Genomic DNA, 57,671 nt, shown 5'->3' on the forward strand with positions numbered 1-57,671 from the left:
GCTGGCCCGCGTGAAGTTTGAATCGCTGGCCGATGATGGCGTTGCCATCGATACCGTCGCCGGCTTCCTCGGACCTCACAACCTGGGCATCCGCGTGATCAACGCTCAACTGGATGTGGCAGGTACCGGTGCAGTGACCGCATCAGTGGCGACTGCACCGACCACCGATCTGTGGGCTGTCCCGTTTGACCTGGATGACAGTGGTGTCATCGACTTCAAGGATCTGCTCAAGTTCTCAACCTTCTATGGAACGTCAGTGGTCAACGCCTCCTCCGGGCTGGCCTGGTCACTCGACTTCGACAAGAGCGGCCAGATCAACTTCAAGGACCTGACCTTCCTGGCAATGAACTACAACCGTTCCAAAGCCAGCGGTCAGTCGGTTGTCTTCCCGCCGAACTTCCCACAGGAATGGTATGGTTCCTCCATCACCACAGACGGGGATGACTCACTGAATGACCTGATCAACGCTGCCGTTGACGAATGGAAGACCGCTACCGGAAACCAGAACCTGTCAGTTCAGGTCGTGGTTACCGACCTGGGTGGTCAGCAACTGGGTGAAGGCCATATCCTGGAGCTTGACGAAAACGGGATTCCCGTCAAGGGACGCATTTACATTGACGACGATGCTGCCGGCCTCGGCTGGTACTCGTCTATCGAAGGGCTCTCCTTCGACAGCAATGGGGAAGCGATCTCCGGTTCTGCAGCCGACGGACACTACGACCTGTATACCGTCCTGCTGCACGAAATCGGTCACGCAGCCGGCTTCACGACGGGCTATTCTGCCTACGCCGACCATATTGAAACCAGCGGCTCCGGCCAGGTTCAGTTTGTCAGCTGGGATCTGATTGCACCGCTGACCGACGACGGCCTGCACATCGATGAGAACTTCTATCCGGAGGACCTCATGGGCGAATTCCTCGACCCATCGGTTCGGAAGTCGATCTCAACCCTGGATGTTCGCATCCTGCAAGCTGCCTATGCAGACGCCGCAGGAGCCGTAATCAGCCCGCTGTCGGCTCCATTGACTGGTGCTGGACTCGATCCGACTCCGCTGATGACCTCAGCACCTGTGGTTGATGCTCCGGCTGCAACCACTCGCACCAAGCAGTCTGTTGGGGTTGCTCCCGCACCTGCACTGGAGCCGGCATCCGAGCCAACATCCGTCGAAACTGCTTCGGACTGGGGTTACACCTCGCTTACCGTACAGGATTCGGTACTGAACCTGGATCAGTCCAGCGGACTGGATCAGCTGGTTGGTTCGCTGCTCGATAACTCTTACGAGACGGATCAGCTGCTGACCAACGACTTCGACAGTTTCGAATCAGACGGATATGACCTTGGCTTCGAATTCGAAGACGAAAAGGATCTGAACGCCGGCTTCGAACTGGAAACCGCAGGCGAAGAAGTGGATGACCTCTTCGCAGACTGGTCAGGACCGCTGATCTAAGCAATCGCCTGGCAATTGGAATAATGAGAGACGGAGAGGTGTGAGCGAAAGCTCCACCTCTCTTTTTTATCTCATAGTCAAATGCCAGGCATCGGCTGGAATCACTCCTCCTGTTGAAATTCCTCCAGAAGTGCATCTATCCACCACTTCTCTATTTTCATCTACGGGCTCATGTGGCTAATCAGTAAAATGCCGGATTCGTTTTTCGGATTTCGAGTCACGGATCATGTTTCCCTTGGAAGTCTTGTTGATGTTGGAAGTCAACAGGCGGGAGGACACACGGGTCCTCCCCTACATTGATGGAAATCGGATTCAGGTTCTGGGTATTTCGTCTCCACAGTCAGTTTCCTGCTCGCTGCGCTCGGCCCGAATTGCATTCGGGCCCACCCGATGCTGTGAGCGGAATGGCGCTAGCCACCGGTTCTGTTGTCCGCGTCACCCCGTGTTACCGGCGGCTGACGCCTTGCCGCTCATGAGGATGTGTCATATGAACTCCCATTATGAATTAAAGCATGTGGACTGTGGTGAGGCAGACCGTCTCACGCCTGCTGTCTCTGGGTGCTGCTTGAGGAGCGATACTGATTGTGTTGAACGGCACCGGCGGGTCAAGACAGAATTTTGTCCCGTTGTGACCGGATTTTGTCCACGTCTGTCCCAGATTTTGTCCTGGTCTGACCGGTTTGTGTCTCAGTCTGCCCTGAACAGCGGAGACCGAACATCGCGAACCGGTTCGAAATACTCCAGTAAGCATCAGGTGAAAAGCCACTCAGATTCAGGTGCTGTTTCGTCAGTGGTGCGCCTGCATGCAGTGCACGCTGCACCCGTCTCGCGCGCGAGCCAGAAGGGAACCAGCATACGCTTCGGGATGCGCGGTTCAAGTTCAATCTGTTCAGAGGAGCGGCGCAGATTTTCAGTGGGGCATGTCACTCGACGGGATCAACGAAGTCACGGCTCTGCGTTTTCGTCAGACACAAAACTCGTGGTATTCCAGACCAAAGGTGGCGGCGACTGCGCGGTTGGTCACCTGTCCGTTGTGCACGTTGACCGCAGACAACAATCCGCGGTCCTGCCCACAGGCGGCTTCCAGTCCCTGGTTCGCCAGTCTGAGTGCATACGGGAGCGTGACGTTACACAGGGCATAAGTGCTGGTACGTCCCACGGCGCCAGGCATGTTGGCGACACAGTAATGCACGACGCCATCCACGACGAAAGTGGGATCCGAGTGCGTCGTCGGCCGGGATGTTTCGATACAGCCTCCCTGATCGACGGCGACATCAATCAACACCGCGCCCGGCTTCATCATCTTCAAAGCAGACTGGGGAACGAGCATCGGAGCCCGGGCGCCTGGGATCAGGACGGCTCCGATCACCAGGTCCGCCAGCTCGAGTTGCTCGCGGATGTTGTGTTTGTCGCTGTAAAGCGTATTCACGTTGGCAGGCATGATATCTTCGAGGTAACGCAGACGATCTACGCTGATATCCAGAATAACGACGTCCGCCTGAAAGCCGGCTGCGATCTGGGCCGCGTTCTTGCCGACCACACCTCCGCCCAGAATCAGGATGTGCGCCGGCGGGACTCCCGGTACGCCTCCCAGCAGAATGCCGCGTCCCAACTGGGGGCGTTCCAGATACTTGGCGCCTTCCTGAATGCTCATGCGTCCGGCGACTTCACTCATGGGAGTCAACAGCGGGAGCTGGCCGTTTTTCCCCTCAAGCGTTTCGTAAGCGACGGCGGTGGCGCCCGTTTCCAGAAAGCCGCGGGTGAGTTTTTCGTCGGCGGCGAAGTGGAAGTAGGTAAACAGGATCTGGCTCGGTCTGAGCAGGGGCCATTCGGAGGGCTGCGGCTCTTTGACTTTGATAATCATGTCGGCGCGGGAGAAGATTTCTTGAGCCGTTTCGACGATTTCGGCCCCGTTTTCTTCGTAGAGTTCATCGGGAATCCCACTCCCCTGCCCGGCTCCCCGTTCGACCAGGACGGTATGCCCGGCGGCCGTCAATTCCTCGGCTCCAACCGGAATCAGGGCGACGCGGTACTCGTCCTGCTTGATTTCACGAGGGACTCCGATAATCATGTGCTTCTCCCGATTACATGTCAAACTGCAGACTGCTATGATACGATAAGTACTTATAGCTATTATCGTTTAATTCTACGTCTGATGTTAGTCAGATGCTGGATTCAGAATCGGAATGCCCTTGAATCGGCGCGTTCCCAGACCCCCGAATACAGAGATGCGCACGTGACAGTTCCCTTTACACAGCCCCACGAGGCAGCAGCCCTTACCCTCATCAAATTGAGCCTGGCAGAAGATCTCCAGGAGACCGGCGACCTGACCTGTCAGGCCCTGATTGAAGATACCGACCAGGCCGAGATTCAGATTGTCGCCCGCCAGAGTGGAATCCTGGCTGGCTCTCCGATTACCTCACTGATTTTTGCAGAACTCGATCCGCGAGTGACCTGCGAGCATCATCTGGCTGATGGCGCTGCCCTGGAACCGGGATCCGTTATTTCAACGTGTGCCGGGCCCCTGGCATCTTTGTTGACTGGGGAACGCACCGTCTTGAACTTTCTGACACATCTGTGCGGCGTAGCTTCACAGACAGCGGAGTACGTGAAAGCCATTGAGGGAACCCGGGCCTGTATTCTGGACACGCGGAAAACGCTGCCCGGCTGGCGGGTACTGGAAAAATATGCGGTCGCAGCCGGCGGGGGAACGAATCACCGGATGGGCCTGTATGACGGGATCCTGATTAAAGATAATCACCTGGCGGCCTGGGCCAGCCGCAATTCGCATCCCACCATCGCTGCTGCGGTGCAACAGGCGCGGGAATCGGTGAACGGGGAAAAGGGAGTGGAGGTCGAAGTCGACACGCTCGAACAGTTGGCCGATGCTCTTGAAGGGAAGCCTGAGATCGTACTGCTGGATAACATGTCACCCGAGACCATGCGGGAGGCGATCCAGATGCGTGATGCCCAGTCACCCGCGACGCTGCTGGAAGCATCGGGGGGGATTAACCTGGAAACAGTACGGGCCGCTGCGGAGACGGGAGTGGAACGGATCAGCGTGGGTGCGTTGACTCACTCTGTCATCTCGCTGGATATCGGTTTCGACTGGAAACGCCGCACCTGATTTTGAAAAGACCCGATTTTTAATTTCGTTGAAGACACTGATTACTGCCAATGAATAAGCCATCTGTAGACAGACCGCTGGAGTCACTGGAGAAAGATTCCCCGCTGTTCCTGAACGGGGCCCTGGTCTGGCTGCTGCTGTTTTTTCTGATCTACCTGTCCGTTCCACTGACGAATAACAGGGAGATCGACCGCTGGTATATCGTGCCCGAGATGCCTTTCCTGCTGCTGGATCTGGTCGATCCGCTGCCCGAAGAGAATCCGCATCCTGCTGGCTGGGCTTATTTTCCGCAGCGGATTCCGTTGATCGGAGTCGCGTCGATCATTCTGCTGGGCGCCTGGGGACTGGGACAACTCGTAACAAGGTTGATCCGCGTACCGCTGGCCCCCTTCACTGCCGAACGGACGGTCTTCGCCGCGGGCCTGGGAATATCATTCGTCACACTGCTGACACTGGGAGGGGGCCTGATGGGCATTCTCTCCCAGGGTCTCTGTTACGCCGTACTGATATTCACCGCGATCGCAGGCGTAGCCTCGGCGCTACAGGAAACGAAACAGAAAACGGGCTCGCTGGGTTCTTTGAAGCTGGCGCTGCCGGAAGCGATCACGGTCGACACACTGTTCCGCGTGGGCTGCTGTCTGCTGATGAGCCCGTTTGTGTTGAGCATGTTTTTGGGTTCGATGCTGCCTTCGACTGACTATGATGTACTCGAATATCATTTCGGAGGGCCCAAAGAATATTATCTGCAGGGATATATCAGCTTCCTGCCACATAACGTGTATACCAGCTTTCCGTTTCTGACCGAGATGGTGACGCTGCTGTCGATGACGCTCAAAGGGGACTGGTTCACGGGAGCCCAGGCGGGCAAACTGGTACTGATGAGTTTCGCGCTATTTACCGCGCTGGGAATCTTCACCACGGCACGGCACTGGTTTGGTTCGACAGCAGGCTGGATTGCAGCCACGGTCTTCCTGACGAATCCCTGGACTTACCGGATGTCGATCATCGCGTATACTGAGGGAGCACTCTCCTTTTATCTACTGGCGAGCCTGCTGAGTCTGATCCTGACGATAGCGGTTCTGCAGAAATGGAAAGCGAACGCGAACGACTCAACGGACGCATCCACTGCCGACACATCCCGGTTGCCGGGCGAACTCTGGAGCTTTACGCTACTCACGGGCCTGCTCTCCGGTTCGGCGATGGCGAGTAAATATCCAGGCGTGCTTTCGGTTGTGATTCCTTTGGGACTGACGCTGCTCGGTTTCAGCTGGTTCCTGCTCCGGGAGAATAAATCGGTCTGCTGGTCTACGACATTGAAGCTGGGCGTGCTGTTCGCAGTCGGGACCCTGATTACCATTGGTCCGTGGCTGCTGAAGAACCTGGTGGAGACCGGCAATCCGGTTTATCCGTTGTTGTATTCGGTATTTGGCGGACGCGATCTGACTGATGCTTTGAACGCCAAGTGGAAAAACGGGCACGGCATGCGACCGATTGGCCTGCATGAGTTCAAAGACAGTCTGCTGGATGTCACGATGACCAGCGACTGGATCAGTCCGCTGCTGTTCTGCCTGGCACCGCTGGCCTTTCTGAACCGACAACACCGGCGGCTGATGTACTGGCTCTGGATATATATCGGATTTCTATTCTTTTCCTGGTGGTTCCTGACACATCGGATCGACCGGTTCTGGGTGCCGATGCTGCCGGTGGTTGCGGTACTGGCGGGCATTGGTGCGACGTGGAGTTCGAAACTGCTCTGGCGTTCTGGTGTGACTGTCGCGGTGCTGTTTGCTGTGATGTTCAATCTCTGTATCGTCACCAGTGGTCTGGGAGGTAATAACGCGTACCTGGATGACTTCGCTTACGCGCGAAAGTTCACAGGCAATCTGACGGCTCCTGAAATTGAGTTACTGAATCAGATGAAGCTCGACCCTGACCAGGTCGTGTTATTTGTGGGAGAAGCGAAGGTCTTCAACGCCGAGTTCCCGGTGATCTACAACACGGTCTTCGATGAAGATATTTTCCAGCAGTGGACGGCGGAAGCAAATCCTGAGTTACCTGCGAAACAACTCAAGATGAAACCGGCTGAAGCAATCAAAAAGAAATTCCAGGATGAGCATATCGCGTTTGTGTATGTGAACTGGTCAGAGGTGTTACGTTATCGTCTGCCGGGATCTTACGGTTACACAGACTACGTGACGCCGCTACGTTTTCAGAAACTGGTAACCGAAGGTGTACTGCGTCCGCCGCTGGAAAATCAATACGGTTATCAGAAGTTTGAATCGTTATCTGATAACAAGAAAAAAGAAATTGAACAGTGGGCGCCGGAACTGATTGTGGAACGCGACGGCGAGCGTTACTTCGTCTCGGCGCAGATTTTCCCCGTAGCGAAATAGCAGCAGGAACTCACTGAGGAATTAACCTACAGGAGGTGTGAAGTCATTGAGCTCGCGATGGGCAGAACGGAGGATGTGAGCGAAATCCGGAATGATGATATCGCTGTCATCCAGATTCTGGTAGCCATGGGTTTTGTCATCCAAAAGACAGAAACGTTCCTGTTCATCGATATGAATCGAATTGGAATTGATGGCTTCGTCGAGTTTTTGATTAGAAGTGTTCATATTTAATTCTCCCCCTCTTAAGTTGTGAAACAGATCGTTCCACAGAACGCGTCCTGTATTTTATCGATCTTTTGAGGAAAATCCTACTAAATTACGACTGGACACCACATTTTCCAGGCCTACAACGACAGAAGAGCATGATACAAAAGCAGATACAGCAAAACGACCGGCTAGAAAAATGGAAAAACCGGATCGAACCTTTTCCGATTCTGAAGGGTCCTGTGGGCGGGCATTGACCATTGCCACGCGGAATTCAATAATGGTCACTACCGCTGTTTTTTTGATATTTTACTAGAGAATTTGAGCCAGATATGACAACCAGTTTATCGAATGTGCCTGATGCCTCCGGTCGCTTTGGAGAATTCGGCCGCCGTTTCGTCCCCGAAACTCTGATGCATGCCCTGGAGGAACTGACCCAGGAATACGAGAAGGCCAAACAGGATCCATCATTTCAGGCGGAGCTGGACGACCTGCTCAAGAATTATGTGGGCCGCCCAAATCCGCTCTATTTCGCGGAACGCCTGACCGAACATTGTGGCGGCGGCAAGATCTACTTCAAGCGCGAAGATCTGAATCACACCGGTGCTCATAAGATCAACAACACCATGGGCCAGGCGCTGCTGACCATGCGGATGGGTAAAAAACGCGTAATCGCCGAGACAGGAGCCGGCCAGCATGGCGTGGCTTCTGCTGTGGCCTGTGCCCGCTTCGGGCTGGAATGCATCGTCTACATGGGCGAGGAAGACATCCGCCGCCAGAAGCTCAATGTGTTCAATATGAAAATGATGGGCGCTGAAGTCCGCGGCGTCTCCAGCGGTTCCAAGACGCTACGCGACGCCGTCAATGAAGCGATGCGGGACTGGATGTCGAGCGTGGAGACCACCCACTACATTATCGGTTCCGTGATTGGACCGCACCCCTTCCCGATGATGGTTCGCGACTTCCAGTCGGTCATCGGAAAAGAGGCCCGCGAACAGTGCCTGGCGCAGACAGGTAAACTCCCCGATCAAGTGATTGCCTGTGTCGGCGGCGGTTCCAATTCTGCCGGCATGTTCTATCCCTTTATCGACGATGAGGGTGTGAAGCTGACCGGCGTGGAAGCGGGTGGCCGCGGTCCTGAACCGGGAGAGCATGCGAGTACGCTGAGCTATGGAGCCAAGGGTGTGCTGCATGGCAGCTTCGGATATGTGCTGCAGGATGATGACGGCCAGACGATGGACGTGCATTCGATCTCTGCAGGCCTTGACTATCCCGGCGTGGGTCCCGAACACAGTTACTGGAAAGACTCCGGCCGCGTGAATTACACCGCGATCACCGACGATGAAGCCCTCGAAGGCTTTCAGACGATGGCCCGCCTGGAAGGGATCATCCCGGCGATTGAATCGTCGCATGCGATCGCTTACGCCGTCAAAGCAGCCCGCCAGGCCAGCCCCGATGAGACGATCGTTGTCTGTCTGTCCGGTCGTGGCGACAAAGACGTGAATGAAGTGGCCCGCCTGCTGGAACGGGAAATTTAATCCCCGGCCGGTTTTGTCGTAACAATAAATATCATCCCTCTGAAATTCAGTTAAAAGCAGTACCCCCCATCGTGACAACTTCGATCTCTGAAACTTTTGCGACGTTAAAATCTGAAAACCGCATGGCGTTCATGCCTTTCATCACGGCCGGCGATCCGGATCTGGCAACCACCGTTGATGTATTGAAAGAACTGTCACGACAGGGAGTCGACCTGATCGAAGTGGGCTTCCCGTATAGTGATCCAATTGCAGATGGTCCGGTGATTCAGGAATCGTATACGCGGGCTCTCAATAACGGCTTCCACGTACACGACCTGTTTGAAGCTTTGAAAGCACTCTCAGCAGATGAGTCCGTCGATCTCCCGGCCCTGGTCGGCATGGTTTCGTATGCGATTATCTTTCGTTATGGTGCAGAGCGTTTCCTGAAAGAAGCCGCTGAAGCCGGATTCTCAGGTCTGATTGTTCCCGATCTTCCCGGAGATGAAGCAGCGGAGTTTGTGGAACTCACCAAGGCAGCTCAACTGGACCTGGTACAACTGGTCTCCCCACTCACGCCTGAAGATCGCACGAAGCGAATCGTGCAGTCTGCCTCGGGTTTCATTTACTGTATCGCTGTCGCCGGTACGACAGGTGTTCGTGATGAACTGCCTGGGGAACTGACCGCGCATCTGGAGTCGTTACGCTCGCTGACGGATCTGCCTTTAGCAGTGGGCTTCGGCATCAGTAAGCCCGCGCATGTCGACACGCTCCGCGGTAAAGCCGATGGATTCATTATTGGTTCGGCGATCGTCAAACAGTTCGCTGCTTTTTCTGATCCAGACCAGACGCGGGAAGCCGTGATTGCGTCGATCGGAAAATACGCAGGTGAGATGGCAACCGCAACAAAAGGCTGAGGAACGGTTCCTTAACCGTTCCTATTTCTGGCGAGTCCCGGTCTGCTTGCGGACGAAGGGATAGAACCAGACTCCGTAAGGCAGGAACTGCGGCACGATAGGCGATTTGATGCGTTTGGGATTCGCGAGTTTCCAGCCGAACTTTCCCTTGAGCAAAGACGCGGGGACGCCTGACGCTTCCGCATGTTCAGCGGTCGCGGGGAAGGAATCGACGATCTCAACGGTGCCGATCAAGGTGCCCGTCGGGAGGGTCTCAGTGGTGATTTCCGCTTGCGCTGCTGCTTCGATCGCGTGCGGTGTCTTCGCGAGAGTCTTTGAAGCATAGACATAGATCGTCCCGCGGATCTTCGTCTGACTGGAACGGAGCTCAATTGTTTTCACGCCCCGCATGATCAGTTCTGCCCACGGCTGCCTGATTCCGAGAGCCGGCAGACTCTTGTCGGGATGTTGAATCACTTTCGCCATTGTCGCATTAAACCTCGAACGATTGCTGATACTGAGGGATGATCGGTTCCTCATCGACTTCATCACGGATCAAGGCTGCGAGCGCCGTCGCCGATTCCGGTTCTCCGTGGACGAGGAAGACCTGGCCAATGTTTCCCCGTTTCGCGGAGGTTTCATACCACCATTTAAAATCTTCAACGTCGGCATGGCCTGAGAGACCGCTGAGCTGTACGACCCTGGCTTTGACCTGGTAATAACGATCAAAGATTTTCACTTTGGGATCGCGCTGCTGCAGGCGACGGCCCAGGGTATGCTCCGCCTGGTAGCCCATCAGTACAACGGTATTCTCCGGATGTTCCAGGCCGTTCTTGAGGTGATGGCGGATACGACCGTTCTCACACATCCCACTCCCGGCGATGACGACGAACGCTCCTTCCCGTTTATTGAGTTCGATACTCTGCTGACGGGTCGAAACGTAATCCAGCAACGAGAAGCCGAAGGGATCCTTGTCTTCTTTCAAAACATCGCTGACATCCTGATCCATATCCTGCAGATGATGGCGGTAGACTGAAACCAGACGCGTGGAGAGGGGGCTGTCGACAAAAATCGGAATGTGTGGTAGACGGTTTTCGTTATACAGATCATTCAGATAGTAAATGATCTGCTGGGTGCGTCCGAGGCTGAACGCGGGGATGATCACACGTCCTTCAACACGATAGGCTTCATCGAGAATGTGATAGAGTTCCTCTTTCAGGTCCGATGCCTTTTCGTGAACCCGATTGCCGTAGGTACTTTCTGAAATCAGAATCTCACAACCCTCGATCGTATCGGGATCTCGCAGCAGAGGCAGATCACGGCGCCCCAGATCACCGGTGAAGACCAGATGTCTCCATTCTCCCTGGTCCTTGATCTTCATCTCGATGATCGCAGATCCCAAAATATGGCCGGCATCCAGCAGTCGTACCCGGAGGTCGTCCCCCAGGTCGTGCCACTCATGATAGTCCAGGCGCTCGAACTGCTTCATGACCTGTCGCACATCTTCCTCATCGTAAAGGGGTTCGATGGGCGGATGCTTTTCGTTCAGTTTGCGAGACAGGTAACGGGCGTCTTCATCCTGAATACGGGCGCTGTCCTTAAGCATGATCTCCGCGATGTCCGCCGTCGCGGAGGTACAGAAGATCGGTCCCCGAAAACCCTTATTGTACAGCCGGGGAATATTGCCACAATGATCCATATGTCCGTGCGAGAGGATGACGGCATCCAGGGACTCAGCGGGATAAGCGAAGCGGCAGTTCTTTTTGAATGACTCTGCCCGGTGGCCCTGAAACAGGCCACAATCGAGCAGAATCCGTCGCCCGTCTGTCTCGATCAAATGCTGGCTGCCGGTCACCTCACCGGCGGCACCAAGGAACGTAATTTTCATCTATGATTTCATTCCCAGACAGAGGGCTGGAGACCGATCCAGCCCGGACAGGATTACAGGATAGAGACAGTTGGAGATGTGCCAATCAGATAATGATCTCCTGCTCGTTTTGAGAGGCGGTTTCCGTTCGTTCGGAAATGCTGTAGGTGTCCTGATGACGACCGGTATAGGCGACAATCAGTTCTGCCAAGAGCCCCAGGCTGATCGCTTGCGCTCCCAGAATGGTTGCAGCGACAGAATAGGCCAGCAGCGGACGGTTTCCGATCGGTCCGAGTCCCAGACCAAACAGATTGGTCAACAACCAGACCACGCCCAGGTAGCCCAGTCCGAGGAATCCAAGCATCAGACAGCTCAAGCCGATGGCGCCCAGCATGTGCTGTGGTCGTTGTCCATAGCCGGTAAGGAAGCGAACCGTCAGCAGATCGAGGAACCCGCGGAGGAAACGTCTCACGCCATACTTGGAATAACCGTGCTGTCGTTCGCGGTGATGCACGGGAATCTCGGTCACTTTAAATCCACGGGCATCTGCCAGCACGGCGATGAAACGATGCAGTTCGCCGTAGATACGAATTTCCGCAGCGACTTCTTTGCGGAATAGTTTGAAGCCACAGTTGTGATCGTGCAGTTTGAGTCCGGTCAGTTTCCAGATCATCCAGTTGAAGACTTTACTGGGATACACTTTATGCCAGGGGTCGAGGCGACGCTCTTTCCAGCCATTGACGACATCGTAGCCTTCGTTGAGTTTGTCCAGAAAGCGGGGAATTTCTTTCGGGTTATCCTGCAGGTCAGCGTCCATCATCATGATCACCGAACCGCGGGCGGACCGCATGCCTGCGGTCAATGCGGCTGCCTTGGCGAAGTTCCGACGGAAACGGATCCCCGAAACGCGTTCATCCTGCTTGGCCAGTTGCGAGATCAGTTCCCAGGACTTGTCGGTCGAACCGTCGTCAATAAAGATAATTTCCAGGTCAATCTGATGCTGCTGGCTGGTTTCGCAGATCTCCTGATACAGTTGTGGCAGACTTTCCGATTCATTCAATACCGGAATCATAATCGAGAGCACGACGCAGACCTTTCACTCAACAAACAGAAATCACAGGGAATCAATGGACTGGGAATCGGCGGCAGACTGTACGGAATCATCCTCGCCTGAAGCCGATTTGCCAAAACTATAGTATAGAACAAAAGCAGCCAGAATTTCACTAGCAAATGAGACGATCCGGATCAGTAAGGCAGCGACAAACGCATTTGCAGGACCAATCAGGGCGGAACCGGCGAGAATCGTGATGATCAGACCTTCCCGTACTCCCAGGCCGGCAGGTGCGAAAATCGCCAGAAAGCCCAGGGCATACGCGGCGGAGACAGCAGCGGTCCAGCGTGGCCATTCCTGCCATTCGAGTCCTGCTCCGTTGATGGAGGCGAGTGCCAGACCCAGGCTGAGCCCATGCAGCGTCCAGCTCACAAGAAACAACAACACGCCCGCATAGAGTAAACGTAACGAGAAAGCAGCAGGAGGAGCTGAATCGGTCGCTTCGACATCGGACTTTGTAAATTTCTTCGCGAACAGATTCAACAGACGAGACAATAGTGGCAGAGAGACAAACAGCGCCAGTAGAAATAGACCGGGAACCAGCCAGGGACGGGCCTGTACTGACTGCATCCACTCAGGCCACTGCTGAACCTGCTCTGCATTCAACACAACGGGAATCAAGGAAAGGAACACAACCAAACCGACTCCCATGACAGCCAGCGTCTCGTAAGCAGCCGTGAGGGCGGCAACCGAAACGCGAACACCGAAATCTTTCAGCAGGGTCGCCCGGATCAAGAGAACCGAAACCTTGCCGGGAATGTATTTCCCCAGATGCCCGCAGTAGTAGGCGCGAGCGACAGGTCCGAAGCGAACCTGTTCTCCGGAACTGAGAACCAACTGACGCCAGAACCAGACCGAGGGTAACCAGGCTATGAAATAACAGGCTGCAGATAGAACCAGCCAGAGCGGATCAATGCTGATACCGGTAAGCGTGTCCCCCTGCTCTGCATACAGTTCCGCTCCCTGCTGCCAGACGAAGTACAGGACCAGCGCGAGCAACAGCCATTTGACTCCCCTCCAGATTTTCCGCGAGACGGAAGGGGATTCAGCTGTGGTGGGAGTGTCGGACATCAATCGTGGGTTTCGTGAGCTGGCGGTAAAGTTCAGGCCGTGGCCTGGTCGGCAGGACTTTCCGGTGGTGGTTGAGATTTAAACAAAGCTCTGACCGAGGGGCGTCGCAAAACCAGAATCGTCCAGATACCGATGATGGTTCCTAAGGGGATCAGGAGACATTCAAAAATCGCAACCAGCATACAGAATTCATAGCTTTCGTGGCGGGACAGTGACTGACCAGCCAGAATGATACAGAACAGGATCGCAACGCCAACCAGAAAGATCACCAGCCCGAATCCCAGTTCCAGTTCCACCTGATGATCCGGCTTAGTCTGTTCCATCGTCTTACGATACGCATCGAAACCAAAATAAATGGTCTCATAAAACAGGTAAGTCACAAAAACATTAACGATCCCATAAATGACCTGAATCTTGGATAGCAGTTTCAATTGCCGTTCGTCTCGTTCCATCCGTTCTACCTGTCGTCTGAAAAAAGCGGGGATTCACTGGTCACTGAATTACGCTTATACCTGTTGTTATCGACGGATTTTAAGGGGCCGCCGCAGCTTCGACCTCAGGAATCGGCTGTGATTCACCAGATTCGCGGAATTTTCCGGTCTTGAGGAACCGCAGGGTATGTGAAATTGACTGGGGATCATTCATCATAAAAGAGTGCAGCACGGGCAACAGAACAAAATCCGCGGCTCCCGGCAGTCGCGTGCTACTGACGCTGACTGTACCGTCATCGTCACCTCGGATCAGAGGATTAAAGCCTTTCAAGGTATCCCGGCCGCCGGCAATGACTCCAAATGGAAAGGTAGGTGTCGGCAGACTCGAAATGAAGTCCCCGTTCAATTCGGTCACCAGCTGCTGACCCGCTGGCCCGTAAACAACTTTGAATAGAAGATTCGAACGAAAGCGGTCTGCCATGTCTGCCCCCCGATTGGGGACTCCCAGCATGACCATGCGTCTGACACGAGGATCGACTTCCTCCTGCTGATCCAACCAGGAGCGTACCACGAGACCGCCCATGCTGTGGACAACCAGATCGATCTCCTCAACGCCTTCCAGCGATTTAATCACCTGCCCGAGGAACTGGGCATTCTCCGGGATCGTCTTCTGGGTACTAGGATAATCAAAGGGAATCGTAATCCAGCCCTCTTTGAGGCAGGCCAGTCTCATTTTTTCAAAGGACTTGGAAGAACGGATGATCCCATGAATCAGAATCACCGCCCGGCCCTGCATCGGAGGAAGCTTGCGGTCCTCTCTGATTTCTGCGAGCTTCTGCCGGCATTCCGCGAGAGTTCCACTGGCATGCCGCTGATCACTGGGATCAAGCAGGCGGTAGTGCTGGCTGATCACATTCTGTTGAATTTTCCAGCCTTGAAAAAACTGCACATCGCCCCAGAATTGACGTCCACCCATTGTTTTCATTGCCGGTACCTTCTCAGAGAGGCGATTCCAGAGTTCATTCAGATTCTGACTGTCGGGCAGGTCTTGTGCCTGACAGACAGTCGCATAAGCCGACAGCCATACCACGACTGCCCAGGCTGCAGATCGCTGTAACATAATTCGATTTCCACAGATCCGAGAGTCCCTGCAGCGGGTTTTCCACTGCGACAAACTGTACACATAGCATTGTATCGATTTGACGAATAGATAGAATGCCTTTTCAATCGAACCTGAGATATTTTATGATGAACGCTCGGAATTGATTTCCGACGAAGCACACAACCTGCCTCGAACCAGATTTACTGAAGCAAACTTAAGGAAGGACATTAAAACGTTATGGATCAGCAACAGCCTCTGTCAGACAATCCGCTTCTGGTACTGGAGGGCCTTCCCCGCTTCGATGAAATTGAGCCTGAGCATATTAAACCCGCAGTGAAATCCCTGCTGGAACAGTCGGAAGCAAGCCTGCGTAAAATCGAAAGCGAAGCACAGCCAAGTTGGGAAGGCTTGATGCAACCGCTCGAAGAACTCGATTACCCCTGGGAACGCTCCTGGGGTTCCGTGGGACATCTACTGGGAGTGAGAAACACACCCGAATTACGGGAAGCCTATGAAAGTGTACTCCCCGAAATCGTCGCTTTTTCGCTGAGTGTCAGACAAAGCAAGCCGATCTATGAAGCCATGAAGGCCATCCGAGACAACGGCTCCTGGGATCAGTTGAATGATGCCCAGAAACGCATTATCGAAAAGCGAATCCTCTCTGCAGAGCTGGCCGGCATCGGTCTCTCGGGAGACGATTTAAAGCGATTTAATGAAATTGCCACCGAGCTGTCCCAGCTCTCCACCCGTTTCGCCAACAACGTGCTGGATGCAACCAAAGCCTACACGCTCCTGATTACAGACAGCAAAGATGTAGCGGGATTCCCCGACAGTCTGAAGCAGCTTGCGGCCCAATCCTACAACACCTGGGACGATAAAGACGCAGACACCGAAGCCACCGCGGATGCGGGTCCCTGGCGAATCACGCTCGACTTCCCCTGCTTCGGTCCTTTCATGCAACATTGTCGCAACCGCATTTTGAGAGAGCAGGTTTACCGCGCATTCATTACCCGTGCATCGGAAGGGGAATACGATAATACATCGCTCATTCCCCAGATCCTCCAGTTACGCCAGGAAAAAGCAAAGCTTCTGGGCTACGCGAATTTTGCAGAAGTCAGCCTGGCTGAAAAAATGGCGCCCGGCATTGATGCGGTTCTCGAAATGGAAGAACAGCTGCGAAGTTCTTCCTGGGATAACGGACAGCAGGACCTGGCTGATCTGCAGGAGTACGCGAAAGAGCAGGGAGAAACCGAACCCATCATTCAATGGGATTTCTCATTCTGGTCAGAGCGGCTCCGTGAAAAACGCTTCAGTTACACCGACGAACAGCTGCGACCTTATTTCTCACTGGAGAAAGTTCTGGACGGTCTGTTCAGCCTGGTAAACCGGATCTTCGGCATTACGGTAACTCCCGCTGCAGAGACCGTTCCGCTCTGGAATAAAGATGTGCGTTTCTTCCACATCGCGGATGAAGCAGGTAAAACGATCGCCGGGTTCTACCTCGATCCCTACGCCCGTCCTGCAGACAAGCGGGGTGGTGCCTGGATGGATGACTGCCTGGGTCGCAAGCTGGTCAATGGGGAAGTTCAGCTTCCGGTCGCACATCTGGTCTGTAACTCGACTCCACCTGTAGGAAACAAGCCTTCGCTGATGACCTTCCGGGAAGTGGAAACTCTGTTCCATGAATTCGGACATGGTCTGCAGCACATGCTGACCACGATTGATGAAGCCGATGCCGCTGGCATTAATGGCGTTGAGTGGGATGCCGTCGAACTGGCCAGCCAGTTCATGGAAAACTGGTGCTATCACAAACCGACCCTGCTGGGGATGGCCAAGCATTACGAAACGGGTGAAACCCTGCCCGATGAACTCTTTGAAAAAATCAAGGCGGCCCGCAACTTCCAGGCAGGAACTCAGATGCTGCGTCAGATTCAGTTCGGCGTGGTCGATCTGAAACTGCACAGCGAATTTGATCCTGCGGGTGAAAAATCGGTCTTCGATGTCCAGCGGGAAATCAGCCAGACGACGTCTGTTCTGCCAATGCTCCCTGAAGACCGTTTCCTCTGTTCGTTCCAGCACATTTTTGCAGGCGGGTACGCAGCCGGTTACTTCAGTTACAAATGGGCCGAGGTTCTCAGTGCAGACGCCTTCAGCGCCTTTGAAGAAGCGGGTCTGGATAACGAGCAGGCCGTTGCCGAAACCGGCCGTCGGTTCCGAGATACCATCCTGGCGATGGGAGGCAGTCGGCATCCAATGGATCTCTTCAAGGAGTTCCGCGGACGCGAGCCCAGCCCTGAACCATTGTTACGTCATTCCGGACTGCTGTAACCGGGATAAAACAAAGTCATACCGACAGGCCAGCTGGATCCGTTTCAGCTGGCCTGTCGTCGTATTTCATAGTTACCAGCCCTGCTCTTTGTCTGGACATCTGCTCCAAAAACAATGAGATTCCGCTGTGATCCGGCGACTTCTGCCGGTCCGCTAAAATGCTTGCACGAAATAAGTTCGACTGATATGATCCGCCCCATTCAGCTGCACATTTACCTGCATTTCAGAATTAAGCAAGGACGGTATTCAGATGGCAAATCAGCTTGAGCAGGCGATCAAGGACAAATCAGCAATTATTGGCATTATCGGCCTGGGCTACGTCGGGCTCCCGCTGATTGACGCGTTCGTCAACACTGGTTTCAAAACAATGGGGTTTGACGTTGATCAGAACAAAGTCGATCAACTGCAGGCCGGCAAAAGTTATATTAAGCACATCCCATCCGAAACCGTTGCCAAATGGATAGCGAAAGAGCAGTTCGAAGCGACCGCCGACTTCTCCCGGATGAAAGAAGCAGACGCCCTGCTGATCTGTGTTCCAACTCCCCTGACCACGAGCCGGGACCCCGACCTGACCTATGTGGAAAACACCGCGAAAGTCATCGCGGAAACCCTGCGGCCCGGTCAACTGGTCGTGCTGGAAAGTACCACTTATCCCACGACGACCCGGGACGTCATGCTACCCATTCTGGACAACGCCGGCCTGAAAGTGGGCGAAGATTATTACCTCGCCTACAGCCCCGAACGCGAAGATCCCGGCAACCCTGACTTCTCAGCAGCCGGCATCCCCAAAGTGGTCGGCGGTATGGAAGAAAACAGCCTGCGGATTGCTTCGGCCCTCTACTCACACGCAGTGGTGAATGTGATCCAGGTCTCGTCTCCGGAAGTCGCCGAAGCCTGTAAGATTCTGGAGAATACCTACCGGGCCGTGAACATCGCGATGGTCAACGAACTCAAAACACTCTTCGATCGCATGGACATCGATGTCTGGGAAGTCATCGACGCTGCCAAGACCAAGCCTTTCGGGTTCCAGGCATTTTATCCCGGTCCCGGACTGGGTGGACACTGTATTCCCATCGATCCGTTCTACCTCAGCTGGCTGGCACGTAAAGAAGGTCAGACAACCCGCTTCATCGAACTGGCCGGTGAAGTCAACACCCGCATGCCGCGTTACGTGATTGACCGGCTGGCGGAATTCATGAACGAAAAAGCAAAACCACTCAAAGGCAGTAAGATCTGCATGCTGGGTGTGGCTTATAAAAAAGATGTCGACGATCCGCGTGAAAGTCCTTCGTTCCACCTGCTGGATCTGCTGATGGAGCGGGGCGTGGACTTCACCTACAACGATCCCCACATTCCGAAACTGCCCAAGATGCGGCATCACGATGTACCTGCGATGGAAAGCCAGGAACTCACCCCCGAGTATCTGGCAGCTCAGGATTGTGTACTGATCGCAACAGACCACAGTGCTTATGACTATGACTTTATCGTCAAGCACAGCCAGATGGTTCTCGACACACGCAATGCAACCAAGAATGTGACTGAAGGCCGCGAGAAAATCTTTAAAGCCTGATGCCGAACAGAAAAAACAACAGCCCGGTGCGATTTTGCCCGGGCTGTTTTCGTTTATAGACTACTGATTGAATTCAGCTCAACCAGGTTTCCAGGGCCTGTTTCTGCTGCTGAAACTGTTCCTCGGTCAAAATCGGCGTTGCCCCCTCTGTTGAATAAGCCTGAGTGAGTTCTACCCAGGAACGGCAACCGCCGTAACGGGCTTCATCTTCGATCTCAAAGGGCTGCGGCATCTGATACGCCCTAACCAGCAGAACGTACAACCCGGGACGCTTATACACAAAACGTTGTGCGAGCGTCTCCTGGTTGAGGACCTGCAGTTCTTCCAGACCAGTGAGTTGTGACTCCTCTTGCAGCTCGAGCACCTGCTCAACCACGGCGTACAGTCCAAGCCTGATCTGACCGGCTGCAGGTTCTTGCGCATAAGGTTGCGACAACAGGTTCTCCTGCCCTGCCTGCAATTGATCCGCGTCCTGGTGGAAGCGGGTCGGGAAGAGCCAGAACTCACGATGTTCAACACGAAAGCCATCGCGGCCTTCGTGAATGCCCCCCTTCCGTACGATCAGCGACTGTCGCCCCTCTGCCAGGGAAGCACAGATAGCTCCCCACTCTTTAAAGGCGATCTGATTTTCTGCCTGCATTCTGCTACCAGTTTTCTCTTTTGGTCGAAGTTACTTTTGGGGTGAGTTCGGATTTTTCATCCAGTAGAGATAGCCGTCTTCCGCCCCGACAATCAGATCACGAACGCCATCTTGATCCCAGTCGACCGTGCAGGGACTGCTGGTATGGCCGGCCAGTTTGCGCTGACTGAGCGGCCCCTCATTCTTCAGGACCACTTTTCCATCCACGGTCTTCAGGTTGCGGTAGAAGTCCGCGTTTGTGCTGTTGACCAGCAGGTCCAGGCGACCATCGCCGTCCCAGTCGACTACGTGCAGTTTGTAGCGTCCACTGCCTCCGGCCCGCTTTTTGTTCATTTGAATCGGTTTGAGCGATTCATCGACAAAGATCCGCTCACCGGGCAGCAGCTTGAGCTGATCTCCCTCTTTAACTCGCTTAAAGAAGGCGAGATACCCTTCGTGATCCAGCATCACCAGGTCCATCAGTCCGTCCTGGTTCCAGTCGACAGCGACGGGAGTTGTCCGCCACTGAGTGACCAGTTGTTTTCCCCGTGGATCCCACCAGTTCCAGGCTGGTTTGGGAACTGCTGCTTTCCACTCGACGTCAATCGTCTGTGCCGGCGCCAGTTTGGGCTCAGTCCGGGTGCCGATGTTCTTAAACAGCAGAATCTCTCCCCAGATCGAATTCACCAGCAGATCCGGTAGTCCATCCTGATCCCAGTCTGCCACAGTCTGTGTCGTATAACCCCACTTCGCTTCACAGGGGCCCTGAATCGAACCATTGGGGCCCGCCTGAATGCGAATCGGTCGTCCTCCAGCCTGCAGATAGCGAGGGGCTGCCAGTCGTGGCGACCGAGCATTGCCATCCAGATTTTCGAAGAAGCCAATGTAACCAGCGGTATTTCCACAGATCAGATCTTCGTCCCCATCGCCATCCCAGTCGAAGGCATAAGGAGTTGCCAGGGCGCCAAATTTGACACCAGCCGCTTTCTGACGGAAATAGCGGGGTGGTAAAAATTGGGGGACGCCACCAATCAGTTCTCCGGTATTCTCAATGAATGCAACGCGACCATCTTCATCACCGACAATCAGATCGATATCGCCATCCTTGTCCCAGTCAATCGCCTTGGGAACGATCATTTGCAGATCCATCTGAATCGGATCCCCATTGCTCGCCAGACGCCGCCCGAGTGTATACTGCGGCTCAGTCCTGGAACCGGTGTTTTCGAAGTAGGTCAGCTGATCCAGAAATTCTCCACAAATCAGGTCCAGATCACCATCATCATCGAAGTCGGCAAAGTTGGGAGACGGCCAGCCAAAGACTTCGAGGTCCTTATCGCCCACTTTGATGCGGGCAGGCTTAGCATACTCTGGTTTGGCATCAGTCCCCTCATTGTTGAGCACATACACATATCCGCGGAGGGGTCCGTTGGTCCATTGCCCCAGTTGGTTGTAGGCATCGTCCCAACCGTAGTCGCTCCAGTCGCCAACACCGACCACCAGATCCTGGTCGCCGTCACCGTCGTAGTCCACGTAATACCATTGATTGGCCCGCACCTTGCCGCCGTGCACATTCCGTTCAACGGGCAGATCGGTGAGTTTATCAAACCCATGCTGTTTAAAATCGATCACTTCCCGACCGGCGACCAGTACACGTGGCTTGCCGTTCACAAAGGAAAGGCACGTATTATGATAGCCTTTGCCCAGTCTGACCCCCGGCTCGAATACCGGCATCGAATCTTTGCCATCCGACTTGTTTTCAAAGAAATAAGTGCCGTTCGATGGTTTGTCGGGGCAGGAAACGAGCAGATCCAGATCGCCGTCGCCATCATAATCCATCGGTAAAGGCCAGGCCCATAAGCCGACGCCCAGATCCACTTCCAGTTGCGGATTCTGATACGTCAATTGTTCAAGTTCCTCAGCCTGGGTAAAAGCAGAGGCAGAGAGAGCCAGACACAAGAGACAAAGGTAAAAAGGCGTACGAAGCAGGTGTCGAGCGAGCATAAATGGAATTTCCTAAATCGGAATGAGTGGTATCGTTCCCGAGGAACAGACGTGCTATAATCTTCGCTTTTATAGATCTCTCTATATTTAACTCGAACAGACTGGAAGATTCCAGTCGTTCCTGACTGCACTAAATCAATAAGTTGAAATCGAATGAATTGGTTGCTTCTCTGCCGACTGCTGGGCCTGGTAGGCATGCTGGTCGGTGCGTCAATGGTATTCAGTCTCCCCTGGGCATTCCCCGTTTTTGGAGAGGCTGTCGAATTTGAATCCGCGGGTTTCTGGGGCATCTGTGGTGCGATTGCCTGCAGTCTGGTCTCCGGTTCCCTGCTCTACCTGGCCGGGCGAAAAGAGCATGGCACGATCCTGCGCAAAGAGGCGCTCGCCGTTGTCGGCTTGAGCTGGATTTATTCCGGTGTCCTGGGCTGCCTCCCCTTTCTGTTCTCCGGCTCGATGGTCTCCCCCGACGTTCCGATGACAGTTCCCGATGCGCTATTCGAATCGATCTCCGGTTTCACAACAACAGGAGCCTCGGTACTCAGAGAGCTGGAAGATCCGAAGCTGATACCGCGCTGCGTCCTCTTCTGGCGGAGTTTCACCCACTGCCTGGGTGGTATGGGAATCATCGTGCTGTTCGTCGCAATCCTGAGTCATCTGGGTGCGGGGGGCAAAGCGCTCATGCGGCGCGAAGTACCCGGCCCGACCAGTGAAGCGGTCCGTCCGCGGGTGCGCGAATCAGCGATCGTCATGTGGACCATCTATGTCGCCTTCACCCTCGTGCTGGCGCTGATCCTCTGGCTGGAAGGTATGAGCGTCTTCGATGCATTCTGCCACAGTTTCGGATCGATGGCGACCGGGGGTTTCAGTACGCACAACGCCAGTGTCGGGTATTTCAACAGCTCACTGATTGAATTTACGATCGCGGTATTCATGGTGGCAGCGGGAACCAACTTCTCGCTTTACTTCCTTTCGTTAAAAAACATGCGTTCGCACGATTTCTCCTGGAAGAGTATGGTCGCCCCGCTGCGCAATGATATTGAGTTCCGCACCTACCTGTTGATTCTCAGTGGTGCAATCATCTTTCTGACCTATAACCTGATTAACAACCATATTTACGACACCCTGCCCGACGCCCTGCGTTATGCCGGCTTTCAGGCGGTCTCCATCATGACCACCACCGGCTACGGGACCGGCGACTTCGATACCTGGAATGAATCGTCCAAAATGCTGCTGCTGTTACTGATGTTTGTGGGAGGCTGTGCCGGTTCGACGGCGGGGGGCATCAAGGTCATTCGCGTTGTACTGTTTGCCAAGATCATCTGGCTGGAAATCGAAAAATCGTTTCGCCCGAACGTGGTCCGTCCTCTGCGAATTGGCACTACGAACATCGAACAGGGGATTCGTAATGACGTCACCGTGTACTTCAGCCTGGTGCTGGTCATCTTCATCTTCAGCAGTCTGTTGCTGACCGCCATCGAACCCAATACCGAGTGGCAGACAAACAAACCGGAAAAGCTGATCGACTGCACCAGTGCCGTGGTCGCCACCTTGAATAATATCGGCCCGGGGGTCGGCGAACTGGGTCCGACCGAAAACTATGCCGACTTCACGCTCACGGGGAAAGTCATCCTGACGATCCTCATGCTGCTGGGCCGCCTGGAACTGTTTGCCATCCTGGTCCTGTTCGTTCCCTCCTTCTGGAAGAATTACTGACGGTACATTAAAAAAGCCCGCAGCTTTGTCGCCGCGGGCTTCAGGATCTCTACACTCTTTCCAATCAGAGTTTTTCCGGTTTCAGCCCTGTTTTATATTTTTTCGGCCCGGTGCCGGAGTTGTTCGGATCATAGTCATCGACGGTATCCGTGTTTGCTCCCTGGGAGGGAATCTCTGCTTCCCTGCCCAGCGACCACAGAATTCCGTTGAGTGCCAGCTTCCGCACGTTGGGATCTTTGAAGTCAAAAGGGTGCGCCGTCGTGGTAAAGAAGACACGGCCCTGGGTTCCGTCTGCTCCCTTGTAAGTCTTGGTCCAGGCGACCGGGTTGGTCAGCGGATATTTATCGAGGTTGCCTTTCTGCTCATGACCGGATTTGAGCGAGCGTCCCGTCAACAGGGGCTTGCTGTCCCCCGCCAGTTGATGCCCTTCGCTGCCACCATCCACATGATACAGCCAGGAATACGCCTTGTACGGTTTAACGCCCCGCAAAATCGGATGTTCTGCAGCCTCCTCATTCACGGTGACTTCCGTCAGGTATTCGTGCCCGTCACCGAAATGTCCGTGGTGGGTGATCCACTTCTGCCCAACCAGTTCGGCGATTTTCTGATCGTTCCACGCCTTGAAGGGGCTCTTCGGATCTCGGAACATGAAAGCATGTGTGGCTGTCCGGAAACCGACAACTGGTTTCCCCGACTTCACATAGTTCAGGAAGTGCTGGAACTGTTCGGGAGGCAGATCGCGAAACCGCGTGAAGAGCACCATCAGGTCTGCATCGTCGAGGGCTTCCAGGCCACTGATCGATTTCTGATTCCCGGGTGAGATATTGCCCTCATCATCCAGGGAATAACAGACGGTGACATCGAAACCGTAATCCCGTTTCAGAATCTTGGCCAGCATCGGCATCGATTCTTCAGACCGGTACTCATCATCGCCGGTAACGAACACCACATGCGGCTTCTTCTCTGCCCGGGCTTCACTCACAAAGGCAGTCCCCAGAAACAAGGTGGATAGACAACACGCGATCAGAAAAGACAACGATTTCATTACAACTCCTGCCAGCGCTGCGGGCTCTTTGTATATGTCACAGGGAAACACGGTAAATTGAAACAGGCATCTATCGTATCGAATCCCTGAACCTGAAATCAATTGTTGCCCGGCAGAACTCTTGACCTGGCCCCCTGGATTCTGCATGCTGGAAGAGGCTGATATTTGCCTTTCACCGCGGTACTTTCCAGTTTTGTTCTTTCCAGTATGAGCTCGCCCGACTATGAACTATGCCCGATCCCCGTTTCGTCTGCTGTCTGCCCTCCTCTGCCTGGTTTTATGTCATGCCTCGACTGAATTGAGCGCAGCCACTCCGGAGAACCTGCCCGAAGTCTCAAACAAAAACATTCATCTGCGCGGCAGCTATCAGAACAGCAAACAGAAATTCGAATCTACTAAAACGGGCCATGTCGCTTTCCTGGGTGGCTCAATCACCGAAATGAACGGCTATCGACCGATGGTCTGTGAGTTCCTGGAAAAGACTTTCCCCGAGACCAAATTCACATTTACCAACGCCGGCATCTCCTCCACCTGCTCGAACACGGGTGCGTTTCGTACGAATCGCGATGTTCTCAGCCAGGGACCGGTCGATCTCTTCTTCGTCGAGTTCGCTGTGAATGACGATCAGGATGCAGGGCACTCCCGGGAAGCCGCGATTCGCGGGATGGAAGGAGTGATCGCCCAGATCCGGCGGCACAATCCTTATGCCGACATCGTCATGGTGCATTTCGTGAACCCGTCGATGCTGGAAACCATTCAACAGAAGAAAAAGCCGCTCTCCAGTTCCAGTCATGAGCAGGTTGCGAAACACTACCAGATTTCAACCATCGATCTGGCCAGTGAAGTCGCCCGTCTGATCGACGCTGACCAACTGACCTGGAAACAGTATGGTGGAACACACCCGGCTCCTTTCGGTAATGCCATTTGTGCCGCCATGATTGATAAGCTGCTGACTCGTGCCTGGCAGGAATCCGGACCAAAAGAAAAACATTCCACACCGGATCAGCCGCTGGATGCTTTCAGTTTCCGCAATGGCCGTTTGATTAACGTTAAGCAAGCGAAACAAGTATCGGGCTGGGAGATCAAGATTCCTGACTGGGAATCCATTCCGGGTAGCAAACGCAGTCGCTTTACCAGCATCCCCATGTTGTGTGCAGAGCAACCGGGTGCCGAACTGGAGTTGGATTTTGAGGGAACCGCACTAGGCGCGTTCATTGTCGCCGGCCCCGATGCAGGTCAGCTGGAAGTCAGCATCGATGGTGGACCGTTCAAAACACACGATCTGTACCATCATTACAGCAAAGGCCTGCACTATCCCCGCACAGTGGTTTTTAACAGCGAACTCAAACCAGGCAAGCATCAGGCGAAAATCCGGGTGAGTCCGAAATCGTCCAGCCCGGGACATGCTGCCCGCATCATGTACTTCACCGGCAACTGAAACTGTCAGCCGAGTCGATGCATCCGGCTCTCCTAAAAATCGAGCCGGGCGTCGAACAGCTTCTGCCGATCGCCCCGATCGCGGAAATCGTCAAGCATTGCTTTCATATCGGGACGCAGAAAGTCGTTAAACTTGATCTTGTTGTCGACGTGGACTTCCAGCCGCTTGTCAAAATCGACCAGTTCCGGATTGAGCCAGAGTGAATAGGATTTACCCCCCGATTTCACATAGATCACGTTGCCCAGCTTGATGCTGACTCCCAGCGTAACCGGACGGGCGCGAATCCGGCCGTTGCCAACGTACTCGGGCCCCTGCATGATATGGCGGGGGAAATCGTCGGTGCGGACCCAGTAATACCGGTTGTCCAGCGGACGGAGAATCTTGGCATCGATCTCTTTGGGATATTTCACGCGCTGATGAAGTTCCATCCAGTCAAAAAGCCGGTGGATTTCTTCATAATAATGCTCATACCCACGGCCCTTATACTCTGCATAGATCACATCGTGACCGTTGCGCATCATCCGGTTGACCAGCAGTGAATTATGCTCCAGCGTATCGCGGTCAAGTTCGCCTCCCACAATATACCAGGCCAGATTACTGGCGTTCTGCCAGTAATGCAGGTTGAAGGCACTGCTTTTCCCTGCGATCGGAATCACTCCCGCAAACAGTCCCGGATGCGACATGCCGATATCAAAGGCAGCATCTGCGCCTGTTCCATGACCGGCCAGAAAGACCCGGTCGGAATCCACGTTGAAGCGTTTGCGGGCATCGCGGATGGACTGAATCACAGCATAATGCGCTGTCGCATTATCGGTGTATCGATCTCGCCCTTCCTGCAGGTAATCGGGAGCAATCACGATATAGCCACGGCGTTGTGACTGCCCCGGTCCATCTTTGTATTTCCCCCACCAGTGCAGTTCCATCTCCGGTTTGGCACCGGCTGTCGGTAATGCCACAATCATCGGGTATGAATGATGCGGATTGTATTCGAGAGGCAGTAACACCGTATAAGACACGGGGAGTTCCGCCCCGGGATCTGTCACCTGAATCGGAAACGCAGTCTCGGTATTTCTGATGGGGGCATCGAGAATCGGAGGCAGCAGAGGAATCATCTGCTTGAGCACTGCCGTCGAAACACCTTCCAGCTTCGAAAGTGTTTCGATCATGTTCCCGTCCAGCTGCTCATCTTCATTGCGCAGGTATTCCAGCACATGCGCCCGGGCCGTCCAGAGGTTGAGAGCGGTATCCAGATCGGTCACCACGTTAGCCGCTCCCACAATCCAGCCGGAATAGGCCAGAGCCAGCTTCTCACGCGGTGAGAGGGAGTCATCACTTTCCAGGTTCAGGAACGATCCCAGGCGATCGATAGATTCAAAATTTAACTGGCTCATCACTTCACGGCGGCAGGCCTGCAGTCGTGATTTGTTCTTGACCTCTTCAATTTCTGCTTCGAGTTCCCCCAGGCGGAACAATGCTTTCTCAATCCGTTCGCTGCGTTTGGCGTAGTCTGATTCCACTTCGCGGATCTGGCGGAGAATTGACTGGTCGACATTATTCGTGGGGAACTTGGCAATCGCAGTCTGCGCCAGCTGATGCTGCCCTGCCTTGCGGCGCTGTTCCAGCTCATTCAATAACTGCTGGCCGTGCAGCGTCCGCAGTTCGGTGACGAAACCTGCAATCTTCTCCTTGTACTCCGGGAAGTTTGCCTCGATGTAATCAAACTCTTTACCGGCCGGCAGATACAGGCCAGCCTGAATGTAGAAGCGGGCGACTGCGATCCGATCATTAGGCTCCAGCGGATCGATGTTCTTTTTCAGCATGGCATCCAGAATCTCTTCCTTGACGGAAGTCGTCCGCATCCCCAGGTTCCATTGCTGCTTAAGCCCGGTAATCTTCAGGTAGTGTGGCGTGATCTCCGTCACTCCCTGTAACAGGGGCATCAACCCTTTGCTGGTTCGGAGAGTGACTTTCCGCCGTCCGAACTCATCGAAGTCGGTCACATCCTCATAATTTCCGACGACCTTCAGCATCTGTCCCCGTCCGGTCACCCGTTGAGGCAGTTCGAATGTTTCATATCGCGAAAGGTCCTGATCGTTATTGATCCGTTGGATCTCGCGTCGGGATACAAAATAACGGACGACTCCGTCATCGACCATGATGATCGGATACCCCTCCAGCTTCCGCTTGGGGATCGCAACTTCGGTATCGCCATATTCCAGACGGGATGCCAGGGCGTCAGTTAGTCCCAGGATGGGCACAATGTCACCGCGGAGGATCGTGCCGTGCTTCACTTCCACTTCCCCGGCTCGCGTCGGTAGTGCGTAAAGCAGGGTGAAAACCAGGCACAGGCAGCCTGCTGCGAGAATGCGAGGAAACCAACGCACCATCACATTCTTTTGAGACGACAACAGTCCGGATTGAGGAAATAATCGTACAGTCATACTGATTTCATCGACACTCTGACCGCCGGAATTTGAGAATTAAAAAAGCCGGTCTCTTTCCTACGTTACCAGAATCCGTTTATTGGCTAAAAAGTCCGTCTCCATGGAGTTTTTCACGAATTCGAGAGCCAGATTCCCCACGGATCAGCCTTTAGAATACCATGTTTTCAGAGGCGATCCCAGACTGTCGTCGCTTTTCAGCGGGACAGACGCTACGTACCGGGCCTGCTTTCGCAGAAAACTGAGTACCAGTCGCTGTTTAGATCCCAAGTGAAGAATAGATCAAATTGAAGTCGATGCGAGCATTATAATCGACACTACCCGCAGGACCGGCACCTTATTCGCAGGGCCTACCAGGTACATTCCTCGCCGGTCAGCATTTTGTATGCTTCAAAATACTTCTCGCGCGTCTTTTCAACAATCTGATCCGGCAGTACAGGGGGAGTGCTGTTCTTATCCCAGTCGGTCGTCTCCAGCCAGTCGCGAACGAACTGCTTATCGAGCGAAGGCTGTGCGCCACCCGGCTGGTAGGTCTCCGCAGGCCAGAAACGGGAGCTGTCGGGAGTCAGAACTTCATCAATCAGAATCGGTGTTCCGTCCAGCAGGCCGAACTCAAATTTGGTGTCGGCCAGGATGATGCCACGTTCCCGGGCATATTCAGAACCCTGCTGATAAATCTGGATACTCTTTTCCCGCAGGCTGTCAGCCAGTTCCTTACCGATGGCCTGACTCATCACTTCGAATGAGACGTTTTCATCATGGCCGGACTCCGCTTTGGTTGCCGGTGTAAACAGGGGCTCGGGCAGTTGATCACTCTGTTTGAGACCCGCTGGCAAATCGATACCACATACGGCTCCAGTCGCCCGATAGTCTTTCCACCCAGATCCGGACAGATAGCCGCGGACGACACATTCAAAGGGAACCACTTCGGTCTTCCGTACCACCATGCAACGGCCACGCAGCGCTTCGAGATCGGCATCAGCGGGGAGCGGCAGATCGGCTGGATCCATGCTCAGCAGATGATTCGGAATCGTGGTGAATCGTTCAAACCAGAACCGACTGATCTGGGTCAACACCCGCCCCTTGTCGGGAATTCCTGGTGAGAGAATCCAGTCGAAGGCACTGATTCGATCGGTGGCCACAAACAGCAGCCGATCGCCAAAATCATATACATCGCGGACTTTTCCCCGTTTGACGGGAATGCCGGTGAGTGAACTTTCGGTAAACGCGGAGGATGTCATGCTTCGTGACCACATTCATGAAAAACGGATGAATCGAGACACTGGAAGTTTAGCGAGAACCAGCAGCCTAAACAATTGAGTGCTGTTCATAACCGCTAAATCCCTGCTAATTCGAGCGATCGTCAGTTTCCTGCCAGCCGCCGGCTCCAGCCAGCCTGATGTACATACATACGAGTCTACACTTGCCACCAGTGCTGCAAACGCGATAATGGGAGAAGTAGCTTGAAGTTAACTTCTTAATTTTAAAATCAGAGAATGATTGTGACCCGTTCTTATGGGCAACTTGCGCTTTTTAATTGCACCTACTCAAGTACCTGAAGACTGGTCTGATCTTCACCGCGCTTATCTGAACGCCGTCGACGGACGTGTGTTTCCTACGCGGATTGAGGTGGACGGAAATGTTCTCACTTTCCGCCGCCAGACATCACAAAGCTGCAAACTGAATATCGTCTGGCACGTCACTGACTTTGGCCGCCCGATCGTGCGGACTGCCTCCCTTGCAGAACGCGAAGAACCCTACGTTCTCTCACTGGAACTGGCCCGTGGAAAAATTTCCACGCTCAAAGATCAGTTGAGCAACTGGCAGATCGCCGGTCTGGTCATTCCCCAGGCACTGGTCAAGCTGCACGACGAAGCCTTCCATGCATTTTCCCAGGCGGCCGTCATCCAGGATCAACTGGAACGCTGCTCGGAACTCGCCGACCTCGCCCTGCAGAAAGCGCATGCCGCAGCTGAAATGCTGGTCCAGCTTTATGCACGTCAGCGTCTGACGATTCTGCATCAGCGGGCACAGTCACTGAAACTACCCGTTTCACTGGGCTGTAACCTGGGAACCCTGATTCCTGACAGTTCCGAACGGGCTCAGATCTGCCAGGCCTTTGATGCCGTCAACGTGGATCTGGTGAACTGGAAAAACATCGAACTCTACGAGGGCGAGCAGAACTGGGACCAGTGCGATCAGCAGGTTGACTGGTGCGAAAAAAACAATCTGCTGATTCGTGGAGGCTGCCTGCTCGATTTCGCCCCGGAAGGACTCCCCGACTGGCTCGAGTCCTGGAAGCTGGATATGGTCAACTTCCAGAGCATCGTTTCCCATTTCATTGAGACCGCGATCACCCGGTATACGGGCAGTATTCGAAACTGGACGCTGGTTTCTGCCATGAACACCGGCGGCGTCTTCGGACTCAATGAAGAGACCCGGCTCACTCTCACCGCCCGCGCCATCGAAGTTGCTAAACAGACGGATGACTCCATCCAGTGTTTCATCAGAGTCGAACAGCCCTGGGGAGATTACCTTTCCAAGGGGCAGCACCAGCTCTCTCCCATGCAGTTCGTCGATGCCATCGACCGACTGGGAGTCGGGCTTTCCGGAATCGACCTGGAACTGAGCATCGGTTATTTCCCGAACGGCTCGCATCATCATGACATGCTGGATATGTCAAAACTGATTGACAAATGGAGCATGCTGAACCTGCCGCTGCACCTGACCCTGGCTTTCCCCAGTGACGATACGGTCGTCAACGAACGGGACAAAAGCATCTCGCGGGTCCAGGCCAGCCAGTGGAAAACCGGCTGGAGTGAAGCCGCCCAGTCGGAGTGGCTTGAGCTTTATCTCCCCCTGCTGCTGGCCAAGCCGGCCGTAACCGGCGTTTACTGGTCGCAGTTCCGCGATCAGGATGACTGTCGTTTTCCCCACTCGGGTCTGGTTAACCAGGACGGCAAAGCCAAACCGGCCCTGGACACGGTCACGAAGTACCATCGCCAATACTGGCGCGCCTGATTTCAAACAGGTTCTACCGCATTGCACAGCGGCTCTCAGTCGAAAATTCCGTGTCAGACTGTTATCATGCAGGCACGTGACTGAAGTTTTGCATTCCAGTCTGATTCGTATTCCGACTGGCTTCATTGCGCCATTACGAACCTGCCCCGGTTCACCCCTCAGACCTCATCAAGGAATCAACATGGCTACCGATAGCAAAGTACCTGAAGTTGGCAAGCGTGCTCCTGCTTTTACTCTCCCCGCTTATCCGGAAGGCAAAGTCCGCCTGAGCGAATTCAAAGGGGAAAAGAACGTACTCCTGTACTTCTACCCCAAAGACAATACTCCGGGCTGCACCACTGAATCCTGTGACTTCCGGGATCGGGTTACTACCTTCAAGAAAAATGACACCGTCATTCTGGGTATCAGCCCCGACTCGGTTAAGTCTCACGAAAAATTCGCGACCAAGTTCGAGCTGCCTTTTACCCTGCTCGCAGACGAAGACCATGCCATTGCTGAGAAGTATGGCGTGTGGGTAGAAAAGAGCATGTACGGTAAGAAGTACATGGGGATCCAGCGTGCGACCTTCCTGATCGACAAGGAAGGCAAGATTGCCGCAGCCTGGCCCAAAGTGAAAGTCAACGGACACGCCGAAGAGGTCGCCCAGGCATTAAAAGAGCTTGACTGATCAAGCTGCCTGAGGACCTCGACTCAAAAGCCTCGAACATCGCAGGTTGGCTGACGCAGTTCCCTCTTCAGGGGCCTGCTAGCCGGCCATGCGGCGTTGTTCGTTCGGAAACTGGATGAAGGGGCCAACAGGTCCCTGCTGGCTTCCATCCCACTGATGAGCATTGACTGCTTCCAGTACTCGCTCTGCAACCTGCATTGCTTCCAGAGCCTGGGTTCCGCCTACCAGGGGCGCTGTATTACTACGGATCGATTCCACAAAGCTGCTCAGCTCTGCAGTCAGGGCATCTGCCGAAGAAACTTCGGGATTCTCCACTTTCAGAAACGTTCCGAAGACTTCCTGTTTCAATGCTTCCAGGTTTACGCCTGCTTTCCGGGCGCGCTCCAGGGGAGGAGTGCCGTACAGCAGAGTTTCGGAAGGTCGATAGGAGTTGACTTCCCGGCTGGTGAAGTCAACGGTCACGCATCCGGAAACGCCCCAGAGCTGCATGGTCCGTTTCGCTACCGGACAGATCCGGCTGGCAGTCAGGTCGGCAATACATCCATTCTGGAATCGCAGCCGCGCCTGAACGGCGTCTTCATGTTCGCCCATCACTGAGATGCCAAACGCTTCCACGCTTTGCAGCGGAGACTGGACGACGGACAGTACCAGGTCAATGTCATGAATCAACAGGTCGTGAATCACACCGATATCAGTTGAACGGAAAGTGTAAGGGCTGACACGTTCGCTGCGAATGAAGCGTGGTTGCGGACAGCGCTGGAAAGCAGCCTGGGTTGCCGGATTGAAACGCTCGACATGACCAATCTGCAAAAGAGTCTGATTCGCTTCTGCAATCTGCACCAGTTCTTCTGCTTCTGCCAGGTTACAGGCGATTGGTTTTTCGACCAGTACGGGAATCTGCTGGGAAAGAAATTCACCCGCGATCGCCAGATGGGCATGGGTTGGTACGGCCAGAGAAACCGCGTCCACGGAATCAAACAGCTCACGGTAATTCGCCACCCAGCGGGTGCCATGCTGTTCGGCGATGGCCTGTCCCTGATCAGGATTGGTATCGGCGACTGCGCACAGATTGACCCCTTCCATGCCAGCTAAAATCCGGGCGTGATGCCGCCCTAAAGCTCCGACCCCGACGACGGCCACGTTCAATGAACTCATGCTGCTCTCCGTGTTGAATCTTGACTGTTTTCTTCAGGAACGTATTTGGCGCTGCGGGCGGCTGCTTCGCGTCCTCGTCCCGCTTTACTCCCCTGAATTCCTTCAAAATGATTAAACAGAGTCTGCAATGCCATAGGCATTACACCCTCCAGTTCCTGACTGAAAATTTCGCGGACTTCGTCCAGTTTTTTATTCTTGCGATAGAACAGACGGTACGCTTTGCGGATGACTGCAATTGAGCTCTCCGAAATTCCCGCACGCTGCATGCCAACCAGGTTGACAAACCGCACGCGAAAATCATCGGAGCCCGTGCAGATCATAAAGGGAGGCACGTCGATCGTGGCCCGGGCACCGCCGCTGACGAAGGCCAGCGTTCCTACCGTACAGAACTGATGGACGACCGTGTTTCCGGAAACAATCGCCCGGTCGTGCACATGCACATGTCCGCCCAGCAGCACGCCGTTGACGAGTGTCACATCATCAAAGATCCGGCAGTTGTGCGCGACATGAGAATTACACAGGAATGTATTTCGATTGCCAATGCGTGTGCAGTGGTCTTCTTTTTCGGCGCCGCGATGAATCGTGCATCCTTCTCGAAACAGGTTGTCGTCACCGATAATCAATCGGGTGGGAGCACCATGATAGCCGGCATCCTGTGGCTCGCTGCCAATGACTGATGTCGGGAAAAAACGATTTCGTTCGCCAATTGTAGTATGTCCCGTGATGGAAACATGACTGTCCAGTACAGTCCCATTCCCAATTTTGACATCCGGTCCCACAAAACAGAACGGACCGATTGTCACATCCTCTCCAATTTCTGCCTGGGGATCGACGTAGGAGAGATTTGAGATACTTGTCGCCATGTGTGTTGACGTCCTAAAAAGTCTGCAGTCAGTGACATACCAGAGTGAGATGGAATAGCTGCTCAGCAGCTGAATCAATACTTTTTAAGCAACCTTCCAGGCTGTTTCGGATTCCGTGGATTGATGCGTTAACCTGATCTGCCGGATCAGCTCTCGATTCAGAGCGTGCCCCGACTGATTTGCGCTGAAATAACCGTGCAGGTCACAGCCCAGCAGAGCAAAATCTCCCAGGCAATCCAGCATTTTGTGTCGGACACATTCGTCGAGTGTCCTTAATTCGTTATCAACGGGACCATCCGGCCCCAGAACCAGAAGATCGGCGGCACTCAACCGCTGACCGTAGCCCAGCTCACGCATGGCTGCGACTTCTTCTTCCAGCACAAACGTGCGGGAAAAAGCCAACTGGTTCATCCAGACCTCCGGATTGATTTCCAGTGTCAGGCACTGAGGTTCAACCGGCGACTTTGCGCCATAGTCCAGATAGTAGCCGATCGCCATGACAGACCGGTTTAAAGGCCGGGCCTGAATAAAGCTGCCCGCCTCATTGTCCACAGTCACTGGCTGCTGAATCGAAATTACTTTTCGGGGGAATGGCTGTTCTACGATTCCCGCTTCCAGAAACTCCTCTGACAGTTCCAGCGCGGAACCATCAAAACAGGGAGCCTCGGGAGCATTGATCTCGATGCGGCAATTATCGATCTGCAATCCTGCCAGAGCGGCCATGACATGCTCGATCATTTCGACGGAAGCGTCCTCGAATTCAATCGCAGTCCGCCGCTGCCGAAAGACGGCATTCTCAATCAAAGCCGGGATTGGTTTGGATCCACTCAGATCCGTCCGGACAAACTGGATTCCATGATTTTCCGGTGCGGGGAAAAAGCGAATTTTCACATCAGAGTTTGTGAAGATCCCCACTCCGCTACACTGTACTGATCTGGCCAGCGTTCTCTGTTGGCGAGTTCGCATGGGCTGCTCCTTCAAAAAGAAAGATGATCCTGGTGCACTGAAACAACCACAAAAAGGATGCAGGCAGATTCAGACCTGCGCTGCATCCGTTTGAGGAGTGCATGAGAACCCGTCTCTACTACTGCCGGGTTTTACCGGGAGTCGGACGAGTAGCAGAACCACCGGCAGCTCCTGCCTGGCTCTTGTAGTTGCGGTTCAGGTAGTCCAGAACGGACAGAGTGATGTCATCGTCAGCACGATGAAATACCACCTGGCGATTCATACCCTGGATCAGTTTCTTGGGATCATCGGTGTCGAGGCTTTCACGATTAAACCGCATGATCAGAGTGTAGTTGTAGATCTTTGCGTACTTCTGAACCGTTTCAGTCACTTCCATGTAAATGGTGTGATAGATCCGGGATTCTTTCCGCAGAAAATCACGCTGTGCTACTTTACGGAATGCTTCGAAGTCGGAAGCGGCCTGGGCCAGCTGCTTTTCGCGAGCCAGGTACTCAGGGCTGCCCTGTTTGAAATCCTGCATCTCTTTCTGAACAGCCTGAATCTGCTCTGCCATGGCTTTCGCTTTGGCATCGCTCTGCTGAATTTCAGTTTTGAGCTCTTCACGCAGGGCGGTGAATTTCTCGTAGTTCTTGAACACATGAGCCATATCAATCAGGCCCACTTTGTGTACCACAGAAGAGGTCTTGCTGGGAGCATTGTTTTGTGCAGATGCTGTTTCGGTGAAACAGGCAAAGCAACCAACAATAGCAAGAACTGTAGCAGATGTCATTAATTTTTTCACGACCGAAGCACTCCTTTGCAGAATGGACCACTGTCCGTAGTGGCAATCAAACGAAAATAGATTTTCTGAATCAGGCCCGATTCCGTCTCACGTTTTCAGGAGACCTTCACGGAACCCGTACATCATGGAAATGTAAGTTTAACTATCGCGTTCAGTGGAAAACATCTCATATTTTTCCGACTGCCCGCATCGAGAGAACGGTAATTTTGCATAGTTTTAAAATCAGGTCAATACGAAAAAATCCGCTTTCACGCTCAATTTACAAACCGATTTCGGGTTTTTCGTCGCAGGTCCCTGCGCAGTTCCAGTCACTCGGTTTTTGGTCTTGCCTTGAAATGGCGTTTGAATTATCACACGCACCTCTTTCAATTCTCAATTTCAACCTTTCCCCGATATGAATCGCCCCCGATTCGTATTTCCCAAACAATTCTGGTTGTCCTCAAACACTCGCGACAACTCACCTTATACCTTTCAAATGGGCTGTAAAAAAGTCAGCACGGAGGCTTATTCCATGTGTCCGTTAGACCGCTGGATCCTGACACCTATATTAATGACAGGGCTGTTCCTCAGCCTGGCTGACGATGTTTTTGCGAAAAAACGGACCTTTCCCTACGAAGCGGTCGTCAATGCAGACGAAGCCCTGGTTCGCAGCGGCAATGGACGTCGCTATTATCCGACGCTCAAACTCAAACGGGGCAACCGCGTCACCGTACACCGCCACGATCCGGGTGGGTGGTTTATGATCGCCCCTCCCCAGGGAAGTTTCAGCTGGGTTCGTGCAGAACATGTACAGAAACTCAACGGCAATCGGGGACGCGTGACTGAAAACGGCGTCGTCGTCCGGGTCGGAAGTGCCTTTGATGAATCGCGGGAAGTCGAGCAGATCCGACTCTCAAAAAATGATGAAATCACCATTCTGGACAGCAAAAATGTTCAAACGGAATTTGGTAATGTGCTGATGTATCGCATCAAACCTCCCGTTGGCGAATGGCGCTGGGTTGAAGGACACCTGTTGCTCCCCACAGACGAATATCAGCCTGGGAAGAGTACCCCGGCAATCATTGATTCGCCGATCGCTCAGAATGACGCTGATCCCTTCAGCCAGGGTATGCCCGAAATCAAGACGCCAGCTGCTCCGAATCGGGAACAGATTCAAACTCCCACCGATGGCTCTGCCCGGCGGAGTGTTCCTCAAGTTGACGAAATCGCTGCCGCCAAGGACGCGATCAAAACCATCGACACTCAGTTCCGGGCGATGATTGAAGCCGAACCGACGAGCTGGGATCTGGATGGCCTGGAGCAGGACTATAAAACTCTGCAGCAGGAAATCAAACTTCCGGCTATCGCCAGTAAGATCGATCTCCGCATTGATGCCGTCAATCGTTATCGCAAAGTCAAAGAAGAGTACAAGGACTTCCTGAAGCTGGCAGAAGAAACCAGCAAGCGGGATGCAGAACTGGTCTCGATGGCTCCGGACCAGAACAAAACGAATCGCTATCCCTCACCGGAAGTTCCAGTGGGAGAGAACGGACTGCTCCCCCCCACTCCCGAACCTGCTGATTCCATGATTCCCGGGCAGCCTGCTGCTCCCAGTCAACCAGTCATCCCGAGCCAGCCGACTCCACCACTGCCACAACCGAGTGCACCAACGCCAACTGTCCCCCAGCCTCAGATGCAGCAGCCTTCTCAGCCGGCTCAACCTCAGTTCTCAGGAGCGGGGATCGTACGCCGTCTGTCCAATATCAGCCGTGGGATGCCAACACATGCTCTGGTTGCCCCGGACGGACGCTTTCTGGCCTATCTGCAGCCGGTCTCTCCTCAGATCAATTTGGACGCCGTACAGGGTCGCGCAATCGGCGTGACTGGCAAACGCTGGTTCCGAAATGATTTACGCGGGGAATACATCCTCGTCGAATCCATGACTCCTGTTCGCCTGCAGGCAGCACCGGTTCCCGGACGGTAAAGGCCCGTAAAGTTAGCTTACTGACAAACAAAAACGCCCGCTGGAGCTCTTAGCCAGCGGGCGTTTTCCATTTCAGATTGAGATCCAATCAGTAGCTTAGACCATCTCTTCGGCACCAGCGGCCTTCGCGACATCTTCTTCGCTGACTTCTTGAGGTGCCTGTGGAGAATCCTTAAACAACAGGAAGAACAGGACCATAATCACCAGCGCTGCTACGGTCGGAATGATCCAGAACTCTTTCCAGTTCTGTAGTTTGGCTGCTCCTTCGCCGGTCACAATCGTATTGATCAGGTTTCCGCTGATCAGTGCCCCCAGCAACATCCCAACTCCCTGAGTCGCGAATACCAGAAAGCCCTGGGCCTGAGCACGAATTGAGGGTCCCGCTTTCTGATCGACATAGATCTGCCCTGTTACAAAAAAGAAGTCATAACAGATACCGTGCAGCAGAATCCCGATGACAATCATCCAGACAACACCATCAGTGGCTCCAGCAGCAAACAGGCCATAACGGACAACCCAGGCGAACATGCCGAACAGCAGCATGCGTTTCACTCCCAGGAATTTGAAGAAGAAGGGCATCAGCACCATGAACAACACTTCGGACATCTGACCGAAGGACATCTTAAATGCAGGGTTCGCAATACCGGCATCGGCGACAAACACCGGTGCGTAAGCGTAATAAGCTGCCAGGGGAATACAGATCAGCAGTGAGCTGACCATGAAGACCAGAAAAGATCGATCTTTCAGCAGGGCCAGCGAATCCAGTCCGAGAATATCCCGAATTGAAATTTCTTTACCTTTAGACGGTGGCGGAGTGTGTGGCAGGGTCAGACTGTAAATCCCCATCAGCACTGCAGCTCCACCAGCCACGAACAGTGGCTTGGGAGTCATGTCGGCTTGCATGAATTTACTGACCACGACGTTAGCGACAATCCAGCCCAGGGTTCCGAAAACACGGACCAGCGGGAACCAGACTTCCTGATTCTTGAGATGCGAAAAAGCGATTGTATTGGTCAGCCCCAGGGTCGGCATGTAACACAACATGTGTAACAGAAGTAACAGGATGAATGTTTTGCTCCCTTCCCCATCAGGTCCTACTACATGCGGAGCATAATAGAGTGCAGCACCGCCGATGACCATCAGCACGGCCAGGACGCGTTCGGAAGAGAAAAAGCGGTCTGCAACCATACCCAGGATAAAAGGTGAGACGATCGCCGCGATCGGACCCACAGTGTATGCCCAGTAAATCGCATCCCCCATTCCGTTGGCTCCCATGTAGTTACCAACGGTTACATACCAGGCTCCCCAGACGAAGAACTCCAGGAACATCATAATTGAGAGACGAATACCAATGCTGAGTGGCGATTGTTGTGAGGACATACTCGTTAAACCCTTCTCCTGCTCTGTTGCTAAATACCGTATTTGTCGGATCTTTGATCGGTACGATCATGTCCCGAATGACCTTAACAGGCAAGTATAAAGGGATTCAGTCCCGGGAATTTCTCCTGAATGCATCACTGCTGTGCTCTGACTGAAACGTGCCCCGGGGTCCAATCAGTCGCTGCATGCCAGCTAAGCCAGGCTTCTTCTCCTTGAAGTACTCCTGACATGATGCAATCAAACTAGCTGCCTGATCAGCTCCCAAAGCGGTGTCATCCTTTGCAGATCAGCAGGTAATTCTCCATATCACACTATAAAATAGAGACTTACAGCATTTACACGCAAAAGAAACACACTTATTCACACTTTTTATATTACCTATATTTACATTAGCAGGAAAATCGATACAATCCGTTTAACCCGAATAATCACTACAATCGGAACAGGCGGAACTCACTCTCACCTCACTCTCAAGAAACTGTCACCACTTTCTGAGAGGTCTATCATGAAACTGTTAACGAACTTCTGGCGCGATGAAGCCGGTCTGGTCATGTCAGCCGAGCTGGTCATGCTGGGAACGGTCGGAGTCATCGGTGCCACTGTCGGCCTGAGCGCTGCTTCCACCGCCATTAATGATGAACTGGTTGAATTCAGCCACGCGATTCGCAGCCTGGATCAGAGCTATGAAGTCCAGGGGCACACCAGTTGCCGTGCCTGGACTGCTGGATCATCCTATCGGCAGCAGGACGTCGAGAAGTCACTGGCTGATCTGTGTGGTCAGGTTGAAAAAGGCAATCGCGCTGTCGAGAAAAAACGTGAGTTGAAACGCAAAGCGCCACCCACATCCAAAGAGCTTCGTAAAAAAATGGAAGCTAAAAAGCGGAAACAACAGCAGAAGAAAAACGAAGCCTGATCTGTCAGCTTCATAAGTTCCTGCTAACCCCATAATGCAACAGGCCCGCTCTGATCCGATTTCAGAGCGGGCCTGTTTTTGATTTCCGTTTCGGTGGCAGCTTACTGCTGACGGTTCCACTCATCCACCTGCTGCAATACTTTGATCACGGCTTTCAAAGGATCGAGTGCTTCTGCTTCGAACCTTCTGGAAATCCGCGGATTCTGTGGTGGTGAATAGGAACAGCTGAAGAGAAATTCGTCAGGGCGGACACCGGGTTCAAGACGATAATCGCGAATGCCCAGTTCGTTCAACTTCTGAACTGCGGCACTCCAGGTTGCGGGATCCCGTCTGAGCATCAGTTCGGCTCGCTGCCGGAACTGGGGATCTACTTCGCGTACTGGTTCCTGGGCTGCAGCCTGCTGAATGGCGGATGGCTGCTGCGGTGTGTCAAATGGATTGGCAGTATTCGCCTGGCTTTCAAACTGCTGAAGTTCCTGCCCCAGTGCATTCTCAACACCTGGTGCGAACTCAGACTGACCATCAAAGCCGGCCTGTTGTATTGGATTCGGTTCCCGGTTGTCCTGCATCTGTGCTTCACCAGGAAAATCAGCCGGAGGGTTCAACCCTGCCATTTCCTGACCGGGCTCGCGTTTTTGTGCAGATGGTTCCAGTTCCCAGCCATCCAGCGCCCCCGCAGGTGGCAGCCACTCGTCATCGCGTCGACTTCGCCGGGGAGACTGGGAGGCTGTGTTACCAAACGGATTCTGTGCGGACTGACCATTGCCAGCGGCACCATTCAAACTACCTTCGCCACCCAGATCGATTTCATGGGAAGAAGAGTCGAAAGAGATTTCCTCAAAGGGAGACTGCGTAGAGTCTTCCTGGTTGAAGAGGTCATTTTCATTGAGAGCAGACTTTTTCACAGGAGCGATTTCCGGAATCCCGAAGATGGCCAGCATCGGTACAGCCACCAATGGGATTAACACTAGAATCGTCGAAAAAAAGTCATTCGTTTTGGAGCGCATTTGCGTTTCTCCTCCATGTTCGCAATCACGCTATCGGATCAGATCCGATCGGAACAATGGGAACACTCCTTGTTCTCAATGTGTCTGGTTAACAGAAACCTTCCTGGTTAACCACAATTGATCTGGTCAGAAATTCGCCTTCGCTGTGGGGCCCGGTTGTTAGACTGGCTTCTGAATTCCTGAGGCAGATCAGCATTTTTTGAAATGTTTCTGGTCAGTTTCAAGGTCGCGAATCATACAGAATTGCCTTAATTCCAACAATTGAAGTTTCTGAAAATCTGTTGAATTCGGCAAATCTTCAAAGAATCATGTATCTTAACACCCCTCGCCCCATGTTAAAATAGGAAGCCCGTCAACTCCAGGCAGAATAAAAAGCTCACAAACTTAGATGACGACGAGTCAATCTAAAGAATCTGTCTTGACAATTTATCAAAAAACCAAGAGAACACGTGATCTGATTTATTACGGTCTGTGTATTGGTTCGATTATTTATACAGTGCCGTAAGAGTTTTGAATGCTCAAATCTCTGCTCGACATCGAATCTAAACACCGTATCATTTCATATGAGGGAAACTCAGTCAGACGTTTCCGTACTGCAGAGTGATCTATATATTTCTTACTGGTTTTGAGACCGTTCCTCCGCCAAAAGTGCTCATTCGGAATCAGTCCAAAACAAGTGGATTTCGACAAAGGGAGTCACGAAATTCAATGGTAAAACAATTCGCTTACCAAACGCGCATCGTTCTGGGTCGCCAGATGGGAAAAGTGGCTGCGTTCACTGGAGTTCTTGCTCTCGCCCTGACCGCCAGCCTCACTCAGGTCAATAACCTGCACGCTGAAACCCCCAGTTCAGGCCATGCTCTGGATCCGGCTATCCGCCTGGCAATGCAGAGCTACGAAACAACGGCTGACATCAAAGACTTTCAGGGGACCTTCATCAAACGTGAAAAAGTAGGACGCAGAATGCAGCCTACTCACACGATGCAGATCAAGTTTCGTGAAAAACCACTCAGTGTCTATCTGAACTTCCTCAATCCTCATGAAGGACGTGAAGTGATCTACTTCCATGGTCGCAATGGAAACCAGATCCTCGCACACGAAACAGGCATTAAAGGTCTGGTCGGTACCGTCTCTCTGCAGCCTAACAGCCCGCAGGCCATGGATGAAAGCCGCTACCCGATTACAACCATCGGCATTCGCAAAATGCTGTACCAGATTCTGAAACAATGGAATGAAGAACGGAAACAGGATGCTGGCGTTGCTGTCAAATACTTCCCGGATGCCAAACTGGGCAACATGCAGTGTAAAGTTCTGCAGACCAGCTACCCTCAACAGCGTCAGGGAATCCGCTTCCAGATGACCCGACTCTACATCGACAAAGCAACCAACCTGCCCGTACGCGTCGAACAGTATGACTGGCCGACACGTCGCAACGCGAAACCGGAACTGGTGGAAGAATACACCTACTCCAACATCCGCACTAACGTTGGTCTGACCGATGCTGACTTCGATCCGCAGAACCCGAATTACAACTTCTAATCTGCCTGGGATTCGACTCCACTTAAATTAAGATCACTTAGTAATCACCCGCCGAAGACTCGTCTCGAGTCTTCGGCTTTTTTTATCGCTTCCTCTCCGCAAAACCCTGTTTCGTAACTCTTCACATTCTTTACGAACAAGTTGCAACTGCCTCTTTCGCATTGATATAATCAGATATCATCATACGTATTTTTATCTGATTGTATTCCGCTTTCCATTAAACGGTCATTCGATTGATTCTCTGCTTTCCTTTTTCAATCAGCCGGTCAGATAAACCTTCCATCTGTTTTCAACTTCATTAGCTACAACTAAGGAGCCCAACATGAGTGAAGCGCCCAAGTACATCTCATCACGTCGCGAATTTTTAAAGAATTCCAGTCGACTTGCTGCAGGGGCTTCTGTGCTGGCAGGCACGTCTATTCCGCACGTACATGCTGCCGAAGATAACACGATTAAAATCGCCCTTGTTGGCTGTGGCGGACGTGGTACCGGAGCTGCCTCCAATGCGCTCTCCACCACCAGTGGTCCCATTAAACTCGTCGCGATGGCAGACGTCTTCGACCATCGTCTCAATACCAGCTACAACAGCCTGAAGAAAATTCACGGCGACAAAGTCGATGTTCCCGACAGCCAGAAATTCATCGGCTTTGATGGCTACGAGAAAGCAATCAGCTGCCTTGGCCCGGGGGATGTGGTTCTGCTCGTCACCCCTCCCGCTTTCCGTTGGGTTCACTTCGGTTACGCCATCGAAAAAGGCATCAATGTCTTCATGGAAAAACCGATCACCGTCGACGGTCCCAGTACCCGCAAGATGCTTGAGCTTGGCAAAAAGTCTGTTGAGAAGAACCTCAAGGTCGGCGTCGGTCTGATGTGCCGGCACTGTAAAGCACGCCAGGAACTTTATGATCGCATCAAAGATGGTCAGATCGGTGATGTCCTCGAACTGCGGGCCTATCGTATGGCAGGTCTCACCGGTTCTGCTGCCACCGGCCCCCAGCCGCCTGACATGAAAAGCGAACTCCTGTATCAGATCTCCCGCTTCCATGGTTTCCTCTGGGCCAGCGGTGGTGGATACAGTGACTTCCTGATCCACAACATCGACGAAAGCTGCTGGATGAAAGATGCCTGGCCGGTTCAAGCCGATGGATCGGGGGGACGCCATTACCGGGGCGATAACGTCGACCAGAACTTCGACAATTACAGCGTCGAATACACGTTCGCCGATGGAACCAAACTCTTCCTGCGCGGTCGTACGATTCCCGGCTGTCGCCAGAAGTTTGCCAGCTTTGCTCACGGTACCAAGGGACTGGCAGTCATCTCAACCTCGGCACACCACCCGGCGAAACCCCGGATCTACAAAGGCTACAATGAGGATAAGGACAATCTTCTCTGGGAATTCCCGCAGCCTGAGCCGAACCCGTATCAGATCGAATGGGACGATCTGATTACCGCCATTCGTGAGGATCAACCTTATAACGAAGTTCAGCGTGGTGCGGAAGCCAGCCTGGTTACCGCCATGGGTCGTATGGCAGCCCACACAGGGCAGATCGTTACCTACGATGAAATGTTGAATTGCAAACAGGAGTTCGCTCCCGATGTAGATAAACTGACCATGGACTCGCCCGCACCAGTGATTGCTCGTGCCGACGGATCGTATCCCGTTCCACTGCCGGGTATCCTGAAGCACCGTGAGTATTAAGATTCACCGACGGCTACAGTCGTCTCTCAAGTGAATGATCAACAGGCGACCTCCGAATTGATTTCGGAGGTCGCTTTTTTTATTTCAAGTCATGCTAAAGTTCCGCAATACACACTCAACACGCTTCCATCCACTGTCGTATCGACTTCCCTTCTCATTCAGCCTGCACAGGCCCACCTCGCTTACAAGCGTTACACTTCACCCAATAATTCTCAGAGCGGGAAAAACACTCATATCAGCGTCAGACAGAAAAATTGACAAAATCAGGAGAATCAGACAATCAGTGATTGCCTTTTTGAATTGCGAACGGTAAATTCGGTTCTTAGTGGGTTTCCTGCCCAATTGATCTTTGATAACTAGTTGATTGTGGGTTATCCGCCCAGTACAATATTGAAATCATTCAAGATTGCTGCAAATCGGGTTTAATCACCCCTGTTTCGTCAGGCTGACTATGAGCGGTGAAACTTTTATCACAGGAGAGATCAAACGGACGGTCGACGACCGTTTCCGGATTTCGCTCCCTGCTGATATGGCTCAAGCTGTGACTGACGAATCTGGGGAAACGATGCTCACCAAAGAGCGTGCTGGCTGCCTCAGTCTCTGGAAAGCCTCCGACTGGCAATCCAGACATGATCAGGGAGTTGACCTGATCAAACAGAAGATTCAGGCTCATCGCCTGGAGAATCGCTGGGATGAAGTGCAACGTCTGGGGCGACTGCTGTCGACCCGGAACCGCACGATTCAGTTGGCCAATCGTTCTCGCTGCACAATTCCGGAAGGATTTCGCGAGTTTCTGGGAGTCCAACCCAACCAGGAGGTCATGATTGTTGGCGCAGTGATCTGCGTTGAAATCTGGAATCTCTCGGCCTGGCAGAATCTGCTCGAACAGGACATGCCTGAATTCGGCACACTCTTCAAAGAGCTCTCTGGTTAATCCACAATCGATCTACGATACATATAGACCTTCAGCGTCTTTGACTACGGGAGAGGGAGCGACTCATTCAGTACCCCCATCACATCCGGTAAACCTAAAGTCTATTTCCATGGAAGGCTTTTTTGGCACGGATGCCGCTTTCTTCTCTTGAGTCAAATGCGTTTTCCCCATTCTCAATCTCAGGCAATTTTGAGAATGGGGATTTTTTACGCGCCGCCCCAAACCGATGCGGTCAGCTCCCTACCTGCCCGGCCAGCAGCTGCGCAAACTTTCGCCCCGTGACTGACAGGGGATATTCGCCCAATTCACTCACAGGCACCCACCGATATTCGGACGACTCCAGAGCTTCGTCCGCTTCAACCTCGGCGATAAAACACAACAGCCGAATCTTGTATCGCGTCACACTGTGACGGATCTCCTGAGCGAAATGACGAATCGAAGCCGCCACGCCTGAGTGCTCGCGCACATACGCCTCCAACTGAGGAATGACAGACGCGTTCAACCCCTCCGGAATTTCCGCGATGTTGCTACCCGCTTCCATTTCCTCATCGAACAGCAACTGCTCCCGGGAGGATTTCTTACGGGGGGCAGCCGGATGCGGAGTACCATTCAATTCTTCCAGAGTGAATCTGGGAAAATCCCAGAGCCCCGCCCAGCGCTCGCCTGCTGTCCGCTGTCGAATCAGAACGTTCTGCCCATCGAAAACGGCGATCGAAGCATCCGTCAGAGGAGTAATCACTGGCCGCGCTTTAGGAACCGGAATCTGCTGCTGTCGCTGCGTGAGAAATGCTTCACAACAGGCACTCACCGGACACTCAGCACACTGTGGATTCTGAGGCGTACAAACCAGACTCCCCAAATCCATCAACGCCTGGTTAAACGCTCCCGGTGCTTTGCGAGGCAGAATCAACTCTGCGAATTCCCACAACTGCTCCTGTCCGGATTTTGAGCGGGGATCCAACTCCAGCCCGATTAAACGCGAATACAGGCGGAGCGTATTCGCCTCTACAATCGGTGCCCGCTGATCATAGGCGAACGAACAGATGGCCCCAGCGGTATATCTGCCGATTCCAGGTAGCGCCTGCAGACCATCGACGTCCCGCGGAAAGGCGCCGTCGCGCTCCTCGGTAATCACCCGAGCCGCTTTATGAATGTTCCGAGCGCGACTGTAGTAACCCAGCCCCTCCCAGTATTGCAGCACTTCACCCTCTTCCGCAGCAGCCAGAGTCTGCACATCGGGAAAGCGATCCATAAACTTTTCGAAATAGGGGATCACCGCAGCAACAACGGTCTGCTGCAACATGATCTCGCTGATCCAGACTTTGTAGGGATCGTCAATATTCCGCCAGGGAAGATCCCGCTGATGGACCACATACCAGGCCTGCAGTCCACGTCGAAACCGCTGCCGTCGACCAGCGTCAAACAGATCACTTAACTCAGACATCACATCCCCGAACTGAAGCCGACCCTGCCGGCCCCGTCCGGAACCTGCAGGAATTACTTGGGCGTTGCATACCGATGGGTGGGCACCGGTCGACCTGGGCGGAAACTCTGAGTCTGATTGAACTCCAGCTTCGCATTCAAAGCCCCGGCACACTGCTCCAGAACCTTCATGACCTGCTCGGTCAACGCGTCTGGATCGCAGGCCACGCGGGCGTTCACAATCAGATCGACTTCCTTGACCGTACAGTCGGATGCCAGTGACAGCTTCGGTTCACTGTCGTTACTGACCAGGTTCGAGACACCAAAAAATCCTTCCCACAAACCGATCACTTTCAGGTGAGCGGTCTCTACCCCCTGTTCGCGGAACGAAGTCTGCAGCTGACTGATCACATCCAGCAACAGCTGATCCAGGGAGAACTCCGTCTCAGCTGAAACATGCACGCTGCTGTTTAACCAGCCCAGCTCTGCTTCACCTTCCGCATAGATATCATAATCAATGTCCAGAATTTTACCGCCGAAATCACCTTCCTGTTCCAGAAATTCGACCAATCCTTCAAAGCCTGCCCCCGTCAGAGCGGATGTCCTCAGGACAGGTGTTCCGGGAAACTGTTCATTGACCAGCGTTGTCAGTTCTTCCACGGCCTCTTCAGATAATTCATCGATCCGATTGATGAGAATCAGATCTGCCTCTTCCAGCTGCTTCTTCAGAATATACGCCGCCTTCGGTGAGAACCCGGAACCCTGCTCATTTTTCAGAATTTTCAGACCATGACTGGGTTTCATCAGCACGGCATAAGGTTGGATTTTGAAATCGGCATCGTACAACTGCTTGATCGGCTGAATCACAGTGGCTACCAGGTCGGTGCAACTGCCGACCGGTTCGGCCAGAATTACGTCAGGCCTCTGTTGTGAACCAAGTTCGCCAATGGTGTCCATCAGCGAATTAAAATGGCAGCAGAAACAGGCACCTGCGACTTCTCCGACATTCAGCCCCTGGGAACGCAGTGAGTTCGTATCAACCAGATCAGCCGCCTGATCGTTGGTAACCACACCAACGTTCAATCCCTGATTTGTGTAATGTTTTGCCAACCGTCCGAGCGTGGTGGTTTTTCCTGCTCCTAAAAACCCACCCACCATGATAAATTTGATTTGATGTGACATCTTGGTTTCACCTGCCAATACGAGTATGCTGGATTTCAGACGAATTTCTGATTCAACCTGGTAACCTGATACATGAATCAGAGCACCGAAGATTGACACCATCATACTCTAACGTTCTTAAGTATAACAGTATGTTATTTACGTTTTGCGTCTTCCTGTTTAAATATTAGAGTGTAGAACCATGCTCGTGAACAGCCCCTTCAGCGAAAAACCAGCGATCCTCGGCGGCATTCCCTGTCTGCCTGCAGGTCCACCAGCCTGGCCTTTCCCGAGCGCAGCCACCACCCAGGTATTACAGGAGGCCCAGAAGACAGGCCTCTGGGGGAAATACCATGGCCCCTGGACGAAAGAACTGCAGCAGCGACTGTGTGAGCTGCATCAAAAAGACGTAGCCCTGCTCTGTTCCAGTGGTACTGTCGCCATCGAACTCGCGCTACGAGGGCTGAATGTTGGACCGGGAGATGAAGTCATCCTCGCCGCTTATGACTTTGAAGGGAATTTTAAAAATATCCTGACGGTAGACGCGACACCAATGCTGGTCGACGTGGATCGCCGCAACGGCAATCTCGATATCGAACTGGTAGAACAGGCGATCACACCTGCCACACGCTGCATTCTGGTTTCACACCTGCATGGAGGATTAGTCCCCATGCGGGCTCTGACAGCTCTCGCTGCAGCCCGTGGCATCCCAGTAATTGAAGATGCCTGCCAGGTCCCGGGAGCAATGATTGAAGGCCGCACAGCGGGCAGTTGGGGCGAGATTGGTACCCTCAGCTTCGGAGGTAGTAAATTATTGACCGCAGGGCGAGGGGGAGCTGTACTGACATCCTCACCACAGATCGCCCAGCGGATCCGACTCTATTCCTTTCGGGGCAATGACGCCTATCCGCTCTCTGAACTGCAGGCCGGCCTTTTAATTCCTCAGTTGGACCAGCTGCCCACGCAAAACCAGTTACGACAGGATAACGTGACACACCTCATCAGAAAGCTGGGCAGTGACTCAGGACTGACCAGCCTTGAGAACCACCGGCTCAATTCTGCGCATGCTTCGCAGCCAGGATATTACAAGCTGGCGCTCTGGTATGACTCAGAGCGATTTGAGGGCCTCCCACGCGAGCTGTTCTGCCTCGCAATGCAAGCCGAGGGAATTGCCCTGTTCCCAGGCTTCAGGGCTCTGCACGCGATCCACAGCCGTCGACGCTACCTGCAGGCTGACGAACTCTCTGTCGCCTCTGAATGTGATCTGCGAATGATAGTTCTACACCACCCTATCCTGCTTTCTGAGGCAGAGAGCATGACACAAATCGCAGAAGCGGTTCGGCGGATTCAGATCCATGCAGCCGAAATCAGACAACAAACCACCCCCGAGATTCAAGAGGCAGTGCGCAAAAAAAACAGCGACCATTCTTTCGAATGATCGCTGTTTTCAAATCTGACCCCAAGGGGATTTGAACCCCTGTTTTCGGGATGAAAACCCGATGTCCTGGGCCTAACTAGACGATGGGGCCGACGAGATTAGTAATCTAAGCTTTCCATCGGATAAGTCAAGCGGACGGCGTTAATAGAATTCAGGTTCTCTGAAAAAAAACTGGAATACGCCAGCTGGATGGAATCGGGCTGAAATCAGTCGCTAAAAAAAGCCGCTGTGAAGCGGCCTTCTAGTATTCATAGATGCACAGCAAGGTTACTGCAGTAACTCGGAAGCATCATTCTCAGATCCTGAAACCGAATTCTGTTCGTTCTGAATTGCTTCATAAACTTCGCTACGATGAATGGGTACTTCGCGGGGCGCTTCAATCCCCAGACGCACTTTGTCGCCGCGAATTTCGACAATCGTAATCACGATGTTTTCATCGATTACGATCTTCTCATTTTTCTTACGAGATAAAACTAACATGCCATCTTCTCTCTCAGGATGACTGATCATCCTACGTAAATCCTGACGTAGTGTGCCGTGCAATATAGGGACACTACAACGATCCATCAGTAGTCGCACTGAGATCAATTAACGTTGAGATTTTACATGCCCACATTTATACCGTCAAGAGGCTGGCGCGCGGGATCAGCGCACAGGCCGTCCGATATGAGCCCTTCAGAAGAGGCAGTAGAGAAAATGAGGCGTTACACTGCAGGCGCAACATGTACTATAAAATACACTTACAGCAAGAGTTTCCCCTTCCGACGGTAATCGGAAAGACTTTACAAAAAACGCTTTAATTTCGAAGAAATTTTGCTTTTTTTGAGTTTTTGACCTGAATCGGGCTTTTTCTCGCGAAAACCTGATGAGGTATTCCAGAGCAACGACAGTCGGTTCAGTTCAAAGAGAGTAGAGGAAACTACTACCCGAATTCAAACTTGATGCAGCTTCTACGAAGAGAAGCTGCATCGGAATGAATTCATTCATCCTGCAATCAGACGCAGGAGACTAGACCATCTCTTTGAGTGCTTTGAGAGGTCGAACCTTGACGACGTTGCGAGCAGGCTTTGCAGCAACCTGCATCATTTCGCCAGGCTTGAATGGATTGGGACGGGTGGTGGCTTTGGTAGCCGGTTTACGCTGAACCTGAATCTTCAGCAGACCAGGTACGTTGAAGACACCAGGGCCACGTTTGCCAAGGTTCTTGGCAATCAGTGAGCTTAATTCATCAAGAACAGCGGTAACTTCTTTCTTAGTGAGTCCAGAACCTTCAGCTAGTGCATTGAGGATCTCTGTTTTGGTAAGTGGCTTATCTTTCGTAGCCTTTGCTGCCATTGTGAACTCCTGATACTGGTAAATGAAAATGAAAGAAGTGGACTACCACCTCGTCATAGTGTGTTGTCATATCCGTGTTGTGGCCAGGCAAAAAACGTTGTTTTCCCCTAGAACCAAGGGTAAGTAAAGTATTTGTAAATCCAAAAGTCAATGTGTTTGCCCCTGTTTTTCAGGAGTTTTTGTTATTTCCGCCGAAAAAAAAACTTTTCCTGTGTCATTTTTCAGACGCTGTGAGATAATAAATTCTTGGTATTTCTCACCAGAAGATCCAGATTCAACCCACACTACTATTGACGAATGAGAGTGAATTCACACACCACTTTTTAACAGGATCGTTATCGCGAAAAAAATTACCGCCGTATAGTTCCATTCACAAAGCAGGCCCGACGGAATCGGGGACACTGAATTAAGGAGTCTCCACTACTATGGCAACACACGAACCGCGCTTGGACATGACCTCTTCGATTGTCAATCATATCCTGGTCGTTGAAGACGATCCGGATACGGCGTTCTTCATCAAAACTCTACTGGAAGAACATCACTATCATGTCACCCTGGCTAAAGATGGCGGCCAGGCTCATTCATCTTTCTCAATGCACAAACCTGATTTTGTCATCCTGGATCTGATCATGCCCCAGGAGAGCGGGTTTGAAATCTGCGAGCATATGAAGCAACGGGAAGGTGACGTCCCGATTCTGATTCTGACAGCCATCGATTTACCAGAGTCCCGTAAACTGGCTGCACGCGTGGGTGCTAACGGGTATCTGCTCAAACCCTTTGATCCCGACGAACTCCTGGAACTGATCCGGGAGATCGCAGACGATGCCTGGGAAGAAGGACACCTCACCGATCATCGAGAACAGCAGGAAGAACGCATACAGTTTTCCTGCGGCTGCGGCAAGAAACTGAAAGTCCGCAGTAAACACCGGGGCCGCACGATGACCTGTCCCGCCTGTAACGACGCTTTAATTGTCCCGCTACATGATTGATCCACTTCTGAAAAACAAAGCAACGAGGAAAACATGACCTGATTCAGTCCCTTCATTTCTGTGCCGTACAAACCAGTACAATACGAAGTTATTCAAACCAGCCTGCCACTTTTAAGTCTGTTGAAATCGACCATCATTGTTCACAGCACGAATCACATCTTCCTGATGTAAGGCCCGCCAGACATGCCCAAATTCATTATAAAAACAGGTAAATACCAGGGAAAAACGCTCAAACTCCCCGCAAGAGAGGTCACACTAGGACGCGACCCCGAATGTGAAATTCGCATCCCCGATCCAGATGTCAGCCGAAAGCATTGTCAGTTTTCGACCCGGGAAGGCACACTCTACGTCGTTGATCTGAAGAGTCGTAATGGCACCTATGTCAACGACCGGGTAATTCAGACAGAGACCCCGCTGCAGCCGGGCGATCAATTGCGCGTCGGACCAATGCTGCTTGAGCTGGCCGGCGCCCGGAAAGCCATTTCGAAGCCTGCTAACCTCAACCCCGACCAGGCGGCTCCCCTGTCCGATGATGACATTTCCACCTGGCTTTCTGAAGAAACGCCGGAAGGGGAACCTGGCGAATCGATTGGCGATACCACCATTATCTCCACATCACAGCTACCTCAGCCGGAAGCACCTGTTCCGAAAGCAAAGAAGGAGTTTCACTCGATTGCCGAAGAAGCGGCCGAAATCATTCGGCAGCACTGGGCAAAAGTGGCCCGGCAGAAGCAGGAAAAGCAGTGATCCTTCTCTTTGCCGCGTCTCCGTTATACAATCGCGGCATCGTATTTTGTTGTGTTTCGTGTGAATCCCGAGATTCACGCTCGATTTATTGAAATGTCATTACCGTGCGTATTATTGCTGGCAAATATCGTCGACGTAAATTACAGGCCAACCCCGGTCAGACCACCCGTCCCATCACCGACTTCGTCAAGGAAGTCCTTTTCGAATGGCTCGGAGATTCAGTCAAAGACAAGCGAGTGGCGGATATTTACGCCGGAACCGGATCTCTGGGACTGGAAGCACTCAGTCGCGGCGCGACCAGCGCCGTGTTCATCGAACAGGACTGGAAGGCTCATGAGTTGCTGAAACAGAATGTGGCGCACGTCGGCGTTGAAGCAGATTCCCTCTGCTGGAAGACCAACGCCCTGCTCTCGTCGTTCCGTCCCAAAAATGTGCCAGACTTCGTCCCCTTCGACCTGATCTTCTTCGATCCCCCTTACAAAATGATCGATGATCTCAAGCCCGGCTCCCGGCTGTATGAATCAATGCAGCGACTGGCCCGTGACAACGTTTCCAGCCCCGACTGTCGCCTGCTACTCCGCACGCCCCGCGATGCTGAGTTCGAGGCACCTCCGGAATGGCAGCAATACGACCTGCTGCAGAAGTCGAGCATGGATATCTACTTCCTGAAAAAGCAGGAACCATCGGCGTAAACCCTGCCCCCAAAAGCGATCTTTGAGGCCCTGCCTCTACGACACTGCGATCATCGCAAAGCCATTCCGAAAGGACACTTACGTCTCGAAAGACTGTTCAGACTGAGCCCGCTTGACCACATGTGAAAGATGAGGCTTTGACTCTTTCCCTTCCTGTAACAGCGGATGTTTCTCAGTCGCTTTCTGCTCTCGTTTCTGCGAGTTCACAATCAGCGTTCCCAAGGGGCCAGCCAGCAGTGCGGGTAGGAAGATGATGTCGGCCAGCAGTGCTGCGGTAATCAGAGCACACATGAGAATGCCGAAGCGACTTACCAGCAGCAATTCAGCCGGATAGAGCATCGCCAGGCTGATCGCCACCACGGCACTGGTCTGCCACATCGCAGGGCCACAATGCCCCAACGCTGCAGCCACCGCTTCACTCTTGGTTTTACCTTCTTCGATTCCGATTTTGAACCAGGTCAGTAGATGCAGAGTGCCGTCCACAGCGATCCCCAGAGCGACGGATGCGGTAATCATCGTTCCAATATCCACAGCCACGTGCATCCAGGACAACAGCCCGAAGATCACACCGATGGGCATCAGGTTCGGTAACATCGTAATCAGACCTGCTGTCGGACTCCGCAGCAGTACCATCATCACCACGGCGATGACAGCAAAGGCCAGCCCAAAGCTTTTGATCAAGCTCTCCAATACAGCCTGCTGGGTTCGCAGAAACAGGGGAATCGTTCCGGTCACCAGATGCGTCGTCCCGGCATGATCACGTAAGACAGACTGCGTTACCTGGTTCAATTCATTCGTTAGATCTGCATAGTTGAGATCGGTCATAATGGCGACCTGTGCGGTGATCCGCCACATTTCGTCGCCCTTCTGAATGTCGACCATTCGTGCGCCGTTAGCAGTCTCCTGCTCCAGATCCGCAGTATGGTCGGCAATATTCAGGAATGATTTTACGGTATCCCCTTCCAGGTTTACTTCGCCTGATTTTTCCTTTTTCAGGCTCTCGCGAACGCGGCGTTCGGTTTCGTTCACCCGTTTTGCGTGACGCAGTTTCTGGAAGGTACTTGCATCTTTGGGCAGTGGTTCAGAGACGGGACGAAAATCAGCCAGCGAGATCGTACCGCTGATCTCAGGATGTTCGGCGATTTTCCGCTCGATGTTTCGCACCAGTTCGACACGTTCTTCAAAGTTCAGATCTTCCTGTGCTTTTTCATCGAAACAGATCACGGTATCGACGGGGGTAATCCCCGACAGGTTCTCTTCCAGAAACAGGTAGTCCTGAATCACGCGGGAAGAGTCGGGAAAATACCGGATCACTTTGGTCTCGGTCCGGAACCATTTGAACCCGTAACAGGCAGCAACAAAAATCGCCAGGCAGGAGAACGAAACCAGCCACTGGTGCCGTGACAGTCCCCGCCCGAACGCCTGCCAGTGTCGGGTATCGATCTCGGAAGCTTTCGGCGGTTTAGCCGGCCATAACTGGAGTAACGAAGGCAGACCGTAGAGCACCATCAGCAGGGAAACCACACAGCCGATCGAAGCGTAGAGGCCAAAATCGCGAACTGGTGATAGCGGGCTGGTCAGCAGTGAAGCCAGACCAATGGCTGTTGTCAGACTTGCCATCATACAGGGAGCCCGTGCCATCTCCACTGCTTTAACGACAGCGGTTTTCATATCTACATGGGCTGCGTGCTTCCAGTAATTCGCAACGTGAATCGACCCAGACAGCGTTAGTACGGTCAATAGTGTCGGCATAACGACCAGCACCATATTCATCGTGCCGCCCGTCATGGGAATGATGGAAACCGCGACAAACGTCGTGTAATAGGCGACCAGCAGCACCAGGCAGGCCAGTCGCACACTCCGCAGCATCAGGAATGCCAGGGCAATTCCGATCAGTCCGGAGAACAGCGTCACCGAGCGTTTATGGAACTGCCACAGAGGATACGCCGTATTCCAGGAGGACTCTTTTACCATCCGGTTCAGAGCAGCCCCCGCAACCGGGCGTCCCCCCATGTGGAGGTTTTCTTCCGGAATACCTGCAGCAACGGCAGCTGTTTTAATGGCTGCAACTGCCGAAGCATGGTCGGCATCGCCTGTGTCAGAGAGTGAAATCGCCACTGCGATGGGAGTACCAATCGCGAAAAAACAGTCTTCAATGAGCTTGGGTTCTTCACCTGGCTGATCGCTTTTCGCTTCCTGGTCCGCAGCAGTTGAAGCCCCAACCAGGATCTCGGGACGTCTTAAAGACAGAGCGATTTCTTTGATCTGGTCGGCCTGCTTAGAATGGGCCTGCATCCGCGGCCAGATTAACTGAAAATCGTGTTCGGGGATCGCCTCGACCAGCGTCTTAAAGTCGACCTGATCTTCGTCCGGCTCTTCCACGGGTGCATCAGTAACGCTGCCTTCTTCCGTCTCATCAACCATCTCCACCCAGGGAGTGAAAGCGGGTTTGACAGTCAGATCGATGCCCAGTTCGCGTTTTGTAGTTGCGATCAGTTCCTGAATCGTCTGTTCTCGTCGTTTTTTACCGGCAGGGCTCAAACGTACCTTAAGCATCCCCGTCCCGATCAGAACCCCCTTCAGGCGACGCTCTGCTTCATCAGGGTCGATGTGGTAATCCACCATCTTCTGAATCGCATCCTGGGGAGTTGCGACGTCCAGAATGTAGGGTGAACCACCTCGACGAACGCCTTTGGCATCTTTCTGCCCCAGCAAGGAATGCTTCAGTCGCTCGGCGCGCAAGTCCGTCAGCGAACTGCCATCCCAGGAGACCAGCACGCGATCTTCTATACCGAAGCTGTCGCGATGCCACTGCAGAACTTTTGACTGTGGATCATCAGGGGGGAGCCAGTTCTCAACGTTGTTTTCCTGGCGGATCTCCCGCAACACTCCAAACAGCACTGGAGTGATGAAGATCATCAGAACCACAACCCACAAAGATAGACTGTGTCCCCATGGATCGCGTTTTTCAAAAAACGAAGCCATTACTTAATCCATTAGCCGAGTAGGCTTTATCAATAACATGAATTCGCGTTCAAAAATCAGGGAACTGCGAGATTCATATTGAAAACGGTTTGATCCAAAATATCTCAACAACTGAGTCCAACTTGAGCTTTCTTCACTGAAAAACAGGAAAATGCTCAAACCAGATCTCATGAATTGTCACGGTTTCGCTAAATGAATCAATCTCGAATGCATAAAAAATAGAAATGCCCGCTTCCGCTGCTCGATTTGAATTGCGTTGTTCCGGTCAACGCATATCGGTATTTTTCGTCGCCGCGTCTGGTTAAACTTGTCGCAGCACAGGCAACATCTGTGATTATCGTAAAGATCCTGCGCATGATAGCAGTTTTGACGATTATAGCAGCAGGAATTTGCCCTCTGGGAGCTGCTTCTACCTTAAAAAGTGGAAAATACAGCCTCGTGAGTGCGTTTCAGACACCTGTATTCATAGCGCGCAGGGCGTCCCACATGAACACAGATTCATACAAAAGCACTGAAAATCAGACGTTATTCGGCAGTTTCCGGGTCAAAGCCTTTGAGCAGCTCTTCGTCCCACTCGTCCTGTAAAGGCCAGTCGACCGCACAGGTACCGAAGTCTGCCATATGCAGATATGTGTTCAAACGGTCAATGGTTGATTGCAAGAGTTCCCGTTTATTGCGGAAAATAGGACCGTGGCTGGGGAGCAGCCATTTCGCGTCGCAGTCGCGGATCCGCTCCAGGGACGCGATGAAATCAGGAATATCCGAACCGTGGTGGGCGTCTATATGACCGACGCAGCCATCCCGGTAGATGTTATCCCCGGAAAACAGCAGATCGCCAAAACGGAAGGCCAGCTGTCCGTCGGTGTGTCCGGGGGTGTGCCAGACTTCCAGTTTGACGTCGCCCCCCAGGTCAATCACATCACCTTCTTTGACTTCCCAATCAACTTTGCACGCAGGCATATCGATTGAAATGCCCTGGGCGCTGATCTCGGCGTAGGTGCTGATCCGATCCCCTTCCTCCAGTGGTTTCGCTGCACTGGGATGCGCGATAACCTGGGCATTGGGTAGAAGTTCTTTCGCTTTACTCAACCCCTGGATGTGGTCGACATCAGCGTGGGTGGCAATCAGATATTTGCAGTTTGCCAGCGGAAAATCCATCTGCCGGATCATCTCGATGATTTCGGAAACGGTATCTTCGTAGCCGATATCGATCAGTAACCACTCATTCTGGTCGTTAAATACCAGATAGACACAACACCCCAAACGCTGTCTGGCCTGATAATTGATTTCGATCACGTGGGGAAATACTTCGCGTCGGGGTAACATACCCGTAAGCTCCTCGTAGTTTTAAGCGCGGCGGTTGTTTTGAGATTCGGAACGGAAAGACCGGTCAGGCACTGGTTATAGAAATTGAATATCCAGCAGACAGAACGCCCTGTAAATCCAGTCTTTGCACTGCCGTCATTCTAAGCGGGGGAATTCACCGAAACAACCAATATCAAAGCAGATGTAGGGGTATATGTCTGATTTCATAGACAAAACCGCTACGTTTTCGATTCACATCGACAGCCGCAGAACCGATTTACAGCTTCCAGTACTTGGGAAGACCCCTCCGGGTTTCGATCAGGATCTCCAGAATCGCCCGACGGTCCTCGACACTGAGATGCGCGTACTCCTTACTCTGGTTCTTACCAGT

The 57,671-nt window shown here is 53.0% G+C and carries 46 protein-coding genes and 1 tRNA gene (2 of these 47 only partly in view); 20 read left to right on the plus strand and 27 right to left on the minus strand.

The window, feature by feature from the left end; all coding sequences use genetic code 11:
- On the plus strand, positions 1–1,447 hold the 3' portion of the coding sequence (locus F1728_RS11095) for a Calx-beta domain-containing protein (RefSeq protein ID WP_194242776.1). It extends 14,792 nt beyond the left edge of the window; only the last 1,447 of its 16,239 coding nucleotides appear in the window; its start codon lies beyond the left edge, outside the window; the stop codon is at positions 1,445–1,447.
- A gap of 964 nt (positions 1,448–2,411) precedes the next feature.
- On the opposite strand, the gene ald is transcribed toward F1728_RS11095, so the two are convergent.
- Entirely contained in the window at positions 2,412–3,518 is a 1,107-nt protein-coding gene (gene ald / locus F1728_RS11100; RefSeq protein WP_155364161.1) for an alanine dehydrogenase, read from the minus strand.
- A gap of 165 nt (positions 3,519–3,683) precedes the next feature.
- On the opposite strand from ald, the gene nadC reads away from it, so the two are divergent.
- Together nadC and F1728_RS11110 are read left to right on the plus strand one after the other, a co-directional pair.
- The gene (gene nadC / locus F1728_RS11105; protein WP_228030659.1) at positions 3,684–4,574 is read left to right on the plus strand and encodes a carboxylating nicotinate-nucleotide diphosphorylase; all 891 of its coding nucleotides are present in this window, start codon (positions 3,684–3,686) and stop codon (positions 4,572–4,574) included.
- Between the two features lie 50 nt (positions 4,575–4,624).
- Positions 4,625–6,967, plus strand: coding sequence for a hypothetical protein (locus F1728_RS11110; protein WP_155364163.1), 2,343 nt, complete (start codon positions 4,625–4,627; stop codon positions 6,965–6,967).
- Positions 6,968–6,988: 21 nt separating this feature from the next.
- Here the strand turns inward: F1728_RS11110 and F1728_RS11115 are convergent, their stop codons facing one another.
- A complete protein-coding gene (locus tag F1728_RS11115; protein WP_145036523.1) occupies positions 6,989–7,192 on the minus strand; it encodes a hypothetical protein in 204 nt (67 codons plus the stop codon).
- Positions 7,193–7,503: 311 nt separating this feature from the next.
- On the opposite strand from F1728_RS11115, the gene trpB reads away from it, so the two are divergent.
- Both trpB and trpA read left to right on the plus strand, forming a co-directional pair.
- Positions 7,504–8,709, plus strand: a complete 1,206-nt coding sequence (gene trpB / locus F1728_RS11120; protein WP_155364164.1) for a tryptophan synthase subunit beta — start codon at positions 7,504–7,506, stop codon at positions 8,707–8,709.
- A gap of 71 nt (positions 8,710–8,780) precedes the next feature.
- A complete protein-coding gene (trpA, locus tag F1728_RS11125) occupies positions 8,781–9,602 on the plus strand; it encodes a tryptophan synthase subunit alpha (RefSeq protein WP_155364165.1) in 822 nt (273 codons plus the stop codon).
- A gap of 21 nt (positions 9,603–9,623) precedes the next feature.
- On the opposite strand, the gene F1728_RS11130 is transcribed toward trpA, so the two are convergent.
- The 6 genes from F1728_RS11130 to F1728_RS11155 form a co-directional block, all read right to left on the minus strand.
- Complete coding sequence (locus F1728_RS11130) at positions 9,624–10,067, minus strand: ASCH domain-containing protein (protein ID WP_194242777.1); 444 nt, start codon at positions 10,065–10,067, stop codon at positions 9,624–9,626.
- A 7-nt stretch (positions 10,068–10,074) separates the two neighbouring features.
- Positions 10,075–11,469, minus strand: a complete 1,395-nt coding sequence (locus F1728_RS11135; protein ID WP_155364167.1) for an MBL fold metallo-hydrolase RNA specificity domain-containing protein — start codon at positions 11,467–11,469, stop codon at positions 10,075–10,077.
- A gap of 85 nt (positions 11,470–11,554) precedes the next feature.
- Positions 11,555–12,520 carry a glycosyltransferase family 2 protein gene (locus F1728_RS11140; protein ID WP_194242851.1) on the minus strand — a complete coding sequence of 322 codons (966 nt, stop codon included), beginning with the start codon at positions 12,518–12,520 and terminating at the stop codon, positions 11,555–11,557.
- A 42-nt stretch (positions 12,521–12,562) separates the two neighbouring features.
- On the minus strand, positions 12,563–13,630 hold the full coding sequence (locus F1728_RS11145; RefSeq protein WP_155364169.1) for a lysylphosphatidylglycerol synthase transmembrane domain-containing protein: 1,068 nt from the start codon (positions 13,628–13,630) through the stop codon (positions 12,563–12,565).
- A 32-nt stretch (positions 13,631–13,662) separates the two neighbouring features.
- Positions 13,663–14,082, minus strand: coding sequence for a hypothetical protein (locus F1728_RS11150; protein WP_155364170.1), 420 nt, complete (start codon positions 14,080–14,082; stop codon positions 13,663–13,665).
- 79 nt (positions 14,083–14,161) lie between these two features.
- Positions 14,162–15,181: an alpha/beta fold hydrolase gene (locus tag F1728_RS11155; RefSeq protein ID WP_155364171.1), complete on the minus strand. Its 1,020-nt coding sequence runs from the start codon at positions 15,179–15,181 to the stop codon at positions 14,162–14,164.
- Between the two features lie 219 nt (positions 15,182–15,400).
- Here F1728_RS11155 and F1728_RS11160 point away from each other — a divergent pair, with 219 nt between their 5' ends.
- A complete protein-coding gene (locus F1728_RS11160) occupies positions 15,401–17,491 on the plus strand; it encodes a M3 family metallopeptidase (protein WP_155364172.1) in 2,091 nt (696 codons plus the stop codon).
- Positions 17,492–17,741: 250 nt separating this feature from the next.
- Positions 17,742–19,061: a nucleotide sugar dehydrogenase gene (locus F1728_RS11165; protein WP_149343082.1), complete on the plus strand. Its 1,320-nt coding sequence runs from the start codon at positions 17,742–17,744 to the stop codon at positions 19,059–19,061.
- Positions 19,062–19,134: 73 nt separating this feature from the next.
- On the opposite strand, the gene F1728_RS11170 is transcribed toward F1728_RS11165, so the two are convergent.
- Both F1728_RS11170 and F1728_RS11175 read right to left on the minus strand, forming a co-directional pair.
- Entirely contained in the window at positions 19,135–19,701 is a 567-nt protein-coding gene (locus tag F1728_RS11170; protein WP_155364173.1) for a DUF1802 family protein, read from the minus strand.
- A 30-nt stretch (positions 19,702–19,731) separates the two neighbouring features.
- Positions 19,732–21,681, minus strand: coding sequence for an FG-GAP repeat domain-containing protein (locus F1728_RS11175; protein WP_155364174.1), 1,950 nt, complete (start codon positions 21,679–21,681; stop codon positions 19,732–19,734).
- 153 nt (positions 21,682–21,834) lie between these two features.
- On the opposite strand from F1728_RS11175, the gene F1728_RS11180 reads away from it, so the two are divergent.
- Entirely contained in the window at positions 21,835–23,394 is a 1,560-nt protein-coding gene (locus F1728_RS11180) for a TrkH family potassium uptake protein (protein ID WP_155364175.1), read from the plus strand.
- Between the two features lie 64 nt (positions 23,395–23,458).
- Here the strand turns inward: F1728_RS11180 and F1728_RS11185 are convergent, their stop codons facing one another.
- Positions 23,459–24,439: a ThuA domain-containing protein gene (locus F1728_RS11185; RefSeq protein WP_155364176.1), complete on the minus strand. Its 981-nt coding sequence runs from the start codon at positions 24,437–24,439 to the stop codon at positions 23,459–23,461.
- A gap of 223 nt (positions 24,440–24,662) precedes the next feature.
- Here F1728_RS11185 and F1728_RS11190 point away from each other — a divergent pair, with 223 nt between their 5' ends.
- Entirely contained in the window at positions 24,663–25,877 is a 1,215-nt protein-coding gene (locus tag F1728_RS11190; protein WP_155364177.1) for an SGNH/GDSL hydrolase family protein, read from the plus strand.
- A 32-nt stretch (positions 25,878–25,909) separates the two neighbouring features.
- Here F1728_RS11190 and F1728_RS11195 read toward each other — a convergent pair whose 3' ends face one another.
- The gene (locus F1728_RS11195) at positions 25,910–28,318 is read right to left on the minus strand and encodes a hypothetical protein (RefSeq protein ID WP_155364178.1); all 2,409 of its coding nucleotides are present in this window, start codon (positions 28,316–28,318) and stop codon (positions 25,910–25,912) included.
- A 350-nt stretch (positions 28,319–28,668) separates the two neighbouring features.
- The gene (locus F1728_RS11200) at positions 28,669–29,559 is read right to left on the minus strand and encodes a phosphoribosylaminoimidazolesuccinocarboxamide synthase (protein ID WP_155364179.1); all 891 of its coding nucleotides are present in this window, start codon (positions 29,557–29,559) and stop codon (positions 28,669–28,671) included.
- Between the two features lie 274 nt (positions 29,560–29,833).
- On the opposite strand from F1728_RS11200, the gene F1728_RS11205 reads away from it, so the two are divergent.
- Together F1728_RS11205 and bcp are read left to right on the plus strand one after the other, a co-directional pair.
- Complete coding sequence (locus tag F1728_RS11205) at positions 29,834–31,339, plus strand: endo-1,4-beta-xylanase (RefSeq protein ID WP_155364180.1); 1,506 nt, start codon at positions 29,834–29,836, stop codon at positions 31,337–31,339.
- A gap of 181 nt (positions 31,340–31,520) precedes the next feature.
- A complete protein-coding gene (gene bcp / locus F1728_RS11210; protein ID WP_149343066.1) occupies positions 31,521–32,006 on the plus strand; it encodes a thioredoxin-dependent thiol peroxidase in 486 nt (161 codons plus the stop codon).
- Positions 32,007–32,084: 78 nt separating this feature from the next.
- Here bcp and F1728_RS11215 read toward each other — a convergent pair whose 3' ends face one another.
- The 4 genes from F1728_RS11215 to F1728_RS11230 form a co-directional block, all read right to left on the minus strand.
- Positions 32,085–33,161 carry a Gfo/Idh/MocA family protein gene (locus tag F1728_RS11215; RefSeq protein ID WP_155364181.1) on the minus strand — a complete coding sequence of 359 codons (1,077 nt, stop codon included), beginning with the start codon at positions 33,159–33,161 and terminating at the stop codon, positions 32,085–32,087.
- Complete coding sequence (lpxA, locus tag F1728_RS11220; RefSeq protein ID WP_145180726.1) at positions 33,158–34,024, minus strand: acyl-ACP--UDP-N-acetylglucosamine O-acyltransferase; 867 nt, start codon at positions 34,022–34,024, stop codon at positions 33,158–33,160. The genes F1728_RS11215 and lpxA overlap by 4 nt, the downstream gene beginning before the upstream one ends.
- 84 nt (positions 34,025–34,108) lie before the next feature.
- On the minus strand, positions 34,109–34,990 hold the full coding sequence (lpxC, locus tag F1728_RS11225) for a UDP-3-O-acyl-N-acetylglucosamine deacetylase (RefSeq protein WP_155364182.1): 882 nt from the start codon (positions 34,988–34,990) through the stop codon (positions 34,109–34,111).
- A gap of 118 nt (positions 34,991–35,108) precedes the next feature.
- Positions 35,109–35,759: an OmpH family outer membrane protein gene (locus tag F1728_RS11230; protein WP_228030662.1), complete on the minus strand. Its 651-nt coding sequence runs from the start codon at positions 35,757–35,759 to the stop codon at positions 35,109–35,111.
- A gap of 523 nt (positions 35,760–36,282) precedes the next feature.
- On the opposite strand from F1728_RS11230, the gene F1728_RS11235 reads away from it, so the two are divergent.
- Positions 36,283–37,734: a hypothetical protein gene (locus F1728_RS11235; protein ID WP_155364183.1), complete on the plus strand. Its 1,452-nt coding sequence runs from the start codon at positions 36,283–36,285 to the stop codon at positions 37,732–37,734.
- A 96-nt stretch (positions 37,735–37,830) separates the two neighbouring features.
- Here the strand turns inward: F1728_RS11235 and F1728_RS11240 are convergent, their stop codons facing one another.
- Positions 37,831–39,114 (minus strand): nucleoside permease, encoded by a 1,284-nt coding sequence (locus F1728_RS11240; protein ID WP_155364184.1) that lies wholly within the window; start codon positions 39,112–39,114, stop codon positions 37,831–37,833.
- A 505-nt stretch (positions 39,115–39,619) separates the two neighbouring features.
- Here F1728_RS11240 and F1728_RS11245 point away from each other — a divergent pair.
- Positions 39,620–40,027: a hypothetical protein gene (locus tag F1728_RS11245; RefSeq protein ID WP_155364185.1), complete on the plus strand. Its 408-nt coding sequence runs from the start codon at positions 39,620–39,622 to the stop codon at positions 40,025–40,027.
- A gap of 101 nt (positions 40,028–40,128) precedes the next feature.
- Here the strand turns inward: F1728_RS11245 and F1728_RS11250 are convergent, their stop codons facing one another.
- Positions 40,129–41,034, minus strand: a complete 906-nt coding sequence (locus F1728_RS11250; protein WP_155364186.1) for a hypothetical protein — start codon at positions 41,032–41,034, stop codon at positions 40,129–40,131.
- Positions 41,035–41,742: 708 nt separating this feature from the next.
- Between F1728_RS11250 and F1728_RS11255 the strand changes: the two genes are divergently transcribed.
- From F1728_RS11255 to F1728_RS11265, 3 genes are all read left to right on the plus strand, one after another.
- Positions 41,743–42,573 (plus strand): DUF1571 domain-containing protein, encoded by an 831-nt coding sequence (locus tag F1728_RS11255; protein WP_145180712.1) that lies wholly within the window; start codon positions 41,743–41,745, stop codon positions 42,571–42,573.
- Between the two features lie 322 nt (positions 42,574–42,895).
- Entirely contained in the window at positions 42,896–44,272 is a 1,377-nt protein-coding gene (locus F1728_RS11260) for a Gfo/Idh/MocA family protein (RefSeq protein WP_155364187.1), read from the plus strand.
- A 451-nt stretch (positions 44,273–44,723) separates the two neighbouring features.
- A complete protein-coding gene (locus F1728_RS11265) occupies positions 44,724–45,206 on the plus strand; it encodes a division/cell wall cluster transcriptional repressor MraZ (RefSeq protein WP_145036462.1) in 483 nt (160 codons plus the stop codon).
- Positions 45,207–45,438: 232 nt separating this feature from the next.
- Here F1728_RS11265 and mutY read toward each other — a convergent pair whose 3' ends face one another.
- Together mutY and F1728_RS11275 are read right to left on the minus strand one after the other, a co-directional pair.
- Complete coding sequence (gene mutY, locus F1728_RS11270; protein ID WP_155364188.1) at positions 45,439–46,650, minus strand: A/G-specific adenine glycosylase; 1,212 nt, start codon at positions 46,648–46,650, stop codon at positions 45,439–45,441.
- Positions 46,651–46,703: 53 nt separating this feature from the next.
- Positions 46,704–47,810 (minus strand): GTP-binding protein, encoded by a 1,107-nt coding sequence (locus F1728_RS11275; protein ID WP_155364189.1) that lies wholly within the window; start codon positions 47,808–47,810, stop codon positions 46,704–46,706.
- A 181-nt stretch (positions 47,811–47,991) separates the two neighbouring features.
- Here F1728_RS11275 and F1728_RS11280 point away from each other — a divergent pair, with 181 nt between their 5' ends.
- A complete protein-coding gene (locus F1728_RS11280) occupies positions 47,992–49,227 on the plus strand; it encodes an aminotransferase class V-fold PLP-dependent enzyme (protein WP_155364190.1) in 1,236 nt (411 codons plus the stop codon).
- 16 nt (positions 49,228–49,243) lie between these two features.
- Here the strand turns inward: F1728_RS11280 and F1728_RS11285 are convergent.
- The 3 genes from F1728_RS11285 to F1728_RS11295 all read right to left on the minus strand — a co-directional run bounded on the left by F1728_RS11285 (position 49,244) and on the right by F1728_RS11295 (position 50,562).
- Positions 49,244–49,318, minus strand: a tRNA-Glu gene (locus tag F1728_RS11285).
- A gap of 176 nt (positions 49,319–49,494) precedes the next feature.
- A complete protein-coding gene (gene csrA, locus F1728_RS11290; protein ID WP_145180704.1) occupies positions 49,495–49,707 on the minus strand; it encodes a carbon storage regulator CsrA in 213 nt (70 codons plus the stop codon).
- 528 nt (positions 49,708–50,235) lie between these two features.
- Positions 50,236–50,562 carry an HU family DNA-binding protein gene (locus F1728_RS11295; RefSeq protein WP_145103980.1) on the minus strand — a complete coding sequence of 109 codons (327 nt, stop codon included), beginning with the start codon at positions 50,560–50,562 and terminating at the stop codon, positions 50,236–50,238.
- A 425-nt stretch (positions 50,563–50,987) separates the two neighbouring features.
- Between F1728_RS11295 and F1728_RS11300 the strand changes: the two genes are divergently transcribed.
- The 3 genes from F1728_RS11300 (at position 50,988) to rsmD (ending at position 52,990) form a co-directional block, all read left to right on the plus strand.
- On the plus strand, positions 50,988–51,551 hold the full coding sequence (locus F1728_RS11300) for a response regulator transcription factor (RefSeq protein WP_155364191.1): 564 nt from the start codon (positions 50,988–50,990) through the stop codon (positions 51,549–51,551).
- Positions 51,552–51,734: 183 nt separating this feature from the next.
- Entirely contained in the window at positions 51,735–52,298 is a 564-nt protein-coding gene (locus F1728_RS11305; protein ID WP_155364192.1) for an FHA domain-containing protein, read from the plus strand.
- A gap of 104 nt (positions 52,299–52,402) precedes the next feature.
- Positions 52,403–52,990: a 16S rRNA (guanine(966)-N(2))-methyltransferase RsmD gene (gene rsmD, locus F1728_RS11310; protein ID WP_155364193.1), complete on the plus strand. Its 588-nt coding sequence runs from the start codon at positions 52,403–52,405 to the stop codon at positions 52,988–52,990.
- Between the two features lie 78 nt (positions 52,991–53,068).
- Here rsmD and F1728_RS11315 read toward each other — a convergent pair whose 3' ends face one another.
- The 3 genes from F1728_RS11315 to F1728_RS11325 all read right to left on the minus strand — a co-directional run.
- The gene (locus tag F1728_RS11315) at positions 53,069–55,975 is read right to left on the minus strand and encodes an efflux RND transporter permease subunit (RefSeq protein ID WP_155364194.1); all 2,907 of its coding nucleotides are present in this window, start codon (positions 55,973–55,975) and stop codon (positions 53,069–53,071) included.
- Between the two features lie 525 nt (positions 55,976–56,500).
- The gene (locus tag F1728_RS11320) at positions 56,501–57,301 is read right to left on the minus strand and encodes an MBL fold metallo-hydrolase (protein ID WP_155364195.1); all 801 of its coding nucleotides are present in this window, start codon (positions 57,299–57,301) and stop codon (positions 56,501–56,503) included.
- A 256-nt stretch (positions 57,302–57,557) separates the two neighbouring features.
- On the minus strand, positions 57,558–57,671 hold the final stretch of the coding sequence (locus F1728_RS11325) for a hypothetical protein (protein WP_228030669.1). 1,233 nt of this gene lie beyond the right edge of the window; only the last 114 of its 1,347 coding nucleotides appear in the window; its start codon lies off the right edge, out of view — the gene reads right to left on this strand; it ends in the stop codon at positions 57,558–57,560.

This window comes from Gimesia benthica, from assembly GCF_009720525.1.
GTDB classification, from domain to species: Bacteria; Planctomycetota; Planctomycetia; order Planctomycetales; family Planctomycetaceae; genus Gimesia; species Gimesia benthica.

Coding starts and splice junctions, on each gene's coding strand:
- ald (WP_155364161.1), bottom strand. CDS start 3,518: ATGATTATCGGAGTCCCTCGTGAAATCAAGCAGGACGAGTACCGCGTC.
- F1728_RS11110 (WP_155364163.1), top strand. CDS start 4,625: ATGAATAAGCCATCTGTAGACAGACCGCTGGAGTCACTGGAGAAAGAT.
- F1728_RS11115 (WP_145036523.1), bottom strand. CDS start 7,192: ATGAACACTTCTAATCAAAAACTCGACGAAGCCATCAATTCCAATTCG.
- trpB (WP_155364164.1), top strand. CDS start 7,504: ATGACAACCAGTTTATCGAATGTGCCTGATGCCTCCGGTCGCTTTGGA.
- F1728_RS11130 (WP_194242777.1), bottom strand. CDS start 10,067: ATGGCGAAAGTGATTCAACATCCCGACAAGAGTCTGCCGGCTCTCGGA.
- F1728_RS11135 (WP_155364167.1), bottom strand. CDS start 11,469: ATGAAAATTACGTTCCTTGGTGCCGCCGGTGAGGTGACCGGCAGCCAG.
- F1728_RS11140 (WP_194242851.1), bottom strand. CDS start 12,520: ATGATTCCGGTATTGAATGAATCGGAAAGTCTGCCACAACTGTATCAG.
- F1728_RS11145 (WP_155364169.1), bottom strand. CDS start 13,630: ATGTCCGACACTCCCACCACAGCTGAATCCCCTTCCGTCTCGCGGAAA.
- F1728_RS11150 (WP_155364170.1), bottom strand. CDS start 14,082: ATGGAACGAGACGAACGGCAATTGAAACTGCTATCCAAGATTCAGGTC.
- F1728_RS11155 (WP_155364171.1), bottom strand. CDS start 15,181: ATGTTACAGCGATCTGCAGCCTGGGCAGTCGTGGTATGGCTGTCGGCT.
- F1728_RS11160 (WP_155364172.1), top strand. CDS start 15,401: ATGGATCAGCAACAGCCTCTGTCAGACAATCCGCTTCTGGTACTGGAG.
- F1728_RS11165 (WP_149343082.1), top strand. CDS start 17,742: ATGGCAAATCAGCTTGAGCAGGCGATCAAGGACAAATCAGCAATTATT.
- F1728_RS11170 (WP_155364173.1), bottom strand. CDS start 19,701: ATGCAGGCAGAAAATCAGATCGCCTTTAAAGAGTGGGGAGCTATCTGT.
- F1728_RS11175 (WP_155364174.1), bottom strand. CDS start 21,681: ATGCTCGCTCGACACCTGCTTCGTACGCCTTTTTACCTTTGTCTCTTG.
- F1728_RS11180 (WP_155364175.1), top strand. CDS start 21,835: ATGAATTGGTTGCTTCTCTGCCGACTGCTGGGCCTGGTAGGCATGCTG.
- F1728_RS11185 (WP_155364176.1), bottom strand. CDS start 24,439: ATGAAATCGTTGTCTTTTCTGATCGCGTGTTGTCTATCCACCTTGTTT.
- F1728_RS11190 (WP_155364177.1), top strand. CDS start 24,663: ATGAACTATGCCCGATCCCCGTTTCGTCTGCTGTCTGCCCTCCTCTGC.
- F1728_RS11195 (WP_155364178.1), bottom strand. CDS start 28,318: ATGACTGTACGATTATTTCCTCAATCCGGACTGTTGTCGTCTCAAAAG.
- F1728_RS11200 (WP_155364179.1), bottom strand. CDS start 29,559: ATGACATCCTCCGCGTTTACCGAAAGTTCACTCACCGGCATTCCCGTC.
- F1728_RS11205 (WP_155364180.1), top strand. CDS start 29,834: ATGGGCAACTTGCGCTTTTTAATTGCACCTACTCAAGTACCTGAAGAC.
- bcp (WP_149343066.1), top strand. CDS start 31,521: ATGGCTACCGATAGCAAAGTACCTGAAGTTGGCAAGCGTGCTCCTGCT.
- F1728_RS11215 (WP_155364181.1), bottom strand. CDS start 33,161: ATGAGTTCATTGAACGTGGCCGTCGTCGGGGTCGGAGCTTTAGGGCGG.
- lpxA (WP_145180726.1), bottom strand. CDS start 34,024: ATGGCGACAAGTATCTCAAATCTCTCCTACGTCGATCCCCAGGCAGAA.
- lpxC (WP_155364182.1), bottom strand. CDS start 34,990: ATGCGAACTCGCCAACAGAGAACGCTGGCCAGATCAGTACAGTGTAGC.
- F1728_RS11230 (WP_228030662.1), bottom strand. CDS start 35,759: ATGACATCTGCTACAGTTCTTGCTATTGTTGGTTGCTTTGCCTGTTTC.
- F1728_RS11235 (WP_155364183.1), top strand. CDS start 36,283: ATGTGTCCGTTAGACCGCTGGATCCTGACACCTATATTAATGACAGGG.
- F1728_RS11240 (WP_155364184.1), bottom strand. CDS start 39,114: ATGTCCTCACAACAATCGCCACTCAGCATTGGTATTCGTCTCTCAATT.
- F1728_RS11245 (WP_155364185.1), top strand. CDS start 39,620: ATGAAACTGTTAACGAACTTCTGGCGCGATGAAGCCGGTCTGGTCATG.
- F1728_RS11250 (WP_155364186.1), bottom strand. CDS start 41,034: ATGCGCTCCAAAACGAATGACTTTTTTTCGACGATTCTAGTGTTAATC.
- F1728_RS11255 (WP_145180712.1), top strand. CDS start 41,743: ATGGTAAAACAATTCGCTTACCAAACGCGCATCGTTCTGGGTCGCCAG.
- F1728_RS11260 (WP_155364187.1), top strand. CDS start 42,896: ATGAGTGAAGCGCCCAAGTACATCTCATCACGTCGCGAATTTTTAAAG.
- F1728_RS11265 (WP_145036462.1), top strand. CDS start 44,724: ATGAGCGGTGAAACTTTTATCACAGGAGAGATCAAACGGACGGTCGAC.
- mutY (WP_155364188.1), bottom strand. CDS start 46,650: ATGTCTGAGTTAAGTGATCTGTTTGACGCTGGTCGACGGCAGCGGTTT.
- F1728_RS11275 (WP_155364189.1), bottom strand. CDS start 47,810: ATGTCACATCAAATCAAATTTATCATGGTGGGTGGGTTTTTAGGAGCA.
- F1728_RS11280 (WP_155364190.1), top strand. CDS start 47,992: ATGCTCGTGAACAGCCCCTTCAGCGAAAAACCAGCGATCCTCGGCGGC.
- csrA (WP_145180704.1), bottom strand. CDS start 49,707: ATGTTAGTTTTATCTCGTAAGAAAAATGAGAAGATCGTAATCGATGAA.
- F1728_RS11295 (WP_145103980.1), bottom strand. CDS start 50,562: ATGGCAGCAAAGGCTACGAAAGATAAGCCACTTACCAAAACAGAGATC.
- F1728_RS11300 (WP_155364191.1), top strand. CDS start 50,988: ATGGCAACACACGAACCGCGCTTGGACATGACCTCTTCGATTGTCAAT.
- F1728_RS11305 (WP_155364192.1), top strand. CDS start 51,735: ATGCCCAAATTCATTATAAAAACAGGTAAATACCAGGGAAAAACGCTC.
- F1728_RS11315 (WP_155364194.1), bottom strand. CDS start 55,975: ATGGCTTCGTTTTTTGAAAAACGCGATCCATGGGGACACAGTCTATCT.
- F1728_RS11320 (WP_155364195.1), bottom strand. CDS start 57,301: ATGTTACCCCGACGCGAAGTATTTCCCCACGTGATCGAAATCAATTAT.